The following is a 57308-nucleotide window of genomic DNA, read 5'->3' as shown; positions in this document are numbered from 1 at the left end:
TCAGCTATCTGGATGTCTAAACGTTTATACGTATGCTATGAGGTAATACAGTTATGCCAATTCGGGTGCAGGACGAGCTACCAGCCGTCAATTTCTTGCGCAATGAAAACGTCTTTGTGATGACGGCAACGCGTGCAACGACTCAGGAAATTCGCCCCCTGAAGGTGTTAATCCTCAACCTGATGCCGAAGAAAATCGAGACGGAAAATCAGTTCCTGCGTCTGCTGTCGAACTCTCCGCTGCAGGTGGACATCCAGTTGTTGCGTATTGATGCGCGTGAGTCGCGTAATACGCCGACGGAGCATCTGAATAACTTTTACTGCAATTTCGATGAGATCTGCGATCAGAACTTTGATGGCCTGATTGTCACCGGTGCCCCCTTAGGCCTGGTTGAGTTTAACGATGTTGCTTACTGGCCACAGATCAAACAGGTGCTGGAGTGGGCGAAGGATCACGTCACTTCCACGCTGTTCGTCTGTTGGGCGGTTCAGGCCGCGCTGAATATTCTGTACGGCATTCCCAAGCAGACCCGCGCCGAAAAGATTTCCGGCGTCTATGAACACCATATTCTGCATCCACACGCCTTACTGACCCGCGGCTTCGACGACTCTTTCCTGGCCCCGCACTCACGCTATGCTGATTTTCCGGCGGGGCTTATCCGCGACTACACCGATCTCGAGATCCTCGCGGAGACGGAAGAGGGCGATGCGTATTTGTTTGCCAGCAAAGATAAGCGTATAGCCTTTGTCACCGGCCATCCGGAGTACGATGCCAATACCCTGGCAAGCGAATATTTCCGCGACGTGGAAGCCGGTTTGGATCCAGAGGTGCCTTACAACTATTTTCCGCAAAACGACCCGCAGAACAAACCGCGCGCCACCTGGCGGAGCCACGGCAATCTGCTGTTCGCTAACTGGCTTAACTATTATGTCTACCAGATTACACCATACGATCTGCGACATATGAATCCTACGTTAGAGTAATACTCTACACGAAACGATCCTAAAGCGTTTCAGCACTTTGCCTCTGGCACCTTCGGGTGCCTTTTTTATTTCCGAAATTCACTTCACGGCCAATGATAACTTTAATTCTATTGTTATCAATATGTTAATGGTATTTTAAAATTAAAATGGAAATTGTTTTTGATTTTGAAAATTAATTGAGTAGTCTTAATTGTGCTGAGCGAAAACTACACAACGATCTTTCGCTCGCTTCCAGCGGATCAACCAAGAGGAACAGCACAATGACGCAGCAGGCGACAATCACCGATGAACTGGCCTTTAGTCAGCCCTATGGCGAGCAGGAGAAGCAGATCTTAACGCCTGAGGCGGTAGAATTTCTGACGGAACTGGTGAGCCGCTTTGCGCCGGCGCGTAATAAGCTGCTGGCCGCGCGTCAGCAGCAGCAGCAGGCCATTGATGAAGGTGTACTTCCGGATTTCATTTCGGAAACCGATTCCATTAGAAATGGAAGCTGGACTATTCGCGGTATCCCGGCGGATTTGCAGGATCGCCGCGTTGAAATCACCGGCCCCGTCGAACGCAAAATGGTCATTAACGCGATGAATGCCAACGTCAAAGTCTTTATGGCGGACTTTGAGGATTCGCTGGCGCCTGACTGGCGTAAAGTCATTGATGGCCAAATTAACCTGCGTGATGCCGTGAACGGGACCATCAGCTACGCCAACGAGGCCGGCAAAATCTACCAGCTGCAGCCCAATCCCGCCGTGCTGGTATGCCGTGTGCGCGGCCTGCACCTGCCGGAAAAACACGTCACCTGGCGTAATGAGGCTATCCCCGGCAGTCTGTTCGATTTTGCGCTTTATTTCTTTCATAACTACCAGGCGCTGCTGGCGAAGGGGAGCGGTCCCTACTTCTATCTGCCAAAAACCCAGGCCTGGCAGGAGGCGGCATGGTGGAACGATGTCTTCAGCTTTACGGAAGATCGCTTTGACCTGCCGCGCGGCACCATCAAGGCCACGCTGCTGATTGAGACGCTGCCAGCGGTGTTCCAGATGGATGAGATCCTGCATGCGCTGCGCGACCATATTGTTGGCCTGAACTGCGGCCGTTGGGACTACATCTTCAGCTATATCAAAACGCTGAAAAACCATCCGGACCGCGTGTTGCCTGACCGTCAGGTGGTGACGATGGATAAACCCTTCCTCAGCGCCTACTCACGTTTGTTGATTAAGACCTGCCACAAACGCGGTGCGTTTGCGATGGGCGGCATGGCGGCGTTTATCCCGAGCAAAGATGCCGAACGTAACCGCCAGGTGCTGAATAAAGTCACCGCCGATAAAGAGCTGGAGGCGAACAACGGGCACGATGGGACCTGGATCGCTCATCCGGGGCTGGCGGATACCGCTATGGCGGTGTTTAACCGTGTGCTGGGCGATAAGCCGAATCAGCTCTCGGTGACCCGTAACGAGGATGCGCCAATTACCGCCGAACAGCTGCTGGCCCCCTGCGAGGGCGAGCGTACGGAAGCCGGGATGCGCGCCAACATTCGTGTGGCGGTGCAGTACATCGAAGCCTGGATCTCTGGCAACGGTTGCGTCCCGATTTATGGCCTGATGGAAGACGCCGCGACGGCCGAGATCTCGCGCACCTCTATCTGGCAGTGGATCCATCATCAGAAAACCCTGAACGATGGTACCCCGGTTACTAAGGCGCTGTTCCGCCAGTGGCTGGCGGAAGAGCTGATGGTGATTCAGGAGGAGCTGGGAGAGCACCGTTTCAGCCACGGCCGCTTTGACGATGCGGCGCGACTGATGGAGCAGATCACCACCTCCGACGAGCTAATTGATTTTCTGACATTACCGGGCTACCGCCTGTTGGCCTAACCGCCAGAAGGTGTTGTTCGCCATTTAGTCCTTCACCAATGAGCCTGGGGAGCCAGGAAATTATATGGAGCATCTGCACATGAAAACCCGTACCCAACAAATCGAAGAATTAAACAAAGAGTGGACGAACCCGCGCTGGGAAGGCATTACCCGCCCGTACAGCGCGGAAGAGGTGGTGAAGTTACGCGGCTCGGTGAATCCGGAATGCACGCTGGCGCAGCTTGGCGCGGCGAAAATGTGGCGTCTGCTGCACGGTGAGGCGAAAAAAGGGTACATCAATAGTCTCGGCGCGCTGACCGGCGGCCAGGCCTTGCAGCAGGCAAAGGCCGGCATCGAAGCCATTTATCTCTCAGGTTGGCAGGTGGCGGCGGATGCTAACCTGGCGTCCAGCATGTACCCGGATCAATCTCTGTATCCGGCCAACTCGGTACCGGCGGTGGTGGATCGGATCAACAACACTTTCCGCCGCGCCGATCAGATCCAGTGGTCGGTCGGGATTGAACCGAACGATCCGCGTTATATCGACTACTTCCTGCCGATCGTGGCGGATGCGGAGGCCGGTTTTGGCGGCGTCCTTAACGCCTTTGAGCTGATGAAATCGATGATTGAAGCCGGTGCAGCGGCTGTTCACTTCGAAGATCAGCTGGCGTCAGTGAAGAAGTGCGGTCATATGGGCGGTAAAGTGCTGGTCCCGACTCAGGAGGCGATTCAGAAGCTGGTTGCGGCGCGTCTGGCAGCCGACGTGATGGGGGTCCCGACGCTGGTGATTGCCCGTACCGATGCCGACGCTGCGGATTTGATTACCTCAGACTGCGATCCGTACGATCGTGAGTTTATTACCGGGGATCGCACCAGCGAAGGGTTCTTCCGCACCCACGCCGGGATCGAGCAGGCGATCAGTCGCGGGCTGGCTTATGCGCCGTATGCGGATCTGGTGTGGTGCGAAACGTCGAAACCGGATCTTGAGCAGGCGCGCCGCTTTGCCGAGGCTATTCATGCACGTTTCCCAGGCAAACTGCTGGCCTATAACTGCTCGCCGTCGTTTAACTGGAAGAAAAATCTCGACGATAAAACCATCGCCAGCTTCCAGCAGCAGCTGTCGGACATGGGATACAAATACCAGTTTATTACCCTCGCCGGGATCCACAGCATGTGGTTCAACATGTTCGACCTCGCCCATGCCTACGCTCAGGGTGAGGGGATGCGCCACTATGTTGAGAAAGTGCAGCAGCCGGAATTCGCTGCCGCGCCGGAAGGCTATAGCTTCGTCTCGCACCAGCAGGAGGTGGGCACTGGCTACTTCGACAAAGTCACTACCATTATCCAGGGCGGCGCCTCATCGGTGACGGCGCTGACCGGCTCGACCGAAGAAGATCAGTTTTGAGCCATGCCCGGTGGCGCGACGCTGACCGGGCCTGGGAAGGGATGCAGGCCGGATAAGCGAGCGCGCCATCCGGCATGACGTGGTGCCGGATGGGGGAAAGCGATGACGCGTGGCCTGGAACTACTGATTGCCCAAACCATTTTACAGGGATTCGACGCCCAGTACGGGCGTTTCCTGGAGGTGACCTCCGGCGCGCAGCAGCGCTTTGAACAGGCTGACTGGCACGCCGTACAGCAGGCGATGAAGCAGCGTATCCATCTCTACGATCACCACGTTGGCCTGGTGGTAGAGCAGCTGCGCTGCATTACCGAAGGGAAAAGTACCGACGTCGATTTTCTTTTGCGGGTGAAACAGCAGTACACCCAACTGTTGCCGGATTACCCTCGCTTTGAAATTGCCGAGAGCTTTTTCAATTCGGTCTACTGCCGACTGTTTGACCACCGCTCGCTGACCCCCGAGCGGCTCTTTATTTTCAGTTCGCAGCCCGAGCGTCCCTTTCGCACCCTCCCGCGACCGCTGGCGAAAGATTTTTTTCCGGAACGCGGCTGGTCGCACCTGCTGGGCAAAGTACTGTCCGATTTGCCGCTGCGGTTGCCGTGGCAGAACAAAGCGCGGGATATCGGCTATATCATTGCCAGTCTGCAGGAGGCGCTGGGGGAGGAACTGCTCGCCACCTGTCATCTGCAGGTCGCCAACGAGCTGTTCTATCGAAATAAAGCCGCCTGGCTGGTGGGCAAACTGGTGATGCCGATGGCGACGCTGCCTTTTTTGCTACCGATCCACCGCAGCGATGAGGGCGAGCTGTTTGTCGATACCTGCCTGACAACCCATGCCGAAGCGAGCATCGTTTTTGGCTTCGCGCGTTCCTATTTTATGGTTTATGCGCCGTTGCCCGGCGCTCTGGTGGAATGGCTGCGTGAGATCCTGCCGGGTAAAACGACGGCCGAGCTGTACATGGCGATTGGCTGTCAGAAGCACGCCAAAACCGAAAGCTATCGCGAATATCTGCACTACATTACGCGCTGCGATGAGCAGTTTATTGAAGCGCCGGGCATTCGCGGGATGGTGATGCTGGTGTTTACCTTGCCGGGGTTTGACCGGGTGTTTAAGGTGATCAAAGACCGCTTCGCGCCGCAGAAAGAGATGACCGCCGCCCACGTGCGCGCCTGCTATCAGTTGGTAAAGGAGCATGACCGCGTCGGGCGGATGGCGGATACCCAGGAGTTTGAAAATTTCGTGCTGGATAAACGGCAAATCGCGCCGGCGCTGATGGCGCTGTTGCAGGCGGAAGCGGGGAACAAACTCACCGATCTCGGCGACCGCATCGTCATCAGCCATCTCTATATTGAGCGGCGAATGGTGCCGCTCAACCTGTGGCTGGAGCAGGTTAATGGCCAGGCATTGCGTGATGCGGTAGAAGAGTATGGCAATGCTATCCGCCAGCTGGCTGCCGCCAACATCTTTCCCGGCGATATGCTGTTTAAAAACTTCGGCGTCACCCGCCACGGCCGGGTGGTGTTCTACGACTATGATGAAATCTGCTATATGACGGAGGTGAATTTCCGCCAGATCCCGCCGCCGCGCTATCCGGAGGATGAGCTGGCCAGCGAGCCGTGGTATAGCGTCTCGCCGGGGGATGTGTTTCCGGAGGAGTTCCGCCACTGGCTGTGCGCCGACCCGCGCATTGGGCCGCTGTTTGAGGAGATGCATGCCGACCTGCTGCGCGCGGACTACTGGCGCGAACTGCAGACGCGGATTAAAAACGGCCATGTGGAAGATGTCTACGCCTACCGGCGTAAGCAGCGTTTTAGCGTGCGCTATGGCGCCGACAGTAGGCCGGATAAGGCGTTTACGCCGCCATCCGGCAAGGTGCGCCGATCTGCCTGATGGCGCTACGCTTATCAGGCCTACTTAAAATGCCCCTCTGGGGCATTTTTTATTTAACCCCGCCGTATGCCAGCGTGACCTCTTTCGCGGCCTTAATGACCAGCGCGCCAAGCTCGGTTACCCGATCATCGGTCATACGCGAGATGGGGCCGGAGATAGAAATCGCCGCGAACGGTTCGCGATGTTCATCGTAAATGCAGGCGGCGACGCAGCGCAGGCCGAGCGCGTGCTCCTCGTCATCGAAAGAGTAACCCCGCTTGCGGATCTGGGCTAAATCTTCCTTCAGATGTAGCGGGGAGACCAGCGTGGCATGCGTATAGGCATGAAGCCCTTTACGGTGCAGCAGGCTGGTGACCTGCTCTTCGCTCAATTGCGAGAGAAACGCCTTCCCGGCGCCAGAGGCGTGCATCGGCAGCTTACCGCCGATCGGCGCCGACATACGCATCAGCTGGGTGCACTGCACCTGATCGATAATGATCGCCTGGTGGTCGCTCTGGTCGAGCACCGCCAGGTTCACCGTTTCACCGGAATCTTCCATCAGCTGGCGCAGGATCGGGTGGACAATGGCCAGCAGATTACGGCTTTGCAGAAAGCTGCTGCCGACCACGAAGGCATGCGCCCCGACGGCCCAGTGTCCCAGCTCACCGACCTGGCGGACGAAGCCCAGCTGCTGCATGGTGGTCAGCAGACGGTGTGTGGTGGAGTTGGGCAGACCCGCCTGTTGCGCCAGCTCGGTCAGCGCGACGCTGCTGTGGGACTCAGCAATCCATTCGAGTAATTTCAGGCCGCGGGTCAGCGACTGAACCTGACCGCCAGCCTGCTGGGCGGTGGCAGCCGCGGGTTTTCTGCCGCGTTTCGCGGGAACGGGGGTAGTGGCCATCGCGGACTCCTTTTTCTGTATCGTGGAAATGATTTTCGTTTTATTTGGCGATAATGCAATCACAACCGGACTCATCGGATGAGTGAAGCTGAACATGTCTCATATTGCCTGTTGTTGTCTTTTCCGCTCCGGTGGTTTATGCCAGTATGGTTTGTTGGCTATTTGGCCTGAGTTGAGCGTTGTCGGGAGCAAGTGTGAGCAGCAAAGTTGAGCAACTGCATCAGCAGTTAAAAGAACGTATTCTGGTTCTGGATGGGGGCATGGGCACCATGATCCAGGGCTATCGTCTGAGTGAGCAGGACTTTCGCGGTGAGCGCTTTGCTGACTGGCCGTGCGACCTGAAAGGCAACAACGACCTGCTGGTGCTCAGCAAGCCCGAGGTGATCCGCGAGATCCACGACGCCTACTTCGAGGCTGGCGCGGATATCATTGAGACCAACACCTTTAACTCGACGACCATCGCGATGGCGGATTACCAGATGGAATCCCTGTCGGCAGAGATCAACTTTGCCGCGGCGAAGCTGGCTCGCGCCAGCGCCGACGCCTGGACGGCCCGCACGCCGGAAAAACCGCGCTACGTCGCGGGCGTGCTTGGCCCGACCAACCGTACCGCCTCTATTTCACCTGATGTGAACGATCCGGCGTTCCGTAATATTACCTTTGACCAGCTGGTGGCCGCTTATCGCGAATCCACCCGGGCGCTGGTGGAAGGTGGTGTGGATCTGATCCTGATTGAAACGGTATTTGATACTCTGAACGCCAAAGCGGCCATCTATGCGGTGAAAGAGGAGCTGGAGGCGCTGGGTGTTGACCTGCCGCTGATGATTTCCGGCACCATCACCGATGCTTCCGGCCGCACGCTTTCCGGGCAGACCACCGAAGCCTTTTATAACTCGCTGCGCCACGCCGAAGCCTTATCGTTTGGTCTGAACTGCGCCCTCGGGCCGGACGAACTGCGGCAGTATGTCCAGGAGCTGTCGCGCATCGCCGAATGCTACGTCACCGCGCACCCGAACGCCGGTCTGCCCAACGCCTTCGGTGAATACGATCTGGATGCCGACACCATGGCGACGCAAATTCGCGAATGGGCGGAAGCCGGTTTCCTCAATATCGTCGGCGGTTGCTGCGGTACGACTCCGGAGCATATTGCCGCCATGAGCCGGGCGGTGGCCGGTTTACCGCCGCGCCAATTGCCGGAACTGCCGGTGGCCTGCCGCCTCGCCGGTCTGGAGCCGCTGAACATCGGCGATAACAGCCTGTTTGTTAACGTCGGCGAACGTACCAACGTCACCGGTTCTGCTAAATTTAAGCGCTTGATCAAAGAAGAGAAGTACAGCGAAGCGCTGGACGTTGCCCGTCAGCAGGTCGAAAGCGGCGCGCAGATTATTGATATCAACATGGATGAGGGGATGCTCGACGCGGAAGCGGCGATGGTGCGCTTCCTCAACCTGATTGCCGGCGAGCCGGATATTGCCCGCGTGCCGATCATGATCGACTCCTCCAAGTGGGAAGTCATTGAAAAGGGTCTGAAATGCATTCAGGGCAAAGGCATTGTTAACTCGATTTCGATGAAAGAGGGTGTCGAACCCTTTATCCACCATGCGAAGCTGGTTCGCCGCTATGGCGCCGCGGTAGTGGTGATGGCCTTTGACGAAGTCGGCCAGGCCGACACTCGCGAACGCAAAATTGAGATTTGTCGTCGCGCTTACAAAATCCTCACCGAAGAGGTCGGCTTCCCACCAGAAGATATCATTTTTGACCCCAATATCTTCGCGGTTGCGACCGGTATCGAAGAGCATAACAACTATGCGCAGGACTTTATCGGCGCCTGTGAAGACATTAAGCGCGAGCTGCCGCATGCGCTGATCTCCGGCGGCGTCTCCAACGTGTCGTTCTCCTTCCGCGGTAATGACCCGGTACGTGAGGCGATCCACGCCGTATTCCTCTACTACGCGATCCGTAACGGCATGGATATGGGGATCGTTAACGCTGGCCAGCTGGCGATTTACGACGATCTGCCGGGCGAGCTGCGCGACGCGGTCGAAGACGTGATCCTCAACCGCCGCGATGACAGCACCGAAAGACTGCTTGAACTGGCGGAAAAATATCGCGGCAGCAAAGCGGACGATGGCGCGAATGCCCAGCAGGCGGAATGGCGCAGCTGGGACGTGAAAAAGCGTCTCGAATACTCGCTGGTAAAAGGGATCACCGAGTTTATCGAGCAGGATACTGAAGAGGCGCGCCAGCTGGCCGCCCGCCCAATCGAGGTGATTGAAGGGCCGCTGATGGACGGCATGAACGTGGTCGGCGACCTGTTCGGCGAAGGCAAAATGTTCCTGCCGCAGGTGGTGAAATCCGCACGCGTGATGAAACAAGCTGTGGCCTACCTCGAACCTTATATCGAAGCCAGTAAAGAAAAAGGCTCCAGCAACGGTAAGATGGTGATCGCCACCGTGAAGGGCGATGTGCACGACATCGGCAAAAACATCGTCGGCGTGGTGCTGCAGTGCAACAACTATGAAATTATCGATCTGGGCGTGATGGTACCAGCGGACAAAATCCTTAAAACCGCCAAAGAGGTGAATGCGGATCTGATCGGCCTTTCCGGGCTGATTACCCCATCGCTGGACGAGATGGTTAACGTGGCGAAAGAGATGGAGCGCCAGGGCTTCACCATCCCGCTGCTGATCGGGGGGGCGACCACCTCGAAAGCGCACACGGCGGTGAAAATCGAGCAGAACTACAGCGGCCCGACGGTCTACGTGCAGAACGCTTCGCGCACCGTCGGCGTGGTGGCCTCGCTGCTCTCCGATACGCAGCGCGATGATTTTGTCGCCCGCACGCGCAAAGAGTATGAAACCGTGCGTATCCAGCACGGGCGTAAAAAACCGCGTACGCCGCCAGTGACCCTGGCCGCCGCGCGAGAGAACGATCTGGCCTTTGACTGGGAGAACTATACCCCGCCGGTGGCCCATCGGCTGGGCATCCACGAGGTCGAAGCGAGCATCGAGACGCTGCGCAACTACATCGACTGGACGCCGTTCTTCATGACCTGGTCACTGGCGGGCAAATACCCGCGGATTCTGGAAGATGAAGTGGTGGGGGAAGAGGCGCAGCGCCTGTTCAAAGACGCCAACGAGCTGCTGGATAAACTCAGCGCGGAGAAAACCCTGAACCCGCGCGGCGTGGTGGGGCTGTTCCCGGCCAACCGCGTCGGCGACGACGTGGAAATCTATCGTGATGAAACCCGCACCCACGTGCTGACGGTGAGCCATCATCTGCGTCAGCAGACGGAAAAAGTCGGCTTCGCCAACTACTGTCTCGCCGACTTTGTTGCGCCGAAGCTGAGCGGCAAGGCGGACTACATCGGCGCCTTTGCCGTGACCGGCGGCCTGGAAGAGGATGCGCTGGCGGACGCCTATGAAGCGCAGCATGACGACTACAACAAGATCATGATCAAGGCCATCGCCGATCGTCTGGCGGAAGCCTTCGCCGAGTATCTGCACGAGAAAGTGCGCAAGGTGTACTGGGGGTATGCAGCCAATGAAAACCTCAGCAATGAGGAGCTTATCCGCGAGAACTACCAGGGGATCCGTCCGGCGCCGGGGTATCCGGCCTGTCCGGAGCACACCGAAAAAGGCACAATCTGGCAGCTGCTGGACGTCGAAGCCCATACCGGTATGAAGCTCACCGAATCGTTCGCCATGTGGCCGGGCGCCTCGGTTTCCGGCTGGTATTTCAGCCATCCGGACAGCAAGTACTTCGCCGTGGCGCAGATCCAGCGCGACCAGGTCGAAGACTACGCGCTGCGTAAAGGGATGACGCCGGCGGAAGTCGAACGCTGGTTAGCGCCTAATCTGGGCTATGATGCTGACTAAGCCGTCATCTTTCCTTACAACAAACAAGGCGCTCTGTGAGCGCCTTGTCTCTTTATTGAGGTTAACCCCTTATACTGAGAGAAGTTCCAGAACGTCGGAACACCTGTAACGATAAGGAGAAGCTGATTCCGTGTTAACTCTGCTACACCTGTTGTCCGCGGTTGCTCTGCTGGTGTGGGGCACGCATATTGTGCGTACCGGGGTGATGCGCGTCTATGGCGCTCGCCTGCGTACCGTTCTCAGTAGCAGCGTAGAGAAAAAGCCGCTCGCCTTCTGCGCGGGTCTTGGCGTCACTGCGCTGGTACAAAGCAGCAATGCCACTACCATGCTGGTGACCTCGTTTGTCGCCCAGGATTTGGTGGGCCTGACGCCAGCGCTGGTGATGGTGCTGGGGGCCGATGTCGGGACGGCGCTGATGGCGAGGGTGCTGACCTTCGACCTGTCGTGGTTGTCGCCGCTACTCATTTTTATCGGGGTGATCTTCTTCCTTGGCCGCAAGCAAACCCGCGCCGGGCAGCTGGGGCGGGTGGGGATTGGTCTGGGGCTGATCCTGCTGGCCCTGGAGCTGATTGTGCAGGCCGTGAACCCCATCACCCAGGCCAACGGCGTGCAGGTGATTTTCGCCTCGCTGACCGGCGATATCATGCTGGATGCCTTAATTGGCGCGGTATTCGCGATCATCAGCTACTCCAGCCTGGCGGCGGTGCTGCTGACGGCGACGCTGACCGCGGCGGGAGCGATCTCCTTCCCGGTGGCCCTGTGCCTGGTGATTGGCGCCAACCTGGGATCCGGGCTGTTGGCGATGCTTAACAACAGCGCGGCAAACGCGGCGGCGCGCCGGGTGGCGCTGGGTAGCCTGCTGTTTAAGCTGGTGGGTAGCCTGATTATTCTGCCGTTCGTGCATCCGCTGGCTGCGGCGATGCACAAGCTGCCATTGGCGGAGTCCGAGCTGGTTATCTACTTTCACGTCTTTTACAACCTGCTGCGCTGCATCGCGATGGTCCCCTTTGCCGGACCGATGGCAAAGCTGTGCCAGCGTATGATCCGCGATGAGCCCGAGCTGGATAACCAGCTGAAACCCAAGCATCTCGACCCGTCGGCGCTGGATACGCCGGCGCTGGCGCTGGCCAATGCTGCGCGCGAGACCCTGCGCATTGGTGATGCGATGGAGCAGATGCTGGAGAGCCTGCGCAAGGTAATGCATGGCGAACCGCGTCAGGAAAAAGAGCTACGTCGTATGGCGGACGATATCAACGTGCTGTACACCGCCATTAAGCTCTATCTGGCGCGAATGCCAAAGGATGAGCTGGCGGAGGAGGAGTCCCGGCGTTGGGCGGAAATTATTGAGATGTCGTTAAACCTCGAACAGGCCTCCGATATCGTCGAGCGGATGGGCAGCGAGATCGCCGATAAATCGCTGGCGGCGCGGCGCGCCTTCTCGGTGGAAGGGTTAAAGGAGCTGGATGCGCTGTACGATCTGCTGCTCAGCAATCTGCAGCTGGCGATGTCGGTCTTCTTCTCCAGCGATGTACCCAGCGCCCGCCGTCTGCGGCGCAGCAAACACCGGTTCCGCATTCTTAACCGCCGTTACTCGCATGCGCACGTTGACCGTCTGCATCAGCAGAACGTACAGAGTATCGAAACCAGTACGTTGCACCTGGCGCTGCTGGGGGATATGAAGCGTCTGAACAGCCTGTTCTGCTCGGTGGCCTACAGCGTGATGGAGCAACCGGATGAAGACGACGAACGGGATGACTACTGAAGCGGTTTCCTTTCCCGTTCGTGCCGCTTCTTTTCTGGCGGGATAGCCCTCCCGGGACGTGGTTGACGCCTTCCCGGGAGGGACATCCTAGCTTCTGGCAAACGTCGAGGCCTCTGCCACCAGCGCGCTATCCGGCCGTACGCCGGTATAAAGGACGAATTGCTCGACGGCTTGCAGGGCAATGACTTCCGCGCCGCTGATGGTTTGCTTACCCCGTTGCTGCGCCAGGCGGATCAGCGGGGTTTCCGCCGGCAACGCGACCACGTCAAACACGACGCTGGCCTGGGCCACCATGGCCTCGCTGAACGCCAGCGTGGTGCTTTCCGCTCCCCCCGCCATGCCCAGCGGTGTGACATTGACCAGAATCTCGGCTGCGATCCCTTCCGGCAGGGGCTGCCACTGAAAGCCATACTGTTTTGCCAGCGCCAGGCCGCGCTGGCGATTGCGGGCCGCAATGATCACGTCGCGGAAACCGGCATCACGGAAGGCGGCAATGACGGCTTTCCCCATGCCGCCGCTACCCTGAATCATCACTCTGGCGTTGGTATCGAGCCGATGGCTGGCGATCAGGCTTTTGACCGCGATGTAATCGGTGTTTAGCCCGGTTAACTTCCCGTCGTCATTGACAATGGTGTTGACGGAATCGATGACTTTTGCTGACGGATCGATAGCGTCAAGAAACGGTATGCAGCTCTCTTTAAACGGCATGGAGACCGCACAACCGCGGATACCCAATGCACGAACCCCTTTTACCGCCGCCTCAATATCCTTAGTCGTAAAGGCTTTGTAGAGGTAGTTCAATCCCAGCTTGTCATACAAATAGTTATGAAAGCGGGTGCCGAAGTTGCCGGGGCGACCCGCCAGGGAGATGCACAACAGCGTATCGCGGTTAATCATGTGTAATATCCTCCGCGTGGGCCAGCAGATACGCTTCAGCCTCCTGGGACCAGATCCCATGGTGACGCGCCACAATCGCTGCCAGTTCGGGATCGGCGATCTCGCCCAGCGGCGTGAGCGGGAAGGCTTTTCCGGTATACACCAGCTTTTTTCCCCCGCCGACGGCAGGCAGATCGAGGGTGGTTTCGCCCGCGGCGTTCAGGCCGAGAATATGGGTGACCACTTTCGCCGTCTGGACCTTTTTCGCCTGCATCAGCGCCACCGCGGCGCGCATATCGTCAGTATTACCGCCGGAGGTGCCGACGTAGTGGGTAAAGGCGTAGTGCACGTCGTAGAAGTTGATCGGGGCGCTGAATTGCTTATCCTGGGGGCCAGCAAAGAAATTCAGGCAGCCGTCCGGAGCCAGCAACGAGGAGGCCAGGGTGATCAGCTGTTCGTTTGGCACAAACACGAAGATATCGTCGAAGCCATGGCCGCCGCTGAGCGCCAGCAGCGTATCGCGACTGACCTCATGGCCGTCGAGGTAGTGGATCAGCGTCTGCGGCTCAGAGGGGTAATGACGGCGGGCGTAGCTGAGCTTCGGCTTATTGGTATCGGTCACTACCAGTAGTGAAGGATTGATGGGGCCGTGCAGCGCATAGTCGATGGCCAGCAGCCCCATCGGCCCCGTCCCGCCCAGGATCAGGGTGCGTCCCTGAGGACGGATCCCCATCACGTGGTTGTAACTCCCCTCCTGCAGATGATAATTGGCGTTGAAGGCGCCAATGACGCAGGAGAGCGGCTCCACCAGCGATCCTTCAAACCAGGTATCCCCCTCCCAGGTGAGCAGGCAATCCTGCGCCATCACCTCATTGGGGATCACCACATGGGTGGCTTCGCCACCGATCCATGGGAATGAGTAGCCGGGACAGTCGGGTCGGTCGGGCAACTGCAGGTTGGCCTGGATCACGTAGCGCTGCCCCGGCTGAAACTTATGCTGCCACTTTTTACCGACGGCAAGGATTTCGCCGCAGAATTCATGACCGATAATAATAGGCCTGGTGGCCACATCATCTGGCACCTTTTTATGATCGGCACCCTGATTGGCCTCTTTCCATGAGGAAAGACACAGGCTGTCCGTGACCACCCGGGCGAGGATCTCATCGTCCTGCATCGCCGGGAGGGTAAAGGTTTCCAGGCGCAGGTCTCGTTTGCCATACAGGCGCAGGGCCGTTGTTGTTTGCATAAACCACCTCATCCCCTTTATCTTTCGGGGCTATGTTGTTGACGTCACCCCGGCATCGCCGGGGCGGAATAATCAGGACAGAAAGCCGAGGGCGTTGCCGATAATGCCTAAGCCGAAAAGGGCGAAAATCAGCCAGACCGGATTCACTTTCTTGTTCAGCAGACGCACCATCAGTAGCGTCAGGCCCAGCGCCAGCAGGCCGGGGCAGAGCTGATCGAGGATGTTCTGGACGGTCATCGTGACGGTGGCGCCGTCTGCACCGGGCGTTTGGGACACCACCAGCGGCACATTGATGGTGGTCCATTTGGTCACCAGCACCCCCATGACAAACAGGCCGAGAATGGAGGCGCCTTCGGTCAGCTTCTGCAGCAGGTTACCGCCCATATCGCTGACGATATTGACCCCTTTACGGAAGCCCAGTTGCAGGCCGTACCACTTCATTGCCAGCCGCACTGCATTGAAAATAAAGAAAAATAACAAAGGTCCCAGAATATTGCCGGAGAGGGCCAGCGAGGCGCCAAGGGCCGCGGTAATCGGCCGCAGCGTGCCCCAGACCAGCGGGTCGCCGACGCCGGCCAGCGGGCCCATCAGACCCACTTTGATGCCGTTGATAGCGCCATCGTCAATGGCCGCGCCGTTAGCCCGGGCCTCCTCCATGGCGGCGGTGACGCCGATCACCGGGCCACACACCGCCGGCGTGGTATTAAAGAACACCAGATGACGCTTCAGCGCCGCGACCTGATCGGCTTTGAGCGGATACAGGCGTTTGATCGCCGGGATCATGTCGTAGCAAAATCCCAGGCCATGAATACGTTCGAAGTTAAAGGAGGCCTGCTGGAGGTTGGAGCGAAGAAACATGCTCACCAGGTCGCCTTGCGTGATTTTTTTCTGTTCCATTTTCGGCTCCGTTAGTCGTCAAGCTGGTCAAGGGCGGGTGCAGAGGGGGCGGTGGAGGCGGCGGGTTCAGCCTTACGCCACTGCGGATTGAGCTGGATGTAGATCAGCGCGATGATGACGCCCACGCCGCCGAAGGCCAGCAGGCTGAAGTCGAGATAACCTCCGGCGAGAAAACCGAGGAAAAAGAAGGGCATCAGGTACTTCACGCCCATCATTCGCAGCACCATCGCGTAGCCCACGACGACAATGAAACCACCGGCAATCTGCAGACCGCGGGTGACGAATTCCGGGATCGCGCTGAGCATACTGCTGACCATGTCCGCACTAACGAACAGTGAGACCACCAGCGCCGGGATTGCCACGCGCAGTGCCTGCACCCCCAGCGCGGAGACATGCAGCAGGTCGATGGTGCGAAAGCGCGCCTCCTCGGCCGCTTTGTCCGCGGCGTGCTGGAACACCACGGTAATGGTACGGGCGAAAACGGTCAGCACCTGCCCGGCGGCGGCCACCGGCAGAGCAATGGCGATACCGGTGGCAATGCTCTGGTGGCCCACAATCACCAGAATGGCGGAGATAATGCTGGCCAGCGCCGAATCTGGTGACTGTGCTGCCCCCACGTTCATCCAGCCGAGGGCGATCAGCTCCAGCGTACCGCCGAGCATAACCCCGGTTTTTAAATCACCCAGGATGAGGCCAATCACGGTACAGGCGATAAGGGGCCGATGGGTCTGAAATTCATCCAGCACACTGCCCATTCCGGCAATACAGGAAAAAATAAATATGGCTATTATCTGTAGGGTACTAATTTCCATAATTTATGACCTTTAAGGTGTGAGTCATCCTGCCTGCTACGGCATATCACAACAGGCGCTATTTTTTATTCGCAGAAAGCTGTTTCGTTAATTTTGTCGAGAATATTGACTGACGGATCTGATGCGACCACGCGTAAATCGAGTTTTACGCCCAGTTTATCGAGTTCACGGAATGCCTGAATATCCTGCGGATCCAAAGAAACGGCTTTGGTTAGCTGTTTTTTTCCGGGTCGCCAGGCCATGCCACCAATATTTAACGTGGCGATCTGCACGCCCTGGCGCACCATCGTTAAAACATCATGTGGATTGGTAAATAAATAAAAGACGGTCTCATCCTGATATTGCGGGTTATGATAGACCGCAACCGCTTTTTCCAGACTGACAACGTTTACCTTCATGCCTGGCGGGGCCGCCTGGCGCAACAGGGTCCGGCGAACCTCATCGTTAGATACATCGTCATTGCAGATAATTATCCGCTGGGCGTTGGCGACTTTTGACCACACGGTGGTGACCTGGCCATGAATCAGTCGGTCATCAATACGGGCGAGGGTAATTTGCATCAGAACTCCTCCTCAACGGTTTCTGGCTGCTGCCAGACCACACAGGACTGACTGGCGATGACCTGCAGATGCTGGCATAAGTCATCGGCGCTCAGGGTATGCTGGTTATCCACCAGCTCGAGCGCCAGCGGCAACGACAGGCCGCTAATCACCCGGATCTGCGGGTGACGCATTGCCAGCCCGGCGGCGGCATTCCATGGGCTTCCGCACTGCAAATCTACCGCGATTACCCACTCCTCATCGGTGTGGGCGCTTACTAACTTTTCCAGGTTAATGGCGATATCCGCCGCGTTTTCACCGGGAACAAACGCGACGGCGCTGACGTTAACCTCACCGTAGACCATGCGTACCGAATCAAGCATGGCCCCGGCCAGCTGGCCGTGGGCGCAGAAGATAGCGTGAACCATACTTCCTCCTTAACCGCGCGTTTTTCCGCCGGCAATGTTAGTGGTGACTCCGGTGATGTAGCTGGCGCGCGATGACAAGAGATAGCAAACAAAATCAGCGACTTCTGAGAGCTTTCCTGCCCGCCCGATAGGAATGGCGTTTTTGGTATATCCCTCGCGAAGTTGCTCGACGGTGATATTGCGCGTCCAGGCCAGCGCCTCTTCATATTCCGGCGTTCGCAGGCCGGTTTTTTCGAGGATCCCCGGCGCAACGCCGACCACGCGGATCCCATATTTACCCAATTCTTTGGACCAGGAGCGGGTAAAGCTGTTGAGCGCGGCCTTGGTCGCGGCGTAGCAGCTTTGACCTTCAGAGCCTTCCAGGCCGCTCTCCGAAGAGACATTGACAATCACACCGGCGCGCTGTTTGACCATTTGACGCGCCACCGCCTGCGACATGAAAAACACCCCTTTCTGGTTGATATTGACCATTTTTTCAAAAGCGGCTTCGTTCAATTCATAGCGGCCAGCCGGTGCTTTTTCGTCGACTAATAAACGCGGGAAATTCACGCCAGCGTTATTGACCAGGCCATCAATACGCGACCAGCGCTGAATAATGGCACCGATAGTCTGTTGCACCTCTGTTGCGCTGGAAATATCCGTCGGCCAGAAGTGATAATTATCGTCATTGTGATGGCGATCGCCGCCATGAATATCAATCATCTGGACATGAGCACCTTGTGATAATAATTCATCGACAATGGCCAGCCCAATTCCCGAGGCGCCGCCGGTCACGATAATGACGTTATCTTTTAAATTTAACCATGTATTCATTATTCACTCCCATTTCTTTAGATAAAGGGATCCCCCGCAGCGCGTGCTGCGTGAAATCATATCCTGTGTTATTTAAGTAATAATTCAGCCGTTTCTCTGTTTGTCACCAGACAATTAATATAGCGTCCGTGCAATGCGCCAAGAATGCCAGAGTATTTCTCTTCCCCCATGGCGATGCCGATGGAATAGCGAGCCTGGCGCAGCTTCGCCATTTCGATCGACAGGGTTTTTTCGCTCATATTGGTATCGACTAACCCACCGTTAATATCGTAGAAACGCGAACAGATATCCCCGGCGACGTGGCGGGCGTTCAGATCGTCGCTCTCTTCGCTGCCGTAGAAGGCGTGCCAGTTTGCGCCGTCGCGAATGGCCGGTGAACCAATACCCACCAGCGCCACATCCAGGCTGTCCCAGTAGGATGAGATGGTTTTAAAGTGCTGGGACTGCATGATGCCGTTGCGGATCAGCGGGTTATCCAGCAGGGCTGGAAAATCGGCAAGGTGGGATTCCGCTTTCAGTCTGGCTGCCGCGCCGTAGGTTAGCGTATTCACATGGTAGCGGCTCTCCAGTTTACCGGAAGGCCCGCCGATGATGGGGACGCAGATCACCTGGCGTGACTGGCTGGCCTGCGGCAGGTTCTCCACCAGCGAACGCACGGCGCGGCCCCATGAAAAACCGATGATATCGCCTGGCTCCAGCAACCGGTCGACAAGCAGGGCGCCATGCTGGCCCATTGCACTCAGCTGTTCTTCTTCCAGCAGCCCATCGCTGCTGGCAACCACCGCCTCTTTCAGACCAAATTTTTGCTTGAGCTGTTGCTCGAGCCACAGGTTCTCGTTGTAGTCATAGTTGATGGCGATGGTGACAATGCCCTGCTCGCGGCCGCGCTTCAGCAGGCGACTGATGGTGGTGCGATAGATCCCCAGCTCACGAGCGATTTGCGCCTGAGTCATATCCTGCTCGTAATAGAGCTGGGCGATTTTGACAATCAGCCGGATATCGTCACTGTTTTCCATGGTCATCTGCAGGCTCCTGCACATTTGTGCAAATCGCGGGTTTGTGCTGTTGATCTGATATAACCCTATTAGAGCCACCGTTTAAAGCGATTTTCTTTTATTTCATCACCCTAATCTGGCGAATAATCTTGCACATTTGCGTTATCAATAGCGGGTTGTTGGCACCTTTGTGCATTGCACGCTAAATCGCTGATTCTGTGATATTTCATCATGCAAAGTTGCCAGGCGTTGAGCGGGACACTTTTGTGAAAAAAGGCGTAGTCGATCACACCTTGCGCCGGAGGGCGCAAAGGCACATCTTTTTTCTCGCCCACAAGGTAGGGTATATTTCGCTTTTACAGGAGAATCTATGCTGCCCGACTCATCAACCCGATTAAATAAATACATCAGCGAAAGCGGCATCTGCTCGCGTCGCGAAGCGGACCGCTTTATTGAACAAGGCAACGTCTTTATCAATGGCAAGCGCGCCACCATTGGCGATCAGGTGAAGCCTGGCGATTTAGTCAAAGTTAACGGACAGTTGATTGAGCCGCGTGAAGCGGATGATCTGGTGCTGATTGCGCTGAATAAGCCGGTCGGCATTGTGAGCACCACGGAAGACGGCGAGCGCGACAACATTGTCGATTTCGTCAACCACAGCAAGCGAATCTTCCCTATCGGCCGTCTGGATAAAGACTCTCAGGGGCTGATCTTCCTCACCAACCATGGCGATCTGGTGAACAAGATCCTGCGCGCCGGCAACGACCATGAAAAAGAGTATCTGGTGACGGTCGATAAGCCGGTGACCGATGAGTTCATTCGCGGCATGGGCGCGGGTGTACCGATTCTCGGGACCGTGACGAAAAAATGTAAGGTGAAGAAAGAAGCGCCGTTCGTTTTCCGCATCACTCTGGTGCAGGGGCTGAATCGCCAGATCCGTCGTATGTGTGAGCACTTTGGCTATGAAGTGACGAAGCTTGAGCGTACGCGGATTATGAACGTGAGCCTGACGGGGATCCCCTTGGGTGAATGGCGTGATCTAACCGATGACGAGTTGATCGACCTGTTCAAGCTGATTGAAAACTCCTCTTCCGAAGCGAAGCCGAAAGCCAGGCCGAAGGCCAAAGCGGCGACACCCGGGATCAAGCGCCCGGTGGTGAAGATGGAAAATAGCAACGATAAAGGCCGCCCGGCTGCTAACGGGAAACGTTTCACCCAGCCGGGACGTAAAAAGAAAGGTCGTTAACGCCTGCCGCGGGTCGGCGTATTCGCCGACCAGGAAAAGGTCGCTTCTTTATCCGTTTTATAAGCCTGCTGTTTTTTCACCTGGCGGGCTTTCTTCGCATCCGCTTCACGCTGTGCCATCAGCTTATCGATATATTCCTTTTTCACGCTGTTCGTTTCCGCATTGCTCAATGGGCGGCCATGCGCAATGCGCGCGCGGTCAAGCAGCGTTTTCAATTCGCGCTGTTCGCGCTCGGTCATCTCTTTTTGTGTAATACGGGGGAGTGCCATGGTGGTGCCCTCAGTCAGACCAGAGCACCCAGTGTACGGCAATGAATATTTTACTGATAGCCTGTATGGCAACTAAAGCAGGCGCACGCCCGGGCCTGCGCCCGGACGTATCACGCTCAGCGCTTGTCGGCTTTTTTGGCGATGGGCTTTCCTGACCAGTACCCGGCCAGCAGCGAACCGGACAGGTTATGCCAGACGGAGAACAGCGCGCCTGGCAGCGCCGCCAGCGGGCCGAAGTAAATTTTACCCAGCGCGGCCGCCAGGCCGGAGTTCTGCATCCCCACCTCGATCGCCAGCGTACGGCAGGTGGATTCATCAAAACCAAACAGACGTCCGCCCCAGTACCCGCCAAGCAGGCCAATAGTGTTATGCAGGATCACCGCGATAATCACCACCAGGCCGACGGAGGCGATATGGGCGGCGGAACCCGCCACCACCGCGCTGATGATCGCCAGAATGCACACCATCGAGAAGGCAGGTAAGAACGGCTCTACCGCTTTCACCACCTTCGGCAGCAGATGATGGACAATCAGCCCCAGCGTGATGGGAATGACCACGATCTGCAGAATGCTGAGCAACATCCCCATGATGTCGACCTGAATGTGCGCGTCGACGTACAGACGGGTGAGCAGCGGTGTCGCCACGACGCCGACGAGAGTGGAGACCGAGGAGATGGTTACCGACAGTGCAACATCCCCCTTGGCAAGAAAGATCATCACGTTGGAGGCGGTTCCGCTGGCGACGCTACCGACCAGTACCATCCCGGCGGAGAGCTCGGGTGGCATATGAAACAGCAGCGCCAGCAGCCAGGCGGCGAGCGGCATCACCAGATAATGGAGAAAGATCCCCGCAGCGACCGGCGCCGGGCGCGACAGGACGCGCTTAAAATCTTCCAGCTTCAGATGCACGCCCATACCGAACATGATCAGCATCAGCAGAGTGGTGACCCACGGGCCAATCGGGGTGAAGGTGGTGGGAGTGTAATAGGCCAGAACGGAGAGCAGCAGTGCCCATAACGGGAACAGCCGCGTCAGAGTTGCGAGCATGTTGTGTTCCTTGCGATACGCGAACCGGGCCGCGCCATCCCGATGGGGCGGCGAGCAGGTCAGCTGGTTGTGTTGATGTTGTTATAAAAAAGCCGGGTTCGAGCCCGGCTATAGGTATTGTTTATCGTGCTAAGGAGTTTTATTCAAACAAATTATGATGCAGCTTCTGCACCACCTTCTCCGCATCGGGGCCAGGCACCAGGAAGCAGAGGTTATGACTGGAGGCGCCATAGCAAATCATGCGGATGTTAAACGGCTCGAGGACGCCAAAGACCTCTTTGCCGACGCCGCAGGCTTTCGACAGCTCATTGCCAATCAGGGCCACCAGCGCCAGGTCTTCCTCCACTTCCACGCGGCACAGCGAGGAGAGTTCAGTCAGCAGCGCCTGGGTCAGCAGGGTATCGCCTGCAGAGGTTGAGCCGGTGGTATCCATGGTCAGGGCCACACTCACTTCGGAGGTGGTGATCAAATCGACGGAGATGTTATGGCGCGCCAGAATGCCGAATACCTCGGCGAGGAAGCCGCGGGAGTGCAGCATATTCAGGCTGTGCAGCGTCAGCAGCGTTTGACGGCGACGCAGGGCCAGGGCGCGGAACAGCGGTGGGTTCTCGGTGGTTTTACACACCAGCGTACCGCCCGCTTTAGGCTCTTTACTCGAGCCGACAAACACCGGAATATCGCTGCGCACGGCAGGCAGCAGGGTCGCCGGGTGCAGCACTTTGGCGCCAAAGGTGGCCATTTCCGCCGCCTCTTCAAAGGCGATGACGTCGATGCGTTTCGCCGCCGGCGCCACGCGAGGATCGGTAGTATAAATCCCCGGGACATCGGTCCAGATGTCGACGCGGGTGGCATTCAGCGCTTCGCCGAGCAGAGCGGCGGTATAATCGCTGCCGCCGCGGCCGAGGGTGGTGGTGCGGCCTTTCGCTTCGCTGCCGATAAAGCCCTGGGTCACCACCAGGCCTTCCGCCAGACGCGGCGCCAGCTGCAGCTGTGTCAGTTCGGCGACAGCGGCGATGTCCGGTTCGGCGCGGCCAAAGCGATCGTTAGTGCGCAGCACTTTACGGGCGTCAAACCACTGCGCCTGAATGCCGCGCTCACGCAGGATTTCCACAAACAGCAGGGTGGACATCAGTTCGCCATGGCTGACCAGTTCGTCGGTCAGGGCGGTCGAGGAGGCGAGCGCGGCGGCTTCCGCCAGCGTCGTGATGTTTTCCAGCAGGCGCTCAATCTCTTCGCGAATCACATTGGGATAGCGCAAACGCTCCAGAATATTGGACTGGATCTGGCGCAGAGCGTCCAGCTGGGTAAAACGTTCGGTGGGTTCCAGCCCTCCCGCTAAGGCCACCAGAATGTTGGTCACGCCAGCAGAGGCGGAGAGCACAACAATACGGGTGTTAGCATCGAGCAACGCCACATCGATGCTGCGGTTCATGGCGTCAAAATCGGCAACGCTGGTGCCGCCAAATTTGGCGACGACTAGATCTGTCATAACAACCTCGTGTCAGGGGGCCTGACTTATTAAAACGATTCCTGAACACCGATCGTGGCAGGGGCTGGACGCCGCCGGATCGCAACAAAATGTCTTAATAAGCCAGGCCAAATTATTCAGCCATGGCACAAGGGAAGAGCGATAAACAGGGTGGCGCAGAGTGATAAACAACTACGATGTCACCCAGAAGTGCTCCACCTTGTAGACCCGACTCACCGCTCTGGGCGCTGAGGTGTTCGGGTATGAAACGCCCGACTGCGAACGTTTCTGGTGACAACCCAGGGGATTCAGCCCCTGTGGCCGGTGAGGAGCGTGACCAGACGCTCTTTCACCTCGGCGTTGCTCCCCCTCACGTATTTTCCCCGGACTGGTTCCTCCAATACGGTTACCTGGGCAACGCACCTCTTCTGGCAATTACCGACGTCTTTCACCAGGCCGGGGGATTTGAGACATTATATCCCCCGCGAATACCCTTTCGCTGTAGCGTGAAATGCGCGAGCAATAGATACCTACCAATACGTAAGCACTGCGGATATATAAAGGCTTAACACCAGCTATGTCAACGCTGCGGTTATGCGGATTTTTCATGCCCCTGCGGCTAACAGAAAAAAGCCTTATGATAGCTATACTAATGGGGCTTTTTACTCCGTTTTGACCCGATTCCTGACCGGCGTCAGGGACAAGTCACAAAAATCATCACAATTTTCCGTCACCGGCGCTACAATCGACCGAAGTCACAATCTCAAATCAGAAGAGTATTGCTAATGAAAAACATCAACCCAACGCAGACCTCTGCCTGGCAGGCATTACAGAAACACTTCGACGAAATGAAAGATGTCACTATCAGCGAGCTGTTCGCCAAAGATAGCGACCGTTTTTCTAAGTTTTCCGCGACGTTCGACGATCTGATGCTGGTGGACTTCTCCAAAAACCGCATCACCGAAGAGACGCTGGCTAAACTGCAGGATCTGGCGAAAGAGACCGATCTGGCAGGCGCCATTAAGTCGATGTTCTCCGGCGAAAAGATCAACCGTACCGAAGACCGCGCGGTTCTGCACGTCGCGCTGCGCAACCGCAGCAATACGCCGATTGTGGTTGATGGCAAAGATGTGATGCCGGAAGTAAACGCCGTGCTGGAGAAGATGAAAACCTTCTCCGAAGCGATTATCTCCGGTAGCTGGAAAGGCTATACCGGCAAACCGATCACCGACGTGGTGAATATCGGTATCGGCGGCTCCGACCTCGGTCCGTTCATGGTGACCGAAGCGCTGCGTCCGTACAAAAACCACCTCAACATGCACTTTGTCTCCAACGTCGATGGCACCCACATTGCTGAAGTGCTGAAGAACGTCAATCCGGAAACGACCCTGTTCCTGGTGGCGTCCAAGACCTTCACCACTCAGGAAACCATGACCAACGCCCATAGCGCGCGCGACTGGTTCCTGGCGACCGCGGGCGACGACAAGCACGTGGCCAAACACTTCGCCGCGCTCTCTACCAATGGTAAAGCGGTTGGCGAATTTGGTATCGACACCGCTAACATGTTCGAATTCTGGGATTGGGTTGGCGGCCGTTACTCTCTGTGGTCAGCGATTGGCCTGTCCATCATTCTCTCCGTGGGCTTCGACAACTTCGTTGAGCTGCTGTCCGGCGCGCATGCGATGGATAAGCACTTCTCCACCACCCCGGCGGAGAAAAACCTGCCAGTACTGCTGGCGCTGATCGGTATCTGGTACAACAACTTCTTCGGTGCAGAAACCGAAGCGATTCTGCCGTACGACCAGTATATGCACCGTTTTGCCGCCTATTTCCAGCAGGGCAACATGGAGTCCAACGGTAAGTATGTTGACCGTAACGGCCACGCGGTAGACTACCAGACTGGCCCGATCATCTGGGGTGAGCCGGGCACTAACGGTCAGCATGCGTTCTACCAGCTGATCCACCAGGGCACCAAAATGGTACCGTGCGATTTCATCGCCCCGGCTATCACTCACAACCCGCTGTCCGACCATCATCCGAAGCTGCTGTCCAACTTCTTCGCCCAGACCGAGGCCCTGGCCTTCGGTAAATCCCGTGAAGTGGTCGAGCAGGAATATCGCGATCAGGGTAAAGATCCGGCAACTCTGGAGCACGTGGTGCCGTTCAAAGTGTTTGAAGGCAACCGCCCGACGAACTCCATCCTGCTGCGTGAAATCACCCCGTTCAGCCTTGGGGCGCTGATTGCCCTGTACGAGCACAAAATCTTCACCCAGGGCGCGATCCTCAACATCTTCACCTTCGACCAGTGGGGCGTTGAACTGGGCAAACAGCTGGCTAACCGCATCCTGCCGGAGCTGAAAGACGGCAGCGAAGTTAGCAGCCACGACAGCTCAACTAACGGCCTGATTAACCGTTATAAAGCCTGGCGCGCATAATCTTGCGCAGCTAAGACGCAATGCCGACCCTTAGGTCGGCATTTTTTTACAGCCGCCGCAGCAGGCGGGCTGGATTTCCCGCCCACACTCCTTTCTCGGTAATGGACTTCGTCACCACGCTGCCCGCGCCAATTACCACGCCGTCGCAGATGCTGACGGCCAGAATTGTGGCGCCGCTGCCGATCGACACGTCATCGCCAATCTCAATCCGCCCCCAGCTGGTGCGGTCGGCATTCGGTTTGCCGTCGCGAAACAGGTCGTTGGCAAACATCACGCCGTGACCGATAAAGCAGCGCTGGCCAATGGTGACGTACTCGCAGATAAAAGTATGGGACTGAATTTTACTGTTCGCGCCAATGCGGGTATTGCCCTGGATCTCAACGAACGGCCCGACGAAGACGTTATCGCCAAGGACACAGTCGTACAGGTTGGCGGGCTGGTAGATCACCACGTTCTCACCGCTGGTGACGTTGCGGATCGCCGTTTCCCGAAGGGTATGCATAGTGCCTCTCAGATCGGTTTGGCCAGAATATGTAAGGTGCTTTGCTGGCTGGCGGAATGAAAGGCGACATCTTTCACGTGCTGCATCCCCTGACGTTCGTAAAAACGGCGCGCAGCGGGGTTATCGGCGAGCACTTCCAGCCACAGCCAGCTTTCACCGGCCGCTTTTGCTCTCGCCTCGACGGCGCGAAATATCTGCTCACCGTAGCGGTGGCCCGTTGTGTCAGGCAGCAGATAGAGCTTATGCAACAGCGTACCGGACGGACCTTCAGGACTTATCGCCTGACGACAGGCGTATTTCGCAAAGCCGACAGGGTGGGGGGCTTCAGCAATCAACCAACAGCACCGGGAATCGGTCAGGCTGCGTTGCAGCGAGGCCAGGGAATACTCTTGTTGCAGGTAGCACGCCAGCTCGTCGGCGTTATGCCAGAGGTGAGCAAAGTGATGGCGATAGCTGGCATTGCCCATTTCATTGAGTAAAGCCGCATCCTCTGCGCGTGCGGTACGAATCTTTAGCATGGTTGTTTCCTTTTTAACCCGTCCGTCTGGGCTGTGATTGTTACATCTTCGCCGGTGGTGGCAAAAAGTTAGCGAATAATGTCGATCTGGATCACATTTTTGCGTTATACAGGTCTCAAAGAAGCATAATGATGAGGTGTATTTATGTCGTCGGTTTATCGTCCGCTGGTGAATTTTATCGCCACCGCGATGCAAACGGTTTTGAATCTTGGGCTGCTGTGCCTGGGGATTATTTTGATCGTCTTCCTCGGGAAAGAGACGCTGCATCTGGCCGATGTCCTCTTTACCCCGGAGCCGACCAGTAAGTACCGGCTGGTGGAAGGTCTGGTGGTCTACTTCCTCTACTTCGAGTTTATCGCGCTGATCGTCAAGTATTTTCAGTCGGGGTTCCACTTCCCGCTGCGCTATTTCGTCTATATCGGCATCACCGCGATTGTGCGCCTGATTATCATCGACCATGAGTCGCCGATGGCAGTGCTGATTTACTCCGCCGCGATCCTGATCCTGGTGATTACGCTCTGGCTGTGTAACTCCAATCGCCTGAAACGCGAATAAAAAAAAGCGGCCTCCAGGGCCGCTGACCAACAGTCACAAATAGAATTTATGTAGGGTCCAGTTGAGGATAGCAGTGGCATTGGCCTTACTTTTTCAGCTGAGGGCGACGGCGACAATACCCGGTTGGGGTCGTGTATTGCGGCTAGACCGTCGGCCCTCATCTGAAATTTGGGGCCGGTGTTACAAAAAAACTTAACCTTTCACCCCACCCGCCGTCAGGCCGTTAACCAGCCAGCGCTGCGCCAGCAGGAAGACGACCGTGATCGGGATGGCGGAGAGCACCGCCGCGGCGGCGAAGTCGCCCCACAGATAGTTCTGCGGGTTGAGATACTGTTGCATACCTACCGCCAGGGTATAGCTGTTCACATCGCGCAGCAGCAGCGAGGCGACGGGCACTTCGGTGATGGCCGCGATGAACGACAGAATAAACACCACCGCCAGAATCGGCACCGACAGCGGCAGCAGCACGAGGCGGAAAGCCTGCCATGGGGTCGCGCCATCCAGCGCCGCCGCTTCTTCCAGCGAACCATCGATGGTTTCGAAGTAGCCTTTAATCGTCCAGACGTGCAGCGCGATACCGCCCATATAAGCGAAGATCACGCCGCCGTGGGTGTTGAGGCCGACGAACGGGATGTACTGGCCCAGGCGGTCAAACAATGCATACAGGGCCACCAGCGACAGCACCGCCGGGAACATCTGGAAAATCAGCATCCCTTTCAGCAGCGTCGCTTTCCCCGGGAAGCGCATACGGGCAAAAGCGTAGGCGCAGGTGGTGGAAAGGGCGACGATGCCGATCGCGGTAATGCCGGCGACCTTAATCGAGTTCCACAGCCACAGCAGTACCGGGAATGGCGGCGGCGTGACGCGGCCATCCGCGTGCTCAACGCTGAAGCCTAATGCCAGGCGCCAGTGTTCCCAGGAGATGGTATCCGGGATCAGGCTGCCGGTGGCGAAGTTGCCTTCGCGCAGCGAGATAGCGATGACCATCAGCAGCGGGAACATAATCGCGGCGATAAAAATCAGTAGCAGGAGATGCGTGGTAAATAAACGTAGCTTCTGCGATTTGGGTTGGACCATAGCCATTATCGTTATCTCCCTTAATCAAACTTCATGCGTGTGGCTTTCAGATTCACAATCGCTAACGCGCCAACCAGCAGGAAGATAAGCGTTGCGATAGCCGCCGCCAGGCCGAAGTCCTGACCGCCGCCGCCTTCAAAGGCGATGCGATAGGTGTAGCTCACCAGCAGGTCGGTATAACCGGCCGGGGTGGTGGTGCCGAGACGGTCCGGACCACCGTTGGTCAACAGCTGAATCAGCACGAAGTTGTTAAAGTTAAAGGCGAAGCTGGCGATCATCAGCGGCGTCAGCGGCTTGATCAGCAGCGGCAGCGTAATTTTAAAGAAGTTCTGGAACGGACCGGCGCCATCCATCGCCGACGCTTCGTACAGATCGTCCGGAATCGCCTTCAGCAACCCCATGCACAGGATCATCATGTACGGGTAGCCCAGCCAGGTGTTGACGATGATGATCATGGTGCGCGCGGTGGTCGGGTCGCTAAACCAGGCCGGCTTAATGCCGAACAGCGCGCTGAGCATCATGTTGATTTCACCAAAGCTCTGGTTGAACAGCCCTTTGAAAATCAGAATCGAAATAAACGACGGTACGGCATACGGCAGAATCAACAAGACGCGGTAAATTGCTTTGCCTTTCAGTGCTTCCCACTGCACCAGACAAGCCAGCACCATTCCCACGGCCACGGTCAAAATCACCGTCAGCACCGAGAACACCACGGTCCAGACGAAAATAGCGAAGAACGGTTTCTGGATCCCTTCGTCCTGGAAGACGCGGGTGAAGTTATCCCAGCCGATCGTCACGGTGTAGCCCGGGCTCAGCTTTTCAGTGCCCCAGCTGCCGTCGGCGTTAATCGCCTGGTAGAAGCCTACGTCATTGTTCGGGCGATATTTGACGTGGGTCTGATTGTTGGTCAGCACCCCATCTTCGCTAAGCGTATACAGCGGTTGAGTGCCGGAGAACTGACGCAGCGAGCTCATGATCACTTTGCTGTCATCCGGCAGCACGGCGGTCAGTTGGTTCAGCGCCGTGCGGTTCTGGGTAATGACGCGCAGGCTGACGCGCTCGCCTTCCGGCAGGGCGTCGGTTTCTTTTAACGCCAGCTTCTGCTCACCGCCGAATTTAAAAGCGTCGGAAAGGTAGTTTTTACCGCTCTCGCCGTCGGTCAGAGCCAGTTTCCACTCGTCCCCCGCCGGGATCAGCGTGAAGTTATAGGCTTTGCCAGCCTGGAAAGAGCGATCCATCAGCACCTGCTGCGCACGTTCAAAGGTCAGCTGGTTGGTGCTGCTGTAGTTCGTGAAGGCGATGGCAATGGTACAGATCAGCGGAAACAGGACGAACAGGCCCATGCCGGCGAGGCCGGGATAGACATAGCGCCAGGCATAAGCCTTGCGATTAGCGAAAATATACAGGCCAACTGAGCTTAAAATCAGCGTCATGATGGCGAACAGGTACTCCCCCTGGGCGTACATCAAAACAACAAGGTAACCCACCAGCAGGCACAGTAAGCCAATCACAGACCATGTGAGTTGCGGACTTTGCCACCAGTGTTTCTTTTTAACGGCATCCATGGGGATCATCCTCTACAGCGGTGAAAACTTATTTGTCAGGTGGCGCTTCGCTTACCTGACCTACGGTCCGAGCCGCAGTGGTAGGGCGGGTAAGCGCAAGCGCTACCCGCCGTTTTCTTACTTAGTGATACGACTCTGTGCATCCTTCAGTGCAGCATCGACAGTCTGGCGGCCGCTGGCGGCGTTGATAACCGCGGTACGAACGGCATACCAGAAGGCAGACATCTGCGGGATGTTAGGCATGATTTCGCCATTCTGGGCGTTCGCCATGGTGGCGGCGATGCGCGGATCTTTTTCCAGTTTCTCCTGGAAGGATTTCAGCGCGACAGCACCCAGCGGTTTGTCGTTGTTAACCGATTCCAGACCCTGATCGGTCATCAGGTAGTTTTCGAGGAACTCTTTCGCCAGCTCTTTGTTCGGGCTGGCGGCGTTGATACCCGCGCTCAGTACGCCAACGAACGGTTTCGATGGTTTGCCTTTAAAGGTCGGCAGCAGGGTGACGCCGTAGTTAACTTTGCTCTTATCAATGTTAGACCACGCCCACGGACCGTTGATGGTCATGGCGGTTTCGCCTTTGTTGAAGGCGGCTTCCGCGATGGAGTAATCCGTGTCGGCATTCATGTGCTTGTTCTTGATCAGGTCAACCAGGAAGGTGAGACCCGCTTTCGCGCCTGCGCTGTCTACGCCGACGTTTTTCACGTCATATTTGCCGTTTTCAAACTTGAAGGCGTACCCGCCGTCGGCAGCGATCAGCGGCCAGGTGAAGTACGGTTCCTGCAGGTTGAACATCAGCGCGCTCTTACCTTTCGCTTTCAGTGCTTTATCCAGCGCCGGGATCTCTTCCCAGGTTTTCGGCGGGTTCGGTACCAGGTCCTTGTTATAAATCAGGGACAGGGCTTCAACCGCCACCGGATAGGCGATCAGTTTGCCGTTAAAGCGCACGGCATCCCAGGTGAATGGGTAGAGTTTGTCCTGGAACGCTTTGTCCGGGGTGATTTCAGCCAGCAGGCCGGACTGTGCGTAGCCGCCGAAACGGTCATGCGCCCAGAAGATGATGTCCGGGCCATCGCCAGTCGCCGCAACCTGCGGGAACTTCTCTTCCAGCTTGTCCGGATGTTCTACGGAAACTTTAATGCCGGTGTCTTTTTCAAACTTTTTACCCACTTCAGCGAGGCCGTTATAGCCTTTGTCGCCATTAATCCAGATAACCAGCTTACCTTCTTCAATTTTCGCGAGGGCAGAGGCGGAAAACATCATCGTGGTCAGTGCTGACAGCGCGAGGATGCGAGCGCCAGTTTTGATTTTCATATACCCGTCCTATTTGGTGATGTACTCGTGGATACACTTCGGTGGCTTAACGATGATGAGTTTCCTTTTTTAACAACCCCTTTCCATCCTCCCCTGGTCTACGCCCCACCCGCTGGTTGTGTGATCTCCATTGCAAAAACGGCCGTATTGCGTCCTGGAGCACAGAAAAAAGTGCCCAATTTTGTCGTCCCCATCACGAAATCACGCTTCGTCCGCCATCCCCCGTGGCGAGAGGCAATCTCTCATCCTCCCATCTCCTCCCCCATAAAAAAGCCGGGGGGTGGAGGATTTGCCAGCCTAAGGAATGCCGCATAGTCGACCCATCTTGAATGTGTCTTTAAGTGACAGGTTGTAACGAAGGGAGAAGGGCATGGCGAGCGTACAGCTACGAAATGTAACGAAAGCCTGGGGCGACGTGGTGGTATCTAAAGATATCAATCTCGAGATCCAGGATGGGGAGTTCGTCGTGTTTGTTGGACCGTCGGGCTGCGGCAAATCCACTCTGCTGCGTATGATTGCCGGACTGGAAACCGTCACCAGCGGCGATCTGTTCATTGGCGATACCCGGATGAACGACGTGCCGCCCGCTGAGCGCGGCATCGGCATGGTATTCCAGTCATATGCGCTTTATCCCCATCTTTCCGTTGCCGAAAATATGTCTTTCGGCCTGAAGCTGGCCGGCGCGAAAAAAGAGGTCATTAACCAGCGAGTGACTCAGGTGGCTGAGGTCTTACAGCTGGCGCATCTTCTGGAGCGTAAACCGAAAGCGCTTTCCGGTGGTCAGCGCCAGCGTGTAGCGATCGGCCGTACGCTGGTGGCAGAGCCAAGCGTCTTCCTGCTGGATGAACCGCTCTCTAACCTGGATGCCGCCCTGCGTGTCCAGATGCGTATCGAGATCTCCCGTCTGCATAAGCGGCTGGCCCGTACCATGATTTATGTTACCCACGATCAGGTGGAAGCGATGACCCTCGCGGACAAGATTGTGGTTCTGGACGCCGGCCGTGTGGCACAGGTCGGGAAACCGCTGGAGCTCTATCATTATCCGGCTGACCGCTTCGTTGCCGGCTTTATCGGTTCACCGAAGATGAACTTCCTGCCGGTGAAAGTCACCGCGACGGCTATCGATCAGGTGCAAGTAGAACTGCCGAACCGCCAGCAAATCTGGCTGCCGGTAGACAGCGCCAACGTTCAGGTTGGCGCCAACATGTCATTAGGTATCCGCCCCGAGCATTTACTGCCCAGCGATATCGCCGATGTGACCCTCGAAGGTGAGGTTCAGGTCGTCGAACAGCTCGGTCACGAGACGCAAATTCATATCCAGATCCCCGCCATCCGTCAGAACCTGGTTTACCGCCAGAATGACGTGGTGTTGGTAGAAGAGGGAGCCACATTCGCCATCGGTTTGCCGCCAGAACGTTGCCACTTATTCCGTGAGGATGGCACCGCTTGTCGTCGGCTGCATAAAGAGCCGGGCGTGTAAGGCTTCCCATTAAAAAAAAGCGCGAACCCGGCTGGCGGTACACCGGCGAAGCGTTCAAAGAAAAGCAATGATCTCAGGAGATAGAATGATGATTACTCTGCGCAAACTTCCTCTGGCGGTCGCCGTCGCAGCAGGCGTTATGTCTGCTCAGGCGCTGGCTGTCGATTTCCATGGTTACGCGCGTTCCGGCATTGGCTGGACCGGCAGCGGCGGCGAGCAACAGTGTTTCAAAGCGACAGGCGCACAAAGTAAGTACCGTCTTGGTAACGAATGTGAAACCTATGCGGAACTGAAGCTGGGCCAGGAACTGTGGAAAGAAGGGGATAAGAGTTTTTATTTCGATACTAACGTTGCCTATTCCGTGAATCAGGAAGATGACTGGGAAAGCACCTCTCCGGCGTTCCGTGAAGCCAACATCCAGGGTAAAAACCTGATCGACTGGCTGCCGGGCTCCACGCTGTGGGCAGGTAAACGCTTCTATCAGCGTCATGACGTTCACATGATCGACTTCTACTACTGGGATATCTCCGGCCCGGGTGCAGGTCTGGAAAACGTTGACCTTGGCTTTGGCAAGCTCTCTCTGGCCGCTACCCGCAACTCAGAAAGCGGCGGCTCTTACACTTTCTCCAGCGATGACACCAAAAAATACGCAGCGAAAACCGCAAACGACGTCTTTGACGTCCGTCTGGCGGGCCTGGAAACTAACCCGGGCGGCGTGCTGGAGTTAGGTGTCGATTACGGTCGTGCGAACCCGCAGGATGATTATCGTCTGGAAGACGGCGCGTCGAAAGACGGCTGGTTGTGGACTGGTGAACATACCCAGTCTATCTGGGGCGGCTTCAACAAGTTCGTGGTTCAGTACGCGACCGACGCGATGACCTCCTGGAACAGCGGCCACTCTCAAGGGACCAGCATCGATAACAACGGCAGCATGATCCGCGTTCTGGATCACGGCGCGATGGACTTCAACGATGATTGGGGCCTGATGTACGTGGCGATGTACCAGGACGTGGACCTGGACAGCAAAAACGGTTCTACCTGGTACACCGTGGGTGTCCGTCCGATGTACAAATGGACGCCGATCATGAGCACCCAGCTGGAAATCGGTTACGACAACGTGAAATCCCAGCGTACCAGCGAAAACAACAACCAGTACAAAATTACTCTGGCTCAACAGTGGCAGGCAGGCAACAGCGTCTGGTCTCGTCCGGCTATCCGTATCTTCGCAACCTACGCGAAGTGGGATGAAAACTGGGGTTACAGCAACGCCTCCGGTCTGCAGACTAAAGACAGCAGCGGAAGCGGCATGTACACCTCCAGCCGCGGTGACGACAGCGAAGTTACCTTCGGTGCCCAGATGGAAGTGTGGTGGTAATACCGTCCGCAGGACGGGTGTAACCTGGGAGGGGCGTCAGCCCCTCCTGACAATTCAGGGTTAGCGCGCTATTGCCTGGCTACCGCTAAACCGATGCTATCCAAGGTGAGAACAATGAAAATGAAGAAAACTCTCGTCGCTCTGTGTTTATCCGCAGGGATGTTGGCATGCGTGCCGGGAATGAGCCTTGCCGATGTTAACTTTGTCCCGCAGAACACCAGCGCCGCGCCGTCTATTCCAGCCAGCGCGCTGCAACAGCTGATCTGGACGCCTGCCGATCAATCAAAGACGCAGAGCGTTGATTTAACCACCGGCGGTCAACGCCTGGATGTCCCGGGGATCGTCGGACCGGTCGCCGCCTGGAGCGTACCGGCCAATATCGGCGAGCTGACCCTGACGCTCGACAGCGAACTGAACAAACATAAGCAGATTTTTGCGCCGAACGTGCTGATTCTGGATCAGAACATGACGCCAGCGGCGTTCTTCCCCAGCAACTACTTTACCTATCAGCAGCCGGGCGTGATGACCGCCGATCGCCTGGGCGGCGTGATGCGCCTGACTCCGGCGTTGGGCCAGCAGAAGCTCTATGTGCTGGTATTTACCACTGAAAAAGATCTCCAGCAGACCACGACCCTGCTGGATCCGGCGAAAGCCTATGCCAAAGGCGCCGGAAATGCGGCCCCGGATATCCCGGATCCGATCGCTAAACATACCACCGATGGCGTGCTGAAGCTGAAAGTGAAAACCAATAGCACCTCCAGCGTGCTGGTGGGCCCGCTGTTCGGCTCTTCCGGCCCGGGACCGGTGACCGTCGGCAATACCGCCGCGCCGGTAGCCGCGCCAGCCGCCGCAGCCGCTGCGGCGCCGGCAGCCAAAAGTGAACCGATGCTCAGCGATACCGAAACCTACTTCAACAACGGTATTAAGCAGGCGGTGAAACAAGGTGACATCGACAAAGCCCTGAAATTGATGAACGAAGCTGAGCGCCTCGGCTCGAAATCCGCTCGTTCCACCTTTATCAGCAGTGTAAAAGGCAAGGGGTAATCGTCTCCCCACAATGCTGATGTTTAGGCACAGCCTTTAGGTGCATCCTCCGGGATGCACCTTTTTTTGCACGCGCGGCAGCCTGTTGCATGGCTGTTGCGTGAATGATCGTATATTGACGTTTGCCCGCCACCAACCGCCTATTCTGCGATACAATGCTCTCACGTTATGTACCGGAGAATCAGGCATGTCCCATCCTGCGCTTACGCGACTGCGCGCGCTGCGCTATTTTGCCGTTATGCCATCCCTGGCGCCGCCCCTGAGTGACTGGCTGCTGCTGGAGGACTCAATGACCCAGCGCTTTGAGCAACAAGGAAAGCAGGTCACCGTGACCCTGATTAACGAAGGGTATATTGAGCGTGAGGCGCTGACTGACGAAGCGGCGCTGCTACCTGACGAGCCGCGCTACTGGCTGCGGGAGATTATACTCAACGCCGATGGCGAGCCCTGGCTGGCCGGGCGCACGGTGGTGCCGGAGTCGACGCTGTGTGGTCCGGAGCTGGCGCTACAGCAGCTCGGGCAGATCCCGCTGGGCCGATACCTGTTCACGTCGTCGACATTAACCCGCGATTTTATTGAAATTGGTCGCGATGCAGCGCTGTGGGGGCGTCGTTCCCGTCTGCGGCTGAGCGGCAAACCCCTGCTGCTGACCGAGCTGTTTTTGCCTGCGTCGCCGTTGTACTAAGAGGAAGAAAAAATGGAGTGGAGTCTGTCGCAGAATAAGCTGTTGGCGTTTCATCGCCTGATGCGCACTGACAAACCGATCGGCGCCTTGCTGCTGCTGTGGCCGACGCTGTGGGCGCTGTGGGTAGCCTCGCCGGGCGTACCGCCGCTGTGGATCCTGGCGGTATTCGTCGCCGGCGTCTGGCTGATGCGCGCCGCCGGCTGCGTGGTGAATGACTATGCCGATCGAAAATTTGATGGTCACGTTAAGCGTACCGCCCGTCGTCCGCTACCGAGCGGCGATGTTACCGAGAAAGAGGCGCGAACGCTGTTTATCGTACTGGTGCTGCTCTCCTTCCTGCTGGTGCTCACCCTCAACACCATGACCATCCTGCTGTCGGTCGCGGCGCTGGCCCTGGCATGGGTCTATCCGTTTATGAAGCGCTACACTCATCTGCCGCAGGTGGTGCTGGGGGCCGCCTTTGGCTGGTCGATCCCGATGGCCTTCTCGGCCGTTAGCGAATCGCTGCCGCTGAGCTGCTGGCTGATGTTCCTCGCCAACATTCTGTGGGCGGTGGCCTACGATACGCAGTATGCGATGGTGGATCGAGATGACGATGTGAAGATCGGCATCAAGTCGACGGCGATCCTGTTCGGCGAAAACGATCGTCTGATTATCGGTATTCTGCAGGTGGCCGTGCTGGCGCTGATGGGCGCGGTGGGCTGGCTGAATGGGCTGGGCTGGGAATACTACTGGTCGTTATTTGTCGCGGCGGGTCTGTTTGGCTGGCAGCAGAAGCTTATCTTCAATCGCGACCGCGATAACTGCTTCAAAGCGTTTATGAACAATAACTACGTCGGGCTGGTGCTGTTCCTGGGCCTGGCGATGAGCTACCTGTAACCCCTGTCCGCTTCCCCCCGGCATACCGGGGGGAAGCGAGGGCAGAAAACTCCGCGTTACGCGTCGTCCTGCGTGACGCTTTCAATCGTCAGCCGCACATCCGACGTAATCAATTCCGCCAGCATCCGATAAACCTTCAGCGTCTCTTCCGGCTCGGCATCGCCGGTGTCGCTAATGTAGCCTTCGTCGCGCAGGGTCAGCACCAGAGTACTGAACACCGCTTTGTCGAAGAATTCCGGCGCGTTAATGCCATGCAGCACCGACAGACGCTGGGCCACGGTACGACTCTCTTTTTCCAGCGAACTGCGGTTGATCGACGGGTTGGCGCTCAGCAGCCAGAAGGTAATGGCATAGCGCTGCAGCGTCTCGCGCGCGCCAGCGGCCAGCAGTTGCAGGGAGCGAGAGTGCGACGGATTGAGGCTCATCACATCGCCATCGACGACGATCAGCTCCTGACGCAGCATCTCGGCAATCAACGCATCCACCACCCCGGCCAGCTCTGCTTTCTCCCAGCGCAGGAACAGCTCGGCCTTGAGGAACGGATACAGCGTTTCGACATGGCGCAGCACTTCGGTGCGGCTGAGTTGACGATGCTGAGTCACCAGGGCGGCTAACAGCGACGGAATCACCAGCATATGGGCGATGTTGTTGCGATAGTAGGTCATCAGCACCGCCTGCTCGCGCGGCAGGATGATGATATCGCCGATGGTGTCCTTCTCCACTTCGAACTTGTTCATCTGCAGCGCATGGTCGATAAGCTCGCTGGCCGAAGCGGAAGGGGCGGTCGCATCTGGCGAATAGGGCACATTGCGCAGCAGTGCGAGGTAGCACTCCAGCTGTTGGGTCAGTTGCTCACGGGTGAGCGAACGCTGGCGCGAGGCCAGCAGCGCCGTGCAGCACAGGTTCATGGCGTTGGCCGCGCCGGCGTTGTTGATGCGCACCATCAGGTCTGCGGCGATGTTATTCACCGTTGGCGTCAGCCAGGAAGGGCGGATGGCTTCGATTGGGTCGATGGCTTCCCGCCACTCCGGCACATGGTGGTTGAGGTAGGTCATCAGCGGCAACGGTTCGCCGAAGTTGACATAGCCCTGGCCAAGATTGCGCAGCTTACTCAAGCCGCGCACCATCTGCGGCAGGCTCTCTTTCTCTTTAGTGGCGCCGCGCAGCTCTTTGGCGTAGGTTCCTACTTCCATCACGTGCTCATAGCCGATGTAGATAGGCACCAGAGTGATAGGCCGGGTACCGCCACGCAGCATCGCCTGGATGGTCATCGACAGCGTACCGGTCTTCGGATCGAGCAGACGGCCGGTACGGGAGCGGCCGCCTTCGACGAAATACTCGACGGAATAGCCGCGGCTGAACAGTTCGCCAAGATATTCGCGGAACACCGTGGAATAGAGCTTGTTGCCCTTAAAGGTGCGGCGAATAAAGAACGCGCCCAGGCGGCGGAAGATTGGCCCGGCTGGCCAGAAGTTGAGGTTGATGCCCGCCGCGATATGCGGTGGCACCAGGCCCTGATGATACAGAACGTAGGAGAGCAGCAGATAGTCCATGTGGCTGCGGTGGCAGGGGACATAGACAATCTCATGGCCGTCGTGAGCCAGCTGACGCACGCGCTCGGCGTTATGCACGTTGATCCCCTGGTACAGGCGGTTCCAGGTGAAGCCGAGAATGCGGTCGGTCAGGCGGATCATCTCGTACGAGAAGTTCGCGGCAATCTCTTCCATCAGCGCGATAGCGTTCTGCTGAGCCTTCTCGTGAGAAATTTTCTTGCTGCGCGCTTCGTCTTCCACCGCGCGGGCAATCGCTTTCGAGGCCAGCAGTTTATTAAACAGATCCTGGCGGGCCGGCAGACGCGGGCCGACGGCGGCCAGGCGCTGGCGGGCAAAGTGCATCCGGGCGACGCGAGCCAGCTTCTGGGCGATGATCTTATCGGTGCCGTGTTCATCCGCCATGCGGCGCAGCGACACGGAAGGCGAAAAGCGCACAAAGCTGTCGCGGCCAAGCCAGGAGACGGCGAAAAATTTCTGGATACCGTTAAGCATCCGCAGCGGTGGATTGACTTCTCCTTTCTCACGACCCGGCGAGCGGCCGAACATCACCGAGACCGGCACCATTTGCACATCGAGGTCCGGATGGTTGCGGTGCAGATCGAGGTAGTCGTGGAACAGCTTGATGGACTCTTCTTTTGGCGTGTAATAGGTAAATACGCGCGGCCCACCGTGGATGAATACGTAACGCGGCAGCAGCGCGCCGTCGATCTCCAGCGGTTCAAGCGGATCGGGTAAATCATGCGCCAGGCATTGGGCGCGCAGCGTCAGCAGGTCCGCCTTGGAATTATAGGGCAGGACGTACATGACCGGACGCGAGGTATCGAGTCCTAATTCCTGAGCAGGCTCTGCCGGAATAGACTTGCTTTTTACCAGCACCCGTAATGGTAAATTCAGTAATTTATAGTAAATTCGTTGCCAGCCGGACATAAACGATGTGAAGCCTCTGGTTAATCATGCAAATGCGCGGCAAGAATAACAGAAAGTGGGCAAAATTTCCGTTACCACGCGGCAAACGCGTACACTCATCGACGTCATTTACGTAAAAAGGTTTTGTGATGGCCAATAATACCACCGGGTTAACCCGAATCATTAAGGCGGCAGGTTACTCCTGGAAAGGATTTCGCGCGGCGTGGATCAACGAGGCCGCGTTTCGTCAGGAAGGCGTCGCCGCCATCGTGGCCGTCGCGATAGCCTGCTGGCTGGACGTCGACGCCATCACCCGCGTATTGCTGATTGGGTCGGTCCTGCTAGTGATGATAGTCGAAATTCTCAACAGCGCGATTGAGGCGGTCGTGGACCGTATAGGCTCGGATTATCATGAGCTTTCAGGGCGCGCCAAAGACATGGGGTCGGCGGCGGTCCTGCTGGCGATTATCATCGCGCTGATCACCTGGGGAACGCTGCTGTGGAGCCATTACCACTAACGTTCTTCGCTAAGCCTCGCAAAATATAAACAATCTACCGATTTTTGTGTGCCATGTGGTTCCAAAATCACCGTTAGCTGTATATACTCACAGCATAACTGTATATACACCCAGGGGGCGGAATGAAAGCGTTAACGACCAGGCAGCAAGAGGTGTTTGATCTCATTCGGGATCATATCAGCCAGACGGGCATGCCGCCGACGCGTGCGGAAATTGCTCAGCGCTTGGGGTTCCGTTCCCCAAACGCGGCGGAAGAACACCTGAAAGCGCTGGCGCGTAAAGGCGCGATCGAGATCGTCTCCGGCGCATCTCGCGGTATCCGCCTGCTGACGGAAGAAGAACACGGCCTGCCGCTGATCGGCCGCGTCGCCGCTGGCGAGCCGCTGCTGGCGCAGCAGCACATTGAGGGCCACTATCAGGTCGACCCGTCGATGTTTAAACCCAACGCGGATTTCCTGCTGCGCGTCAGCGGCATGTCGATGAAAGACATCGGTATCCTTGATGGCGATCTGCTGGCGGTACACAAAACCCAGGACGTGCGTAACGGCCAGGTGGTCGTGGCGCGCATTGACGACGAAGTGACGGTGAAGCGCCTGAAAAAGCAGGGCAACGTCGTCGAGCTGTTGCCGGAAAACAGCGAGTTTTCCCCTATCGTTGTCGATCTGCGCCAGCAGAGTTTTACCATTGAGGGTCTGGCCGTTGGCGTGATCCGTAACGGAGAATGGCTGTAGCGCCTGCCCCTGCGCAGCGTCATCTGATGCATGACGCTGCGACGTTTTTCCTCAATCAGGTCCCCCATCATGCTGCTCAACGCTGCCGATAAAGCGCTGTGGCGCCTTGCTATCCCGATGATCTTCTCCAACATCACCGTCCCGCTGCTGGGGCTGGTAGATACGGCGGTGATCGGCCACCTTGACAGCCCGGTATACCTCGGCGGCGTCGCGGTCGGGGCGACGGCCACCAGTTTTCTCTTCATGTTGCTGCTGTTTTTGCGCATGAGCACCACCGGGCTCACCGCTCAGGCCTGGGGTGCCAAAGATCCGCTGCGTCTTGCGCGCGCGCTGGTGCAGCCGCTGGCCCTGGCGCTGGGCGCTGGGGCTCTCATCATCCTGTTTCGCCTGCCGCTGATTAATCTCGCTCTGCATATTGTCGGCGGCAGTGAGGCGGTGCTTGAGCAGGCGAGGCGGTTCCTTGAAATTCGCTGGCTCAGCGCCCCCGCTTCGCTGGCCAACCTGGTGCTGCTCGGCTGGCTGCTGGGCGTCCAGTATGCCAGGGCGCCGGTGATTCTGCTGGTGGTCGGCAATCTGTTGAATATTGTACTCGACCTGTGGCTGGTGATGGGCCTGCGGATGAACGTCCAGGGGGCGGCGCTGGCCACGGTTACCGCGGAGTACGCGACCTTGATTATCGGCCTGATGATGGCGAAGCGGGTGCTGACGCTGCGCGGCGTGTCGCTGAGCATGTTGAAAAACGCCTGGCGCGGGGATCTGCGCCGTTTGCTGGCGTTGAATCGGGACATCATGCTGCGTTCCCTGCTGCTGCAGCTGTGCTTTGGCGCGCTGACCGTGTACGGCGCGCGTCTGGGCAGCGACATTGTGGCGGTCAATGCGGTACTGATGACCATGCTGACCTTTACCGCCTATGCGCTGGATGGCTTTGCCTATGCCGTGGAGGCCCACTCCGGCCAGGCCTACGGCGCGCGCGACGGCAGCCAGCTTCTTGAAGTCTGGCGGGCGGCCTGCCGCCAGTCTGGCATGGTGGCGCTGGCGTTTGCCCTGATTTACAGCCTGGCGGGGGAGTACATCATCGCGTTGTTAACCTCGCTGCCTTCCCTGCAGCAGCTGGCCGATCGCTATCTGATCTGGCAGACCATCCTGCCGGTGGTGGGCGTCTGGTGCTACCTGCTGGACGGCATGTTCATCGGCGCGACGCGCGGCGCGGAGATGCGGAACAGCATGGCGGTCGCCGCGGTGGGGTTTGCCGTGACGCTGCTTTCGGTCCCGGTACTTGGCAACCACGGACTGTGGCTGGCGCTGGCGGTGTTCCTCGCCCTGCGCGGCCTGTCGCTGGCGCTGATCTGGCGTCGCCACTGGCGACACGGCACCTGGTTTAGCTAGTCAGTGCCGTTCATCACGGCCATCCATGAATTTCCACGGTTGCGCACCGCTTACCGGGGCAACTCAGTAGCCCGGCGCAGCGCAAGCCGGGAAAATCTCTTCAGCCTTATCCATCGGTATGATGGTTAAAAATTCCGAATAACGAATCGGTACCAGCATTCTCATCTATAGTTAATACCATGTCCGGTACAAAACGGGCTGTAAACCCACCGAATGATGAGGACGTTATCATGAATAAAGACGAAATCGGCGGTAACTGGAAACAGTTGAAAGGTAAAGCCAAGGAACAGTGGGGCAAACTTACCGATGATGATATGACCGTGATCGAAGGTAAGCGCGATCAACTGGTCGGTAAAATTCAGGAACGGTACGGCTATGCGAAGGATCAGGCTGAGAAAGAAGTCTCAGACTGGGAGCATAAGAACGACTACCGCTGGTAGCGTTCCGTGGCTCAAAGAATAAAGCATTTGTGTTAGTGCCTGTCTGAATGGCGTAAGGACGCGCCGTTAACCCTGTTTCCCGCTGCGGCTGACGCTCAGCGGGCTTTCTTTTTCAGCTGAATGGTATGGTCGTGCTGGCAGTGTCCCGGTGTGCTGCAGGCTTCGACTTCCACGCAGTCTGCACAAAGGCCGTGGGCTTCAATCACGTTATGGCGCAGGGCAAAGCCCATTCTGGCCGCTAACGTATGCATGATATCTTCCACCCCTTCCGCCGCTTCTTCCTTCACCACGCCACAGCGGTCACAGATAAACATGGCTGAGCTATGGGTCGGCTGGTCAAAGAGATGGCACAGCACATAGCTGTTGGTTGACTCCACCTTATGAACAAAACCCTGCTCGAGTAAAAACTCCAGCGCGCGGTAAACCGTCGGTGGTTTAGCCTGCGGCTCTTTGTCACGCAGGAGATCCAGCAGGTCGTAGGCGCTGATCGCCCCTTGTTGCAGGCTCATCAGGCGCAACACCTCCAGACGCTGTGGGGTCAGGCGTACGCCGCGCTGCGCACATAGCTTTTCAGCATGCGCTAACATCTCTTGCGAAGGGGTCTTATCCATGAGCATCCTCGGGTTGCGTGAATTTGAATCTGTTACTTTATCACGTTCCTCAGAAAACACCGAGAGCCGGCGGGTGATACGGGTCATACTTCAGATTGTCGGTACCTGCGCCAGCTCCGGGTGCTGGCCGCTGACTTTCGTACAGACCACGCCTTAGTCGATCGCTAAAACCGTCCTGCCCGATTTAATCGCAACACGCCTGACCCAGGGTATGCTATATCTGAAGTGTCTCATTTTCGGGAGAAAACGATGAAACGACCTGATTGCATTCGCCACTGGCGCGAACTGGAAGGGCCCGACGATGCCACTTATCCCGACAGCCCGGAGCGTTTTTCGATTGGCGCGCCGCTGGGGCGCGGTTTACGGCTCAACCGGCTGGGGATACATCACGAGCGACTGCCTCCGGGACGGCGCACCTCTTACCCGCACGCCGAGAGCGATGAGGAAGAGTTCATCTATGTGCTGGAGGGCTATCCGGAGGTATGGATAAACGGCTATCTCTGGAAGCTGGAGCCGGGCGACAGCGTGGGTTTTCCCGCGGGTACCTGCATCTGCCACACTTTTCTCAATAACACCGAGCAGGAGGTTCGTCTGCTGGTGGTGGGTGAGTCCAACAAAAAATACAATCGCATCTATTACCCGCTTAATCCCGGCTATGCCGCGACGCGCCAGGATCGCTGGGTTGACCATCCGCCGCAGTTCTTTGGTCCACACGACGGCAAACCGCGGAAAAAGTAATCGACCTGGGGGAGGGGTGACGCTCGCCGCACTATGCGCCAGTGGTTTATCTTTATGCTATAGTAGCGCCCCTTTTTACCCGGATGCTTATTTATTCGCCATGATGCCTGAATCAACGTCACCTGCTTTCCCTGCTCACCGCTTCTCCATCGCGCCGATGCTCGACTGGACTGACCGACACTGCCGCTATTTCCTGCGGCTGCTGTCGCGGCATACGCTGCTGTATACCGAAATGGTGACCACCGGGGCGATTATTCACGGCAAAGGTGACTATCTGGCCTATAGCGAAGAAGAGCACCCGGTTGCTCTGCAGCTCGGCGGCAGCGATCCGCAGGCCCTGGCGCAGTGCGCGAAGCTGGCCGAAGCGCGCGGCTACGATGAGATCAATCTCAACGTCGGTTGCCCCTCCGATCGCGTGCAGAACGGGATGTTTGGCGCCTGCCTGATGGGCAATGCGCCACTGGTGGCCGACTGTATTAAGGCGATGCGCGATGTGGTGTCGATTCCGGTCACGGTGAAAACCCGTATCGGGATCGACGATCAGGATAGCTATGAGTTTCTGTGCGATTTCATTGAGACGGTCTCCGGCAAGGGCGAGTGTGAGATGTTTATTATTCACGCCCGCAAAGCCTGGCTCTCCGGCCTGAGCCCAAAAGAGAACCGCGAGATCCCGCCGCTGGATTACCCCCGCGTCTGGCAGCTGAAGCGCGACTTCCCCCACCTGACGATGGCGATCAACGGCGGGATCAAATCGCTGGACGAAGCCAGACTGCAGCTTGAACATATGGATGGGGTAATGGTCGGGCGTGAGGCCTATCAGAACCCGGGCATTCTGGCCTCGGTCGACCGCGAAATTTTCGGCATCGCAGGCGCGGATGCCGATCCGGTGGCGGTGGTGCGAGCCATGTACCCGTATATTGAGCGTGAGCTCAGCAATGGCACCTATCTGGGCCATATCACCCGCCATATGCTGGGGCTGTTTCAGGGGATCCCCGGCGCTCGCCAGTGGCGTCGCTACCTGAGCGAGAACGCGCATAAAGCCGGCGCCGATATTGCGGTGCTGGAGCATGCTCTGAAGCTGGTGGCCGATAAACGTTAATTTCTGACGAAAACCTGGTGAAATTGACCACGCCCCGCGCACTGACGCGGGGCATTTTCTTTTAAAGTCAAAGGCTTATGTTTGGCATGCTTTTTGTAATACCTGCAGAGTGAAGTATTCATTCGTTGGGGAGAGAACCATGCTGGAACTGCTATTTGTCATTGGATTTTTTGTCATGCTGTTGGTGACCGGCGTATCGCTGCTGGGGATTATCGCGGCTATCGTGGTCGCTACCGCGCTGATGTTCGTCGGCGGCTTGTTTGCCTTGATGATCAAATTACTGCCGTGGTTGCTGCTGGCCGTGGTGGTGGTGTGGATTATTCGGGCGCTGAAATCCCCGAACGGAAACGCTTTTCGCGACAATAACCGCTGGCGTTACTAAGGTATTGAGGGGTCTGTCACAACCTGAACAATTTTGCAGACAACCGCGTAGGCATTACTGAGCAAATCTGTCACTATTAGCGCGTTAACGAATTCATCGCGCTGTACCCTACATACAGCCGAACTAAAAAAAAGTAAGGGCTTCCCAGGTGGAAGCCCTAAACTTTTGTCCCTCTGTCCGCTTACGGCAGCAGCAGACTCGACCCCTGAGTTACCCGGCTTTCCAGAACTTCATGCGCCCGACGGGCCTCGGTCAGCGGATAGGTCTGACTCTCGGGCACGTCCACTTTAATTACCCCACTGGCGATCAGCGAAAACAGTTCACTGCAGGCTTCCGCCAGCTCTTCCCGGTTGGTGATATAGCCCTGCAGAGATGGTCGGGTGACATACAGAGAACCTTTCTGATTCAGGATCCCCAGATTGACGCCGGTCACCGGGCCGGAGGAGTTGCCAAAGCTGACCATCAGGCCGCGTCGCTGCAGGCAGTCCAGAGAGGCTTCCCAGGTATCTTTCCCCACCGAGTCGTAGACCACGGCCACTTTCTTACCGTCGGTAAGCGCCTTGAGCCGCTCCACGATTTGCTCTTCGCGATAGTTAATCACCTGCCAGGCGCCAGCCTCTTTGGCACGCTGTGCTTTCTGCGCGCTGCCGACGGTGCCGATAAGTTTCGCGCCCAGCGCTTTCGCCCACTGACAGGCAATCAGCCCCACGCCGCCGGCGGCCGCGTGAAACAGGAACACTTCATTAGGCTTAATTTCATAGGTTTTGCGCAGCAGATACCACACCGTCAATCCTTTCAGGAACGATGCCGCGGCCTGTTCGAAAGAGATGGCATTCGGCAGAACCGCGGCTTTGTCGGCCAGCACATTGTGTACCGTGCTGTAGGCGCCGAGCGACGACTGGGCGTACACCACCCGATCGCCTACCTTAATGTGCGTCACCCCGTGGCCGACTTTACTGACGATGCCGGCCGCTTCGGTGCCCAGACCGCTCGGCAGCGACGGCGGTGGATAGAGGCCGCTACGAACATAGGTGTCGATATAGTTGATGCCGATGGCTTTGTTTTCGACCTGAATTTCATGCTCTGCGGGATCGCGGGGCGTGAACTCAACCGCCTGAAGCACCTCCGGCCCGCCGTGTTTTGAAAATTCGATGCGTGTTGCCATGTTCGCTCCTGTGTTGTTCTGAGATTATCCAGTAAGCTTAACAGCCTGCGGCGGCGGTGACGGATTTTCTTACCCGCCATAAGGTCAGGTCGCGCAGAAGGAAAAAGGAGAGAGCCGCCATCGGGCGGACAGGGAGAGTAAATGACGAATTTTCATTACGATGGCCTGGTCATTCTGGCCATTGCGGTAGGCCTGGCACTGGCAGGCCTGATTTGTCTGTTATTTTTTTCGTTAAAAGCAGGGGCAGGCAGAAAATTTTTTATATTTATCTGCATGATAATGCTTATGTTCCTGGTGCTGGCCGTCGTCGGTGGATGAGGCGAGGCTGAACGTATTGCCTGGTCCGGTTCTTTAGCGGCAATGGGTTTCTCGCTATACTGTCACGCTCTTTTCCGTATCGGTGAAATGTTAGGCTATGGCAGGAAATAAACCCTTCAACAAACCACAGACAGAAACCCGCGAACGCGATCCGCAGCTCGCCGGGCTGAAAGTCCCGCCGCACTCGATTGAAGCGGAGCAGTCGGTGTTGGGCGGTTTAATGCTGGATAATGAGCGCTGGGACGACGTCGCCGAACGCGTGGTGTCGGAAGATTTCTATACTCGTCCGCATCGTCATATCTTTACCGAGATGGCGCGTCTGCAGGAGTCAGGTAGCCCGATTGATCTGATTACCCTTGCGGAGTCGCTGGAGCGTCAGGGGCAGCTGGACAGCGTGGGTGGCTTCGCCTACCTGGCCGAACTGTCCAAAAACACGCCCAGCGCGGCGAACATCAGCGCCTATGCTGACATCGTGCGCGAACGCGCGGTGGTGCGCGAGATGATTTCGGTGGCCAACGAGATCGCCGAAGCCGGCTTCGACCCGCAGGGGCGAACCAGCGAAGATCTGCTCGATCTCGCCGAATCCCGGGTTTTCAAAATCGCCGAAAGCCGGGCCAATAAAGACGAAGGGCCGAAAAACATCGCCGATGTGCTCGATGCCACCGTCGCCCGTATCGAACAGCTGTTCCAGCAGCCGCATGACGGTGTCACCGGGGTGAATACCGGCTACGACGACCTCAACAAAAAGACCGCTGGCCTGCAGCCGTCGGATCTGATTATCGTCGCCGCCCGTCCGTCGATGGGTAAAACGACCTTCGCGATGAACCTCGTGGAAAACGCGGCAATGCTGCAGGATAAGCCGGTATTAATCTTCAGTCTCGAGATGCCCTCAGAACAGATCATGATGCGTTCTCTGGCCTCGCTGTCGCGCGTCGATCAGACCCGCATTCGTACCGGTCAACTGGACGATGAAGACTGGGCGCGGATCTCCGGCACCATGGGGATCCTGCTGGAAAAACGTAACATCTACATCGATGACTCCTCCGGCCTGACGCCGACGGAAGTGCGTTCCCGCGCCCGGCGTATCGCCCGCGAGCACGGCGGCATCGGACTGATTATGATCGACTACCTGCAACTGATGCGCGTGCCGTCGCTCTCCGACAACCGTACGCTTGAGATCGCCGAAATCTCCCGCTCGCTGAAGGCGCTGGCGAAAGAGCTGCAGGTGCCGGTGGTGGCGCTGTCGCAGCTGAACCGCTCCCTGGAACAGCGCGCCGATAAACGCCCGGTCAACTCCGACCTGCGTGAGTCCGGCTCTATCGAACAGGATGCCGACTTAATCATGTTCATTTACCGTGATGAGGTTTATCACGAGAACAGCGATCTTAAAGGCATCGCGGAAATTATCATTGGTAAACAACGTAACGGCCCGATCGGCACCGTGCGACTGACCTTTAACGGCCAGTGGTCGCGTTTCGATAATTATGCCGGCCCTCAGTATGACGATGAGTAAACCTCCGTCAGTCTTTTTTTAAGGAATTCAAATGCAAGCGGCAACTGTAGTCATCAACCGCCGCGCTCTGCGACACAACCTGCAACGTCTACGTGACCTGGCGCCTGCCAGCAAACTGGTTGCGGTGGTGAAAGCGAACGCCTACGGACACGGTCTTCTCGAGACCGCGCGAACGCTGACCGACGCCGACGCCTTTGGCGTCGCCCGCCTGGAAGAGGCGCTGCGCCTGCGAGCGGGGGGCATCGCCCAGCCGATCCTCCTGCTGGAAGGCTTTTTTGCTGCGGAAGACCTGGCGGTGATCGCCGCCCAGCGCCTGCATACGGCGGTGCATAGCCCCGAACAGCTGGCGGCGCTGGAGCAAGCCGATCTCCCCGAGCCGGTAACCGTGTGGATGAAGCTGGATACCGGCATGCATCGCTTAGGGGTGCGCCCGGAAGAGGCCGAGGCGTTTTATCAGCGTCTGAGCCAGTGTAAAAACGTCCGCCAGCCGGTGAACGTGGTGAGCCATTTCGCCCGCGCCGATGAGCCGACCTGCGGCGCCACCGAACGCCAGCTGGATATCTTCACCACCTTTACCGAAGGCAAGCCGGGGCTGCGCTCTATCGCCGCCTCGGGCGGCATTCTTCTGTGGCCGCAATCGCATTACGACTGGGTGCGTCCCGGGATTATCCTGTATGGCGTGTCGCCGCTGGACGATCGCTCCACCGGGAAAGATTTTGGCTGCCAGCCGGTGATGACCCTGACGTCCAGCCTGATTGCGGTGCGCGAGCATAAAGCAGGGGAGCCCGTCGGCTACGGCGGCACCTGGATCAGCGAACGCGATACCCGTCTCGGCGTGGTGGCGATGGGCTATGGCGACGGTTATCCGCGCGCCGCGCCGTCGGGCACGCCGGTGCTGGTCAATGGCCGCGAAGTGCCGATTGTCGGCCGGGTGGCGATGGATATGATCTGCGTTGACCTCGGACCGCAGGCCCAGGATAAAGCCGGCGACGCGGTGGTGCTGTGGGGAGAGGGGCTCCCGGTAGAGCGCATCGCCGAGATAACGAAAGTGAGTGCTTACGAACTTATTACGCGACTGACCTCCCGCGTCGCCATGAAATACCTCGACTAAGCACCAGCCGTACCGGATAACCCTGATGGTTATCCGGTACGCAATGGGCATAGCCGCGAGCGAAAAAGCGGTTTATGCCACTTCGCGGTCATTTTCCCCTCAACATCCTCTCGACCTGCCGTCATATCCGGTTTATTGTGTAAGAACCTGCCCTATGTAAACCTGGAGATACATCGCGTGTTTCAAAAAGTTGACGCCTACGCCGGCGACCCTATTCTTTCTCTGATGGAACGCTTCAAAGAAGATCCGCGAAGCGACAAAGTCAACCTGAGTATCGGGCTGTACTACAACGATGACGGTATTATTCCGCAGCTGCAGGCGGTGGCGGAAGCGGAAGCGCGCCTGAACGCCGAGCCGCATGGCGCCTCGCTGTATCTGCCGATGGAAGGGTTGAGCGGCTACCGTCAGGCGATTGCGCCGCTGCTGTTTGGCGCAGAGCATACCGCGCTTAAGCAAAATCGCATTGCCTCCATTCAGACGGTCGGCGGTTCGGGCGCGCTGAAGGTCGGGGCCGACTTCCTCAAACGCTATTTTCCAGAGTCTCATGTCTGGGTCAGCGATCCGACCTGGGAAAACCACATCGCCATTTTTGAAGGGGCTGGCTTCGAAGTAAGTACTTACCCCTGGTTTGATAAAGCCACCAACGGCGTGCGCTTTGAGGACCTGCTGGCCACGCTGCAAACGCTGCCGGCGCGCGATATTGTGCTGCTGCACCCTTGCTGCCACAACCCGACCGGCGCCGACCTGACGCCAGCCCAGTGGGACCGCGTGGTTGAGGTGTTACAAGCGCGTCAGCTGATCCCCTTCCTCGACATCGCCTACCAGGGCTTTGGCGGGGGGCTGGAAGAGGATGCTTACGCCATTCGCGCCATCGCCAGCGCCGGGATGCCAATGCTGGTCAGCAACTCGTTCTCCAAGATTTTCTCCCTGTACGGGGAGCGCGTCGGCGGCCTGTCAGTGGTCTGTGACGACAGCGAAACCGCAGGCCGCGTGCTGGGTCAGCTGAAGGCCACCGTGCGCCGCAACTACTCCAGCCCGCCAAGCTTTGGCGCGCAGGTGGTGGCGACGGTGCTGAATGATGCAGCTCTGAAAGCCACCTGGCAGGCGGAAGTGGACGCCATGCGCGCGCATATCCTGACCATGCGTCAGGCGCTGGTCGACGCGCTGCAGCAGGTTGCCCCGGGCAGCAAGGTGGATTACCTGCTTAAGCAGCGCGGGATGTTCAGCTACACCGGCTTCAGCGCGGCGCAGGTTGATCGTCTGCGCGACGAGTTTGGCGTCTACCTGATTGCCAGCGGTCGTATGTGCGTGGCAGGGTTAAACTCACGTAATGTTCAGCAGGTGGCGAAAGCCTTTGCTGCGGTGATGTAAGCCGCTCCCCGGTGGGTTGCCGCTGCCGGTCAACGGGCAGGGGCAACCTCCTCTCTGATTGTGATCATCCTCTTTTTCTATGACATCTACGCGAAAAAGGCTTTTCATCCACGCGATCGGCGGGTAAGGTCGGGGCGTTGCTAAGCATGCACATTATTAAAAATAATAATGATTGATAGATTTAGGGATAAATATGCGCAAACTTACTCTCGCCTTTGCGGCGGCTTCTCTCTTGTTCACGCTGAACAGCGCCGTTGTGGCGCGCGCCTCTACGCCACAGCCGCTGTGGGTGGGCACCAATGTGGCCCAGCTGGCCGAGCAGGCGCCGATCCACTGGGTTTCGGTGGCGCAAATCGAGAACAGCCTGCTGGGGCGGCCGCCGATGGCCGTCGGCTTTGATATCGATGACACCGTCCTCTTCTCCAGTCCGGGCTTCTGGCGCGGGCAAAAAACCTTCTCTCCCGGCAGTGAGGATTACCTGAAAAACCCGCAGTTCTGGGAAAAAATGAACAACGGCTGGGATGAATTCAGCATGCCGAAAGAGGTGGCGCGCCAGCTGATCGCGATGCATGTGAAGCGTGGGGACAGCATCTGGTTCGTCACCGGCCGCAGCCAGACCAAAACAGAAACCGTTTCTAAAACCCTGCAGGATGATTTTCTCATTCCGGCCGCCAATATGAATCCGGTGATTTTCGCCGGCGATAAGCCTGGCCAGAACACCAAGACCCAGTGGCTGCAGGCGAAGCAGATGAAGGTTTTCTACGGCGATTCGGATAACGATATCACCGCCGCCCGTGAGGCCGGCGCCCGTGGGATCCGCGTGCTACGGGCCGCCAACTCCTCCTATAAGCCGCTGCCGATGGCCGGGGCGCTGGGCGAAGAAGTGATCGTCAATTCCGAATACTGATGATCGCCTGAACGCGATAAACGGCAGCGGCAGCGCTGCCGTTTTTTTATGCAAAATCAGGGGTGGAAGGTTTTACCTTTTCACGTATTGCTGCACACTTAGAAGGATTCATTCGCAAAAGGAGTCGATGATGTGGTATCAGCAAACCCTGACGCTTGGGCCAAAATCCCGCGGTTTTCATCTGGTCACCGATGAGGTCCTCGGCCAGATCCGCGGGCTGTCCGGGGTGAAGGTTGGCCTGCTGCACCTCCTGCTCCAGCATACTTCCGCTTCCCTGACGCTCAACGAAAACTGCGATCCCACCGTCCGCTATGACATGGAGCAGTATTTTCTCAACGCCGTGCCGGACAATGCGCCGTACGAACATGATTATGAAGGTCCTGACGATATGCCTTCGCACATCAAATCATCGATGCTTGGCGTGTCGCTGATGCTGCCGGTCGAGGACGGGCGCGTCAGGCTGGGAACCTGGCAGGGCATCTGGCTGGGGGAGCATCGGATACACGGCGGTTCGCGGCACATCGTTGCGACGCTCATGGGGGAATAAAAGATGACAATTTCGGAGTTATTGCAGTACTGCATGGCGAAACCGGGAGCGGAGCAGAGCGTCCATAGCGACTGGAAAGCCACGCAGATCAAGGTCTCGGACGTGCTGTTTGCCATGGTGAAGGAAGTTGAGGACCAGCGGCCGGCGGTCGCGCTGAAAGCGAGTCCGGAACTGGCGGAGCTGCTGCGAGAGCAGCATCGCGATGTCCGGCCCAGCAAGCATCTTAATAAAGCGCACTGGAGCACCGTCTTTCTGGATGGCTCGCTGCCGGATTCGCAAATCTACTACCTGGTCGATGCATCTTACCAGCAGGCGGTGAAAATGCTGCCGGAGCCAGTCCGGCAGCAGCTATCCCGCTAATTATTTCAGCATCGGTTTCAGGAAGCGCGCGGTGTGCGAGGCTTCGCACTCGGCGACGGTCTCAGGCGTTCCGGAGACCAGTATTTCGCCGCCGCCGCTACCGCCTTCCGGACCCAGATCGACAATCCAGTCGGCAGTTTTAATCACATCGAGGTTATGCTCAATCACCACGATGGTATTGCCCTGATCGCGCAGCTGATGCAGCACTTCCAGCAACTGCTGAATATCGGCGAAGTGCAGACCCGTGGTCGGCTCATCGAGGATATACAGCGTCTGGCCGGTACCGCGTTTGGATAGTTCGCGCGCCAGCTTCACGCGCTGCGCCTCGCCGCCGGACAGCGTCGTCGCCGACTGGCCGAGACGGATATAGGTCAGGCCGACGTCCATCAGGGTTTGCAGCTTGCGCGCCAGCGCCGGTACGGCATCAAAGAATTCACGCGCCTCTTCAATGGTCATATCCAGCACTTCGTGGATGGTCTTACCCTTGTACTTAATCTCCAGCGTTTCGCGGTTATAGCGTTTGCCTTTGCACTGGTCGCACGGTACGTAGATATCCGGCAGGAAGTGCATTTCGACCTTGATCACCCCGTCGCCCTGGCAGGCTTCACAACGGCCGCCGCGGACGTTAAAACTAAAGCGCCCCGGCGTATAGCCGCGTGAACGTGATTCCGGCACCCCGGCGAACAGCTCGCGCACCGGCGTAAACACCCCGGTATAGGTCGCCGGGTTGGAGCGCGGCGTACGGCCGATCGGGCTCTGGTCGATATCGATCACTTTATCGAAGTGCTCCAGCCCTTGGATATCGCGATACGGCGCCGGTTCGGCAATGGTCGCGCCGTTAAGCTGGCGCTGAGCAATCGGGAACAGGGTGTCGTTAATCAGCGTCGATTTACCCGAGCCGGAAACGCCGGTAATGCAGGTAAACAGACCGACCGGCAGGGTCAGCGTCACATCCTTCAGGTTGTTGCCGCGCGCGCCGGTCAGCTTCAGCACTTTTTCCGGATTGGCGGGCACGCGCTGTTTCGGCACTTCGATTTTGCGCTTACCGCTCATGAACTGCCCGGTGAGGGATTCTGGTACCGCCATAATGGCGTCCAGTGGCCCTTCGGCCACCACCTGGCCGCCGTGAACCCCGGCGCCAGGGCCGATATCGATCACATGGTCGGCGGCGCGAATCGCGTCTTCGTCATGCTCAACGACGATCACCGTGTTGCCTAAATTACGCAGATGGATCAGGGTACCCAGCAGGCGTTCGTTATCGCGCTGGTGCAGGCCAATGGAGGGCTCATCCAGCACGTACATCACGCCAACCAGCCCGGCGCCAATCTGGCTCGCCAGACGGATACGCTGGGCTTCACCGCCGGAGAGGGTTTCTGCCGAGCGGGAAAGCGTCAGGTAGTTCAGGCCGACGTTGACGAGGAACTTCAGGCGATCGCCGATCTCTTTCAGCACTTTTTCAGCGATTTGCGCCCGCTGGCCGGAGAGCTTCAGGTTGTTGAAGAAGTCCATCGCGTGGCCGATGCTCATATCGGAAATGGTCGGCAGCGGCGTGTTCTCTACAAACACATGGCGCGCTTCGCGGCGCAGACGCGTACCGTCGCAGCTGGCGCATGGACGGTTGCTGATGAATTTCGCGAGTTCTTCACGTACGGCGCTGGATTCGGTCTCTTTATAGCGACGCTCCATGTTGTGCAGCACGCCTTCGAACGGATGGCGGCGCACTGAAGTATCGCCGCGATCGTTCATGTATTTGAATTCAATGTTCTCTTTGCCGGAACCGTACAGCACGACTTTCTGCACATTAGCACTGAGGGTGCCCCATGGCGCTTCGACATCAAACTTATAGTGCTCCGCCAGCGACTTCAGCATCTGGAAGTAGTAGAAGTTGCGGCGATCCCAGCCGCGGATAGCACCGCCCGCCAGCGATAGCTCCGGATTCTGCACCACGCGGTCGGGATCGAAATATTGCTGAACGCCGAGACCGTCGCAGGTCGGGCAGGCGCCCGCCGGGTTGTTGAAGGAGAACAGGCGCGGCTCCAGCTCGCGCATGCTATAGCCGCAGATCGGGCAGGCGAAGTTAGCGGAAAACAGCAGTTCTTCCGCTTTTTCATCATCCATATTGGCCACGACGGCGGTACCGCCGGAGAGCTCCAGCGCCGTTTCGAACGACTCGGCCAGGCGCTGCGCCAGATCGTCGCGCACCTTAAAGCGGTCGATCACTACCTCGATGGTGTGCTTCTTCTGCAGCTCCAGCTTCGGCGGATCCGAGAGATCGCAGACTTCGCCGTCGATCCGTGCGCGGATGTAGCCCTGGCTGGCGAGGTTTTCCAGGGTTTTGGTGTGCTCGCCTTTGCGCTCTTTAATAATGGGCGCCAGCAGCATCAGGCGCAGGCCTTCCGGCTGGGCGAGGACGTTATCGACCATCTGGCTGACGGTTTGCGCCGCCAGCGGCACATCATGATCCGGACAGCGCGGTTCACCGACGCGGGCGTACAGCAGACGCAGGTAGTCGTGAATTTCGGTAATGGTACCCACCGTCGAGCGGGGGTTGTGAGAGGTTGATTTCTGTTCGATGGAAATCGCCGGCGACAGCCCTTCGATATGGTCGACGTCCGGCTTCTCCATCAGCGACAGGAACTGTCGCGCATAGGCGGAGAGCGATTCGACGTAGCGACGCTGGCCTTCGGCATACAGGGTGTCGAAAGCGAGTGAAGATTTGCCAGACCCGGAAAGCCCGGTGACGACAATGAGTTTGTCGCGCGGGATAACGAGGTTGATGTTTTTGAGATTATGGGTGCGGGCGCCCCGAACTTCGATCTTATCCATTCACCTTTCCCGGTAGGTAGATACACGGATTGCCTGGTTTGCTTGAAGGACAAACGGCAGAAACGGCTAATTATGACACAATTTAACCTGAATGAATATACAGTATCGGAATGCAAATTCAGGGGGAGTGTGCAACAATGTCTTGTACGAGTGCTATCTCTGGAATCAGCCTCGCAGCTATCAAAATGCTACGTGGAAATGGTACACTCGCGCGTTTACACTATTAAGAAACGTATTCAGGAGACACGAACATGGCCAGCAGAGGCGTAAACAAGGTGATTCTCGTCGGTAATCTGGGGCAGGACCCGGAAGTACGCTACATGCCAAGTGGCGGCGCTGTCGCCAACTTCACGCTGGCAACTTCCGAATCCTGGCGTGACAAGCAGACCGGCGAAATGAAAGAGCAGACCGAGTGGCACCGCGTTGTGCTGTTCGGCAAACTGGCGGAAGTCGCTGGCGAGTATCTGCGCAAAGGTTCGCAGGTGTATATCGAAGGCCAGCTGCGTACCCGCAAGTGGACCGATCAATCCGGTCAGGAGAAATACACCACCGAAGTCGTGGTTAACGTTGGCGGCACCATGCAGATGCTGGGTGGCCGTCAGGGTGGCGGCGCACCGGCAGGCGGCGGCCAGCAGCAGGGCGGTTGGGGTCAGCCTCAGCAGCCGCAGGGCGGCAACCAGTTCAGCGGCGGCGCTCAGTCCCGTCCGCAGCAGCAGGCCCCGGCAGCGCCTTCTTCTAACGAACCGCCGATGGACTTCGACGACGACATCCCGTTCTAAGGCTTGCCTTAAACGCGTTGCCTGCGCAGTAAAAAAACAGAAAGCCCCGGTTTCGCCGGGGCTTTTTCTTTATCCTTTCAGCACTTTCAGCAACATTTCTGCACCACCGTCTCAGAACAGGTTTTAACCTGTGGCGACGAGCGTTTCAGGCAGAGGGCGCCTGAGCGGTCTCCGGCGTCGCCACGCTGGGCTGCGGTTTCACTGGCTCTGCTGGCTCCTGTCGCGGCGCGGCCGTCGCTTTCTGTTTGCGGGCCATATCATCGACGATCAGCCGATAGGCGATGTAATACTTATAGATATTACTGACGTAGGTGACCGTCTCGGCGCCAATTTTTTCTGCTGCCAGATTTTCGACGTTACCGAACCAGACGTTTGGGTCAAACCCGCGCTGTTTGGTCATGGTGCGCAGGCGGGCGATACGCGCCGGACCCGCGTTATAGGAGGCAAAGGCAAACAGCGCCTTATCGAGCCGGGTCATGGGCTCATCAGCATAGTAGCGATCTATCATCCAGCGCATGTATTTCACGCCAGCATGGATGTTGGGATCCAGCTGTTTAATATCGCCCACTTTCAGCTCTTTTCCGGTGCTGGGCATCACCTGCATCACCCCGACGGCGCCGACGTGGCTTCGCACCGACTGGTTCAGTCGCGATTCCTGGTACCCCTGGGCCGCCATCAGCAGCCAGTCGACATCGTAGCGATCGCCATATTTGCGGAAGACTTCCACCATGGCGAGGAACTTGCGCCGTTCCTTACTCGCGGCGGCATTTTTGACATATTTGGCATTTTTCAGGTAACGCAGCAGGAGGGTATTACCCAGCGTGGTGCCCTGACGATTCTTTTTGACGAAGTTGTTTAGCACTGCCAGCAGCTGCGGGCTGTCTTTGCGTACCGCCCAGGCAATGTTGCCGCCGTCGCGCAGCACCACGTTGTCATGGACCTGAATTTTCGGAAACACCTGTTTCCAGAAAACGGCTTTGTGTTGATCGACGACGATCAGCGGAATCAGCCCGGCGTTGAGCATTTCCAGCAGATCTTCATCCTCAAGCGCTTCCGGCGCTGCCTCCAGGATAACCGGCGGCCGCGACTCACTGGCAAATCGGGCATTCAGCGCCTGCAGACTCTCGTAATAGCTGGAGGAGCGACGAACAAAGACGGTTTGACCAGAGAGCTGCTCCAGGCTGTCGACCTTCGGCGATGCCGGGCCGGAGATCAGTAATTCTTTCACGTTGCTGTAGAGCGGCTGGGCGAAGTCGACCTGGGCTTCCCGCGAGGGCGTGATGGTCAGATTGGCAGCCGCAATATCGCCTTTACCTTCATTAAGCGCGGTAAAGAGATTATCCCGACTGACCG

General features: G+C 57.5%; 51 protein-coding genes and 1 riboswitch (1 of these 52 cut by a window edge). Of the genes, 29 read left to right on the top strand and 22 right to left on the bottom strand.

Going from position 1 to position 57308, the window contains the following annotated elements; all coding sequences use genetic code 11:
- Positions 1-53 precede the first annotated feature (53 nt).
- From metA to aceK, 4 genes are all read left to right on the top strand, one after another.
- The gene (gene metA / locus CWM54_RS22465) at positions 54-983 is read left to right on the top strand and encodes a homoserine O-acetyltransferase MetA (RefSeq protein ID WP_074387372.1); all 930 of its coding nucleotides are present in this window, start codon (positions 54-56) and stop codon (positions 981-983) included.
- A gap of 260 nt (positions 984-1243) precedes the next feature.
- Positions 1244-2845, top strand: coding sequence for a malate synthase A (aceB, locus tag CWM54_RS22460; RefSeq protein WP_100698525.1), 1602 nt, complete (start codon positions 1244-1246; stop codon positions 2843-2845).
- Between the two features lie 79 nt (positions 2846-2924).
- Positions 2925-4229: an isocitrate lyase gene (aceA, locus tag CWM54_RS22455; protein ID WP_012543201.1), complete on the top strand. Its 1305-nt coding sequence runs from the start codon at positions 2925-2927 to the stop codon at positions 4227-4229.
- A 102-nt stretch (positions 4230-4331) separates the two neighbouring features.
- Complete coding sequence (gene aceK, locus CWM54_RS22450; protein WP_100698523.1) at positions 4332-6116, top strand: bifunctional isocitrate dehydrogenase kinase/phosphatase; 1785 nt, start codon at positions 4332-4334, stop codon at positions 6114-6116.
- Between the two features lie 49 nt (positions 6117-6165).
- Here aceK and iclR read toward each other — a convergent pair whose 3' ends face one another.
- Complete coding sequence (iclR, locus tag CWM54_RS22445) at positions 6166-6996, bottom strand: glyoxylate bypass operon transcriptional repressor IclR (protein WP_061156434.1); 831 nt, start codon at positions 6994-6996, stop codon at positions 6166-6168.
- A 194-nt stretch (positions 6997-7190) separates the two neighbouring features.
- Between iclR and metH the strand changes: the two genes are divergently transcribed.
- Both metH and CWM54_RS22435 read left to right on the top strand, forming a co-directional pair.
- Positions 7191-10874, top strand: coding sequence for a methionine synthase (metH, locus tag CWM54_RS22440; RefSeq protein WP_100681887.1), 3684 nt, complete (start codon positions 7191-7193; stop codon positions 10872-10874).
- Between the two features lie 130 nt (positions 10875-11004).
- On the top strand, positions 11005-12636 hold the full coding sequence (locus tag CWM54_RS22435; protein WP_061156140.1) for a Na/Pi cotransporter family protein: 1632 nt from the start codon (positions 11005-11007) through the stop codon (positions 12634-12636).
- A gap of 87 nt (positions 12637-12723) precedes the next feature.
- Here the strand turns inward: CWM54_RS22435 and CWM54_RS22430 are convergent, their stop codons facing one another.
- From CWM54_RS22430 to CWM54_RS22395, 8 genes are all read right to left on the bottom strand, one after another.
- Positions 12724-13533, bottom strand: coding sequence for a shikimate 5-dehydrogenase (locus CWM54_RS22430; RefSeq protein WP_100698521.1), 810 nt, complete (start codon positions 13531-13533; stop codon positions 12724-12726).
- Positions 13526-14758: an L-sorbose 1-phosphate reductase gene (sorE, locus tag CWM54_RS22425; RefSeq protein ID WP_100698519.1), complete on the bottom strand. Its 1233-nt coding sequence runs from the start codon at positions 14756-14758 to the stop codon at positions 13526-13528. The genes CWM54_RS22430 and sorE overlap by 8 nt, the downstream gene beginning before the upstream one ends.
- A gap of 72 nt (positions 14759-14830) precedes the next feature.
- Positions 14831-15655: a PTS system mannose/fructose/sorbose family transporter subunit IID gene (locus tag CWM54_RS22420; protein ID WP_002884590.1), complete on the bottom strand. Its 825-nt coding sequence runs from the start codon at positions 15653-15655 to the stop codon at positions 14831-14833.
- 11 nt (positions 15656-15666) lie between these two features.
- Positions 15667-16467 carry a PTS mannose/fructose/sorbose transporter subunit IIC gene (locus tag CWM54_RS22415; protein WP_002884608.1) on the bottom strand — a complete coding sequence of 267 codons (801 nt, stop codon included), beginning with the start codon at positions 16465-16467 and terminating at the stop codon, positions 15667-15669.
- A 65-nt stretch (positions 16468-16532) separates the two neighbouring features.
- Positions 16533-17027, bottom strand: coding sequence for a mannose/fructose/sorbose PTS transporter subunit IIB (locus CWM54_RS22410; RefSeq protein WP_061156137.1), 495 nt, complete (start codon positions 17025-17027; stop codon positions 16533-16535).
- Positions 17027-17434: a mannose/fructose/sorbose PTS transporter subunit IIA gene (locus CWM54_RS22405; RefSeq protein WP_100698517.1), complete on the bottom strand. Its 408-nt coding sequence runs from the start codon at positions 17432-17434 to the stop codon at positions 17027-17029. Before CWM54_RS22405 ends, CWM54_RS22410 begins: the two co-directional genes overlap by 1 nt.
- A gap of 9 nt (positions 17435-17443) precedes the next feature.
- Positions 17444-18247 carry an SDR family oxidoreductase gene (locus tag CWM54_RS22400; RefSeq protein ID WP_100698515.1) on the bottom strand — a complete coding sequence of 268 codons (804 nt, stop codon included), beginning with the start codon at positions 18245-18247 and terminating at the stop codon, positions 17444-17446.
- A gap of 68 nt (positions 18248-18315) precedes the next feature.
- On the bottom strand, positions 18316-19263 hold the full coding sequence (locus CWM54_RS22395; protein ID WP_002884616.1) for a sugar-binding transcriptional regulator: 948 nt from the start codon (positions 19261-19263) through the stop codon (positions 18316-18318).
- Between the two features lie 349 nt (positions 19264-19612).
- Between CWM54_RS22395 and rluF the strand changes: the two genes are divergently transcribed.
- Positions 19613-20488, top strand: coding sequence for a 23S rRNA pseudouridine(2604) synthase RluF (gene rluF, locus CWM54_RS22390; protein WP_074387367.1), 876 nt, complete (start codon positions 19613-19615; stop codon positions 20486-20488).
- On the opposite strand, the gene CWM54_RS22385 is transcribed toward rluF, so the two are convergent.
- From CWM54_RS22385 to lysC, 3 genes are all read right to left on the bottom strand, one after another.
- The gene (locus CWM54_RS22385) at positions 20485-20757 is read right to left on the bottom strand and encodes a DUF3811 domain-containing protein (RefSeq protein ID WP_012969166.1); all 273 of its coding nucleotides are present in this window, start codon (positions 20755-20757) and stop codon (positions 20485-20487) included. The two genes, rluF and CWM54_RS22385, sit on opposite strands and share 4 nt — an antisense overlap.
- 116 nt (positions 20758-20873) lie before the next feature.
- Positions 20874-21803, bottom strand: a complete 930-nt coding sequence (gene panS / locus CWM54_RS22380; protein WP_100676111.1) for a ketopantoate/pantoate/pantothenate transporter PanS — start codon at positions 21801-21803, stop codon at positions 20874-20876.
- Between the two features lie 139 nt (positions 21804-21942).
- The gene (gene lysC, locus CWM54_RS22375) at positions 21943-23292 is read right to left on the bottom strand and encodes a lysine-sensitive aspartokinase 3 (protein WP_061156132.1); all 1350 of its coding nucleotides are present in this window, start codon (positions 23290-23292) and stop codon (positions 21943-21945) included.
- Positions 23293-23471: 179 nt separating this feature from the next.
- Positions 23472-23707, bottom strand: a riboswitch (Lysine riboswitch).
- A gap of 349 nt (positions 23708-24056) precedes the next feature.
- Here lysC and pgi point away from each other — a divergent pair.
- Positions 24057-25706, top strand: coding sequence for a glucose-6-phosphate isomerase (gene pgi, locus CWM54_RS22365; RefSeq protein ID WP_064142939.1), 1650 nt, complete (start codon positions 24057-24059; stop codon positions 25704-25706).
- A gap of 46 nt (positions 25707-25752) precedes the next feature.
- On the opposite strand, the gene CWM54_RS22360 is transcribed toward pgi, so the two are convergent.
- Entirely contained in the window at positions 25753-26208 is a 456-nt protein-coding gene (locus CWM54_RS22360) for an acyltransferase (protein ID WP_100681893.1), read from the bottom strand.
- An 8-nt stretch (positions 26209-26216) separates the two neighbouring features.
- Positions 26217-26726, bottom strand: coding sequence for a GNAT family N-acetyltransferase (locus CWM54_RS22355; RefSeq protein ID WP_100681894.1), 510 nt, complete (start codon positions 26724-26726; stop codon positions 26217-26219).
- Positions 26727-26870: 144 nt separating this feature from the next.
- Here CWM54_RS22355 and psiE point away from each other — a divergent pair, with 144 nt between their 5' ends.
- On the top strand, positions 26871-27281 hold the full coding sequence (gene psiE / locus CWM54_RS22350; RefSeq protein ID WP_004206282.1) for a phosphate-starvation-inducible protein PsiE: 411 nt from the start codon (positions 26871-26873) through the stop codon (positions 27279-27281).
- Between the two features lie 192 nt (positions 27282-27473).
- On the opposite strand, the gene malG is transcribed toward psiE, so the two are convergent.
- The 3 genes from malG to malE all read right to left on the bottom strand — a co-directional run bounded on the left by malG (position 27474) and on the right by malE (position 31231).
- Complete coding sequence (gene malG, locus CWM54_RS22345) at positions 27474-28364, bottom strand: maltose ABC transporter permease MalG (protein WP_002884725.1); 891 nt, start codon at positions 28362-28364, stop codon at positions 27474-27476.
- A 14-nt stretch (positions 28365-28378) separates the two neighbouring features.
- Positions 28379-29923 carry a maltose ABC transporter permease MalF gene (gene malF, locus CWM54_RS22340; protein WP_008807314.1) on the bottom strand — a complete coding sequence of 515 codons (1545 nt, stop codon included), beginning with the start codon at positions 29921-29923 and terminating at the stop codon, positions 28379-28381.
- 117 nt (positions 29924-30040) lie between these two features.
- A complete protein-coding gene (gene malE, locus CWM54_RS22335; RefSeq protein ID WP_061156128.1) occupies positions 30041-31231 on the bottom strand; it encodes a maltose/maltodextrin ABC transporter substrate-binding protein MalE in 1191 nt (396 codons plus the stop codon).
- Positions 31232-31601: 370 nt separating this feature from the next.
- Here malE and malK point away from each other — a divergent pair, with 370 nt between their 5' ends.
- From malK to ubiA, 5 genes are all read left to right on the top strand, one after another.
- On the top strand, positions 31602-32711 hold the full coding sequence (gene malK / locus CWM54_RS22325) for a maltose/maltodextrin ABC transporter ATP-binding protein MalK (RefSeq protein WP_061156127.1): 1110 nt from the start codon (positions 31602-31604) through the stop codon (positions 32709-32711).
- A gap of 85 nt (positions 32712-32796) precedes the next feature.
- The gene (locus CWM54_RS22320; protein WP_100681897.1) at positions 32797-34086 is read left to right on the top strand and encodes a maltoporin; all 1290 of its coding nucleotides are present in this window, start codon (positions 32797-32799) and stop codon (positions 34084-34086) included.
- Positions 34087-34200: 114 nt separating this feature from the next.
- Entirely contained in the window at positions 34201-35130 is a 930-nt protein-coding gene (gene malM, locus CWM54_RS22315; RefSeq protein ID WP_008807310.1) for a maltose operon protein MalM, read from the top strand.
- A 187-nt stretch (positions 35131-35317) separates the two neighbouring features.
- Positions 35318-35815 carry a chorismate lyase gene (ubiC, locus tag CWM54_RS22310; RefSeq protein ID WP_008807309.1) on the top strand — a complete coding sequence of 166 codons (498 nt, stop codon included), beginning with the start codon at positions 35318-35320 and terminating at the stop codon, positions 35813-35815.
- 12 nt (positions 35816-35827) lie between these two features.
- Positions 35828-36694 carry a 4-hydroxybenzoate octaprenyltransferase gene (ubiA, locus tag CWM54_RS22305; protein ID WP_002884808.1) on the top strand — a complete coding sequence of 289 codons (867 nt, stop codon included), beginning with the start codon at positions 35828-35830 and terminating at the stop codon, positions 36692-36694.
- 56 nt (positions 36695-36750) lie between these two features.
- On the opposite strand, the gene plsB is transcribed toward ubiA, so the two are convergent.
- A complete protein-coding gene (gene plsB / locus CWM54_RS22300) occupies positions 36751-39174 on the bottom strand; it encodes a glycerol-3-phosphate 1-O-acyltransferase PlsB (protein ID WP_074387358.1) in 2424 nt (807 codons plus the stop codon).
- A 128-nt stretch (positions 39175-39302) separates the two neighbouring features.
- Here plsB and CWM54_RS22295 point away from each other — a divergent pair, with 128 nt between their 5' ends.
- The 4 genes from CWM54_RS22295 to CWM54_RS22280 all read left to right on the top strand — a co-directional run bounded on the left by CWM54_RS22295 (position 39303) and on the right by CWM54_RS22280 (position 42228).
- Complete coding sequence (locus tag CWM54_RS22295; protein ID WP_004206290.1) at positions 39303-39671, top strand: diacylglycerol kinase; 369 nt, start codon at positions 39303-39305, stop codon at positions 39669-39671.
- Positions 39672-39793: 122 nt separating this feature from the next.
- On the top strand, positions 39794-40402 hold the full coding sequence (gene lexA, locus CWM54_RS22290) for a transcriptional repressor LexA (protein WP_016160103.1): 609 nt from the start codon (positions 39794-39796) through the stop codon (positions 40400-40402).
- Positions 40403-40471: 69 nt separating this feature from the next.
- Positions 40472-41788 (top strand): MATE family efflux transporter DinF, encoded by a 1317-nt coding sequence (gene dinF, locus CWM54_RS22285; protein WP_100681898.1) that lies wholly within the window; start codon positions 40472-40474, stop codon positions 41786-41788.
- Positions 41789-42018: 230 nt separating this feature from the next.
- On the top strand, positions 42019-42228 hold the full coding sequence (locus tag CWM54_RS22280) for a CsbD family protein (protein WP_004206293.1): 210 nt from the start codon (positions 42019-42021) through the stop codon (positions 42226-42228).
- A 95-nt stretch (positions 42229-42323) separates the two neighbouring features.
- Here CWM54_RS22280 and zur read toward each other — a convergent pair whose 3' ends face one another.
- Positions 42324-42839, bottom strand: a complete 516-nt coding sequence (zur, locus tag CWM54_RS22275) for a zinc uptake transcriptional repressor Zur (protein ID WP_061156124.1) — start codon at positions 42837-42839, stop codon at positions 42324-42326.
- A 249-nt stretch (positions 42840-43088) separates the two neighbouring features.
- Between zur and CWM54_RS22270 the strand changes: the two genes are divergently transcribed.
- The 3 genes from CWM54_RS22270 to pspG all read left to right on the top strand — a co-directional run bounded on the left by CWM54_RS22270 (position 43089) and on the right by pspG (position 45058).
- Entirely contained in the window at positions 43089-43577 is a 489-nt protein-coding gene (locus CWM54_RS22270; protein ID WP_100698513.1) for a cupin domain-containing protein, read from the top strand.
- 100 nt (positions 43578-43677) lie between these two features.
- Positions 43678-44676 (top strand): tRNA dihydrouridine(20/20a) synthase DusA, encoded by a 999-nt coding sequence (gene dusA / locus CWM54_RS22265; RefSeq protein ID WP_100681899.1) that lies wholly within the window; start codon positions 43678-43680, stop codon positions 44674-44676.
- A gap of 139 nt (positions 44677-44815) precedes the next feature.
- The gene (pspG, locus tag CWM54_RS22260) at positions 44816-45058 is read left to right on the top strand and encodes an envelope stress response protein PspG (protein ID WP_012543188.1); all 243 of its coding nucleotides are present in this window, start codon (positions 44816-44818) and stop codon (positions 45056-45058) included.
- A 181-nt stretch (positions 45059-45239) separates the two neighbouring features.
- On the opposite strand, the gene CWM54_RS22255 is transcribed toward pspG, so the two are convergent.
- Entirely contained in the window at positions 45240-46223 is a 984-nt protein-coding gene (locus CWM54_RS22255) for a quinone oxidoreductase (RefSeq protein WP_061156122.1), read from the bottom strand.
- A gap of 141 nt (positions 46224-46364) precedes the next feature.
- On the opposite strand from CWM54_RS22255, the gene CWM54_RS28815 reads away from it, so the two are divergent.
- From CWM54_RS28815 to CWM54_RS22225, 7 genes are all read left to right on the top strand, one after another.
- A complete protein-coding gene (locus tag CWM54_RS28815; RefSeq protein ID WP_162678168.1) occupies positions 46365-46541 on the top strand; it encodes a hypothetical protein in 177 nt (58 codons plus the stop codon).
- 97 nt (positions 46542-46638) lie between these two features.
- On the top strand, positions 46639-48054 hold the full coding sequence (dnaB, locus tag CWM54_RS22250; protein ID WP_008807299.1) for a replicative DNA helicase: 1416 nt from the start codon (positions 46639-46641) through the stop codon (positions 48052-48054).
- A 31-nt stretch (positions 48055-48085) separates the two neighbouring features.
- Positions 48086-49165 carry an alanine racemase gene (alr, locus tag CWM54_RS22245; RefSeq protein WP_008807298.1) on the top strand — a complete coding sequence of 360 codons (1080 nt, stop codon included), beginning with the start codon at positions 48086-48088 and terminating at the stop codon, positions 49163-49165.
- A 177-nt stretch (positions 49166-49342) separates the two neighbouring features.
- Positions 49343-50536, top strand: a complete 1194-nt coding sequence (tyrB, locus tag CWM54_RS22240) for an aromatic amino acid transaminase (RefSeq protein WP_061156120.1) — start codon at positions 49343-49345, stop codon at positions 50534-50536.
- Between the two features lie 193 nt (positions 50537-50729).
- A complete protein-coding gene (aphA, locus tag CWM54_RS22235; RefSeq protein ID WP_100681900.1) occupies positions 50730-51443 on the top strand; it encodes an acid phosphatase AphA in 714 nt (237 codons plus the stop codon).
- Positions 51444-51573: 130 nt separating this feature from the next.
- Positions 51574-51990 carry a secondary thiamine-phosphate synthase enzyme YjbQ gene (locus CWM54_RS22230; RefSeq protein ID WP_008807295.1) on the top strand — a complete coding sequence of 139 codons (417 nt, stop codon included), beginning with the start codon at positions 51574-51576 and terminating at the stop codon, positions 51988-51990.
- 3 nt (positions 51991-51993) lie between these two features.
- The gene (locus tag CWM54_RS22225) at positions 51994-52350 is read left to right on the top strand and encodes an MmcQ/YjbR family DNA-binding protein (protein ID WP_061156119.1); all 357 of its coding nucleotides are present in this window, start codon (positions 51994-51996) and stop codon (positions 52348-52350) included.
- Here CWM54_RS22225 and uvrA read toward each other — a convergent pair whose 3' ends face one another.
- A complete protein-coding gene (uvrA, locus tag CWM54_RS22220) occupies positions 52351-55176 on the bottom strand; it encodes an excinuclease ABC subunit UvrA (protein WP_061156118.1) in 2826 nt (941 codons plus the stop codon).
- Positions 55177-55427: 251 nt separating this feature from the next.
- Between uvrA and ssb1 the strand changes: the two genes are divergently transcribed.
- Positions 55428-55955 carry a single-stranded DNA-binding protein SSB1 gene (gene ssb1, locus CWM54_RS22210; RefSeq protein ID WP_008807292.1) on the top strand — a complete coding sequence of 176 codons (528 nt, stop codon included), beginning with the start codon at positions 55428-55430 and terminating at the stop codon, positions 55953-55955.
- A 145-nt stretch (positions 55956-56100) separates the two neighbouring features.
- Here the strand turns inward: ssb1 and CWM54_RS22205 are convergent, their stop codons facing one another.
- On the bottom strand, positions 56101-57308 hold the 3' portion of the coding sequence (locus CWM54_RS22205) for a lytic transglycosylase F (protein ID WP_100698511.1). The gene runs 370 nt beyond the window's last position; the window shows 1208 of its 1578 coding nt (coding positions 371-1578); the start codon falls outside the window, past its right edge; the stop codon is at positions 56101-56103.

The sequence above is a fragment of the Klebsiella sp. D-Nf1 genome (genome assembly GCF_002810515.1).
GTDB classification, from domain to species: Bacteria; Pseudomonadota; Gammaproteobacteria; order Enterobacterales; family Enterobacteriaceae; genus Klebsiella; species Klebsiella variicola.
This window is presented reverse-complemented; position numbering and strand designations above follow the sequence as displayed.

Excerpts from the sequence above, each read along its gene's own strand:
- metA (WP_074387372.1), top strand. The coding sequence starts at position 54 with ATGCCAATTCGGGTGCAGGACGAGCTACCAGCCGTCAATTTCTTGCGC.
- aceB (WP_100698525.1), top strand. The coding sequence starts at position 1,244 with ATGACGCAGCAGGCGACAATCACCGATGAACTGGCCTTTAGTCAGCCC.
- aceA (WP_012543201.1), top strand. The coding sequence starts at position 2,925 with ATGAAAACCCGTACCCAACAAATCGAAGAATTAAACAAAGAGTGGACG.
- aceK (WP_100698523.1), top strand. The coding sequence starts at position 4,332 with ATGACGCGTGGCCTGGAACTACTGATTGCCCAAACCATTTTACAGGGA.
- iclR (WP_061156434.1), bottom strand. The coding sequence starts at position 6,996 with ATGGCCACTACCCCCGTTCCCGCGAAACGCGGCAGAAAACCCGCGGCT.
- CWM54_RS22430 (WP_100698521.1), bottom strand. The coding sequence starts at position 13,533 with ATGATTAACCGCGATACGCTGTTGTGCATCTCCCTGGCGGGTCGCCCC.
- sorE (WP_100698519.1), bottom strand. The coding sequence starts at position 14,758 with ATGCAAACAACAACGGCCCTGCGCCTGTATGGCAAACGAGACCTGCGC.
- CWM54_RS22420 (WP_002884590.1), bottom strand. The coding sequence starts at position 15,655 with ATGGAACAGAAAAAAATCACGCAAGGCGACCTGGTGAGCATGTTTCTT.
- CWM54_RS22415 (WP_002884608.1), bottom strand. The coding sequence starts at position 16,467 with ATGGAAATTAGTACCCTACAGATAATAGCCATATTTATTTTTTCCTGT.
- CWM54_RS22410 (WP_061156137.1), bottom strand. The coding sequence starts at position 17,027 with ATGCAAATTACCCTCGCCCGTATTGATGACCGACTGATTCATGGCCAG.
- CWM54_RS22405 (WP_100698517.1), bottom strand. The coding sequence starts at position 17,434 with ATGGTTCACGCTATCTTCTGCGCCCACGGCCAGCTGGCCGGGGCCATG.
- CWM54_RS22400 (WP_100698515.1), bottom strand. The coding sequence starts at position 18,247 with ATGAATACATGGTTAAATTTAAAAGATAACGTCATTATCGTGACCGGC.
- CWM54_RS22395 (WP_002884616.1), bottom strand. The coding sequence starts at position 19,263 with ATGGAAAACAGTGACGATATCCGGCTGATTGTCAAAATCGCCCAGCTC.
- rluF (WP_074387367.1), top strand. The coding sequence starts at position 19,613 with ATGCTGCCCGACTCATCAACCCGATTAAATAAATACATCAGCGAAAGC.
- CWM54_RS22385 (WP_012969166.1), bottom strand. The coding sequence starts at position 20,757 with ATGGCACTCCCCCGTATTACACAAAAAGAGATGACCGAGCGCGAACAG.
- panS (WP_100676111.1), bottom strand. The coding sequence starts at position 21,803 with ATGCTCGCAACTCTGACGCGGCTGTTCCCGTTATGGGCACTGCTGCTC.
- lysC (WP_061156132.1), bottom strand. The coding sequence starts at position 23,292 with ATGACAGATCTAGTCGTCGCCAAATTTGGCGGCACCAGCGTTGCCGAT.
- pgi (WP_064142939.1), top strand. The coding sequence starts at position 24,057 with ATGAAAAACATCAACCCAACGCAGACCTCTGCCTGGCAGGCATTACAG.
- CWM54_RS22360 (WP_100681893.1), bottom strand. The coding sequence starts at position 26,208 with ATGCATACCCTTCGGGAAACGGCGATCCGCAACGTCACCAGCGGTGAG.
- CWM54_RS22355 (WP_100681894.1), bottom strand. The coding sequence starts at position 26,726 with ATGCTAAAGATTCGTACCGCACGCGCAGAGGATGCGGCTTTACTCAAT.
- psiE (WP_004206282.1), top strand. The coding sequence starts at position 26,871 with ATGTCGTCGGTTTATCGTCCGCTGGTGAATTTTATCGCCACCGCGATG.
- malG (WP_002884725.1), bottom strand. The coding sequence starts at position 28,364 with ATGGCTATGGTCCAACCCAAATCGCAGAAGCTACGTTTATTTACCACG.
- malF (WP_008807314.1), bottom strand. The coding sequence starts at position 29,923 with ATGGATGCCGTTAAAAAGAAACACTGGTGGCAAAGTCCGCAACTCACA.
- malE (WP_061156128.1), bottom strand. The coding sequence starts at position 31,231 with ATGAAAATCAAAACTGGCGCTCGCATCCTCGCGCTGTCAGCACTGACC.
- malK (WP_061156127.1), top strand. The coding sequence starts at position 31,602 with ATGGCGAGCGTACAGCTACGAAATGTAACGAAAGCCTGGGGCGACGTG.
- CWM54_RS22320 (WP_100681897.1), top strand. The coding sequence starts at position 32,797 with ATGATGATTACTCTGCGCAAACTTCCTCTGGCGGTCGCCGTCGCAGCA.
- malM (WP_008807310.1), top strand. The coding sequence starts at position 34,201 with ATGAAAATGAAGAAAACTCTCGTCGCTCTGTGTTTATCCGCAGGGATG.
- ubiC (WP_008807309.1), top strand. The coding sequence starts at position 35,318 with ATGTCCCATCCTGCGCTTACGCGACTGCGCGCGCTGCGCTATTTTGCC.
- ubiA (WP_002884808.1), top strand. The coding sequence starts at position 35,828 with ATGGAGTGGAGTCTGTCGCAGAATAAGCTGTTGGCGTTTCATCGCCTG.
- plsB (WP_074387358.1), bottom strand. The coding sequence starts at position 39,174 with ATGTCCGGCTGGCAACGAATTTACTATAAATTACTGAATTTACCATTA.
- CWM54_RS22295 (WP_004206290.1), top strand. The coding sequence starts at position 39,303 with ATGGCCAATAATACCACCGGGTTAACCCGAATCATTAAGGCGGCAGGT.
- lexA (WP_016160103.1), top strand. The coding sequence starts at position 39,794 with ATGAAAGCGTTAACGACCAGGCAGCAAGAGGTGTTTGATCTCATTCGG.
- dinF (WP_100681898.1), top strand. The coding sequence starts at position 40,472 with ATGCTGCTCAACGCTGCCGATAAAGCGCTGTGGCGCCTTGCTATCCCG.
- CWM54_RS22280 (WP_004206293.1), top strand. The coding sequence starts at position 42,019 with ATGAATAAAGACGAAATCGGCGGTAACTGGAAACAGTTGAAAGGTAAA.
- zur (WP_061156124.1), bottom strand. The coding sequence starts at position 42,839 with ATGGATAAGACCCCTTCGCAAGAGATGTTAGCGCATGCTGAAAAGCTA.
- CWM54_RS22270 (WP_100698513.1), top strand. The coding sequence starts at position 43,089 with ATGAAACGACCTGATTGCATTCGCCACTGGCGCGAACTGGAAGGGCCC.
- dusA (WP_100681899.1), top strand. The coding sequence starts at position 43,678 with ATGATGCCTGAATCAACGTCACCTGCTTTCCCTGCTCACCGCTTCTCC.
- pspG (WP_012543188.1), top strand. The coding sequence starts at position 44,816 with ATGCTGGAACTGCTATTTGTCATTGGATTTTTTGTCATGCTGTTGGTG.
- CWM54_RS22255 (WP_061156122.1), bottom strand. The coding sequence starts at position 46,223 with ATGGCAACACGCATCGAATTTTCAAAACACGGCGGGCCGGAGGTGCTT.
- CWM54_RS28815 (WP_162678168.1), top strand. The coding sequence starts at position 46,365 with ATGACGAATTTTCATTACGATGGCCTGGTCATTCTGGCCATTGCGGTA.
- dnaB (WP_008807299.1), top strand. The coding sequence starts at position 46,639 with ATGGCAGGAAATAAACCCTTCAACAAACCACAGACAGAAACCCGCGAA.
- alr (WP_008807298.1), top strand. The coding sequence starts at position 48,086 with ATGCAAGCGGCAACTGTAGTCATCAACCGCCGCGCTCTGCGACACAAC.
- aphA (WP_100681900.1), top strand. The coding sequence starts at position 50,730 with ATGCGCAAACTTACTCTCGCCTTTGCGGCGGCTTCTCTCTTGTTCACG.
- CWM54_RS22230 (WP_008807295.1), top strand. The coding sequence starts at position 51,574 with ATGTGGTATCAGCAAACCCTGACGCTTGGGCCAAAATCCCGCGGTTTT.
- CWM54_RS22225 (WP_061156119.1), top strand. The coding sequence starts at position 51,994 with ATGACAATTTCGGAGTTATTGCAGTACTGCATGGCGAAACCGGGAGCG.
- uvrA (WP_061156118.1), bottom strand. The coding sequence starts at position 55,176 with ATGGATAAGATCGAAGTTCGGGGCGCCCGCACCCATAATCTCAAAAAC.
- ssb1 (WP_008807292.1), top strand. The coding sequence starts at position 55,428 with ATGGCCAGCAGAGGCGTAAACAAGGTGATTCTCGTCGGTAATCTGGGG.